The sequence below is a fragment of the Citrobacter sp. Cpo100 genome, from assembly GCF_030332595.1.
GTDB classification, from domain to species: Bacteria; Pseudomonadota; Gammaproteobacteria; order Enterobacterales; family Enterobacteriaceae; genus Citrobacter; species Citrobacter portucalensis.
Map to the genome: position 1 here is coordinate 173,015 of NZ_JAOWHM010000023.1, position 57,671 is coordinate 230,685.

Here is a 57,671-nt window from a genome sequence, read left to right on the forward strand (position 1 = left end):
AAGCGCTGGCGCGCTGTTCCTGCATCCAGGTTGCTGCTTCTTCCGAGAATTTACGGTTCATCAGCATACGGTAAGCTCTGTCTTTCTGCGCTGCGTCAGTTTTATCAACGTTACGCGTATCCAGCAGTTCGATCAGATGCCAACCGAAAGAGGAGTGCACCGGGGCGCTCATCTGGCCTTTGTTAAGTTTGGTCAGCGCATCGCGGAAAGCAGGGTCGAAAATATCCGCTGCAGCCCAGCCCAGATCGCCGCCCTGGTTGGCAGAGCCTGGATCCTGAGAAAACTCTTTAGCGGCTGCCGCGAAGGTAGTTTTACCGCTCTTAATATCTGCCGCGATTTGTTCCAGCTTCAGACGTGCCTGCTGATCGGTCATGATCGGCGACGGCTTAAGCAGAATGTGGCGAGCATGAACTTCAGTCACGGAGATGCTCTGGCTTTGGCCACGCATATCGTTGACTTTCAGGATGTGGAAGCCGACACCGGAACGAATTGGGCCAATGATATCGCCTTTTTTCGCAGTGCTTAACGCCTGGGCAAAGATACCCGGCAGCTCCTGAATACGTCCCCAACCCATCTGACCGCCTTTCAGCGCCTGCTGGTCAGCAGAATAAGTAATAGCCAGTTTGCCGAAATCACTACCGTTACGCGCTTCATCAACAACCGAGCGCGCCTGGCTTTCAGCCGCGTTAACCTGGTCGGACGTTGGGTTTTCTGGTAATGGGATCAGAATGTGGCTCAGGTTCAGCTCGGTGCTGGCATCGTTTTGGTTTCCTACCTGCTGCGCCAGGGCATCCACTTCCTGAGGCAGGATAGTGACGCGACGGCGAACTTCGTTGTTACGCACTTCGGAGATGGTCATCTCTTTGCGGATCTGGCTACGATAGGTTGAATAGCTTAAGCCATCCTGTGCCAGACGGCTGCGCATCTGATCCAGCGTCATGTTGTTCTGCTTGGCGATGTTGGCAATAGCCTGATCCAACTGCTCGTCAGAGATTTTCACCCCCATCTTCTGACCCATTTGCAGGAGGATTTGATCCATGATCAAACGTTCCAGGATCTGATGACGCAGCGTAGCGTCATCCGGTAATTGCTGACCTGCCTGACCTGCATTCAGTTTTACTGACTGCATTAAGCCATCGACGTCGCTTTCCAGAACGACGCCGTTATTGACGACGGCTGCAACTTTATCGACTACCAGTGGGGCAGCGAAACTGGTATTCGCGATCATGGCGATACCGAGAAGCAGCGTTTTCCAGTTCTTCATACTTTTTCCATTTCAATTAACCGCAATGCGGATTACGTTGTAAATCAATCAGATCATAAAGAGCTTTGATACGGCAAAATGTTCGAACGCAGCATTTGGTTGGTGCCGAGACCGTAGTTGGAGCTCAGACCGCGCAGTTCGATATTAAAGCCGATCGTGTTGTCATAAATCGCGTGTTGCTGGGTATTATCCCAACCGTTCAGCTTACGCTCGTAGCCGAAGCGAATGGCGTAACAGCAGGAGTTGTACTGTAAGCCCAGCATTGAATCTGCTTCTTTGTTCACGTTGGTATCGAAGTAGTAAGCGCCAACAATCGACCAACGCTCAGCAATTGGGAAGCTTGCCACCGCGCCCACCTGCGAAATCCCGTTTTTATACTGATCTGCCGTAGAGTAGTAAGACGGTAGAGTAGCCTGGATATATTCCGGGCTGGCGTAACGGTAATTCAACTGCAGCATCCGGTTTTCATCGCGACGGTATTCGATACTGCTATTGCTGGTTGCGATGCTATCCAGACGCGTGTCGTACTGGATCCCACTGCGTAAACCCCAGCGATCGGAGATACGCCAGTAGGTGTCGCCCGCCCATACCAGTGAACCCGTTTTGTCGTCATTCTCCCATTTAATGTTGTCATCGCCGGTGCGAGACTCGGTGAAATAGTAGATTTGACCCACAGAAATATTAAAACGTTCAACGGCAGCGTCATCATAAACGCGAGATGTGACCCCGGTCGTCACCTGGTTGGCAGAAGCAATACGGTCCAGACCGCCATAAGTACGGTCACGGAACAGGCCGCTGTAGTCAGATTGCAGCAAGGATGAGTCATAGTTATAGATATGACTTTGGTCGCGATACGGTACGTACAGGTACTGCGCGCGCGGCTCCAGCGTCTGGGTATAGCCCGGTGCCAGCATTTGCATGTCGCGCTCGAATACCATTTTGCCGTCAACTTTAAACTGCGGCATGACGCGGTTGGCTGACTCGTCGAGCTTGTTAACGTTACTCGGGTTGTTGTTGTACCAATCCAGATTGGTCTGCTGATAGTGTGTCGCCAGCAGCTTCGCTTCGGTATTGATACTACCCCAGTTATTCGACAACGGCAGATTGATCGTCGGTTCCAGGTGAACACGCGTTGCTTCCGGCATGTTGTCATTGGTATTGACGAAATGGACCGCCTGGCCATAAATACGGGTATCAAACGGACCAACGTCGTTTTGGTAGTAGTTGACGTCTAACTGCGGCTGCGCAGAGTAGCTATTACTGTTTTGTGCGTCGAAGACCTGGAACTGCTTGGTCGATACCGTAGCGTCAAAGTTTTGTACCGCGTAGCCGACGCTGAATTTCTGCGTGGCGTAGCCGTCGGTACTGGAACCGTATTTATTATCGAAATCGTTAAAGTAGCTGGTGTCGCTGACCTTGGTGTAGTCGACGTTGAAACGCCACACCTGGTCCAGTACACCGGCGTGCTGCCAGTAGAACAGCCAGCGACGTGAATTGTCATCCTTCGGATGTTCGTCCTCGTACACTTTATCGGAATTCAGATAGTCGAACTCCATCAAGCCCGCACCCGCCTGGGTGAGGTAGCGGAATTCGTTCTCCCACATGATCCCGCCACGACGGTGCATATAATGTGGCGTGATGGTGGCGTCCATATTGGGCGCAATGTTCCAGTAATACGGGAGGTAGAACTCAAAATAGTTATTGGTGGAATATTTTGCGTTCGGGATCAGGAAACCGGAACGGCGTTTATCGCCGACGGGTAACTGTAAATAAGGACTATAAAAGACCGGAACCGGACCCAGTTTAAAACGGGCGTTCCAGATCTCCGCGACCTGTTCTTCACGGTCGTGGATAACTTCGCTACCGACGACGCTCCAGGTATCGGAACCTGGCAGACAGGAGGTAAAGCTACCGTTTTCCAGAATGGTATAACGGTTTTCCCCACGCTGTTTCATCAGGTCGGCTTTCCCGCGCCCCTGACGGCCCACCATCTGGTAATCACCTTCCCAGATGTTGGTATCTTTGGTATTCAGATTGGACCAACCCTTTGGCCCCTTCAGAATAACCTGATTGTCGTCATAATGGACATTGCCCAACGCATCGACGGTACGTACTGGCTCCGGCTGGCCTTCAGCCTGCTTCTGATGAAGCTGTACTTCGTCGGCCTGCAGGCGGCTGTTACCCTGTGCGATATCCACGTTGCCGGTAAACACCGCGTCATCGGGATAATTCCCTTTTGCGTTGTCGGCATTGATGGTGACGGGTAACTCATTAGTCTCGCCCTGTACCAGAGGACGGTCATAGCTCGGTACGCCCAGCATACACTGTGAGGCGAGATCGGCTGCCAGGCCCTGATGGCTATAGAGGGCGCTGGCAATCATGGTGGCCAGAAGAGTGGGAATACGTTTTTTCATACGTTGTATTTATTGTTCCATCATCAGTAGCGTCGCGCGTGACAAACGGTCACAGCCTAACTTATCTCATCTTCACTTCGCTAGTATTAATCCTGCCCATTTTATACCCGCCACCTTTCAAGCTGCATCTTCGTTGTCTTCCTCGTTCACCCCAGTCACTTATATGGGTAAGCTCCAGGGGACTCACTACGTTGCCGCCTTGCTGCAACTCGAAATCCAACGGGTATAGCGTTTGTGGTGTTAGGCACGGCATTGAATGACAGGTATGATAATGCAAATTATAGGCGATGTCCCACAATTGACCGCAGCCGTAAATCGGTAAAAGCACCTTATATTGTGGGACATAGCCTGGCTGAGAGCGGAAAGATTTGGGGAGTCTATGCAGTATTGGGGAAAGATAATTGGTGTAGCCGTGGCCTTAATGATGGGCGGCGGCTTCTGGGGTGTGGTTCTGGGGCTGTTAGTTGGCCACATGTTCGACAAAGCCCGCATGCGCAAAATGGCGTGGTTTGCCAACCAACGTGAACGCCAGGCGCTGTTTTTTGCCACCACTTTTGAGGTGATGGGACATCTGACCAAATCCAAAGGTCGCGTCACGGAAGCTGATATACATATCGCCAGCCAGTTGATGGATCGGATGAATTTGCACGGTGACTCGCGAACGGCTGCACAACATGCCTTCCGGGTAGGAAAATCGGATAATTACCCATTACGTGAAAAGATGCGTCAGTTTCGCAGCGTCTGTTTTGGGCGATTCGATCTGATCCGCATGTTTCTGGAGATTCAGATCCAGGCGGCATTTGCCGATGGGTCGTTGCATCCTAACGAACGTGAAGTGCTTTATGTGATTGCTGAAGAGTTGGGGATCTCACGCACCCAATTTGATCAGTTCCTGCGCATGATGCAGGGCGGCGCACAGTTTGGCGGCGGATATCAGCAGCAGTCTGGCGGCGGTGGCTGGCAGCAGGCGCAACGCGGCCCGACGCTGGAAGACGCCTGTAATGTGCTGGGTGTGAAAACGACCGACGATGCGACCACCATCAAGCGGGCTTACCGTAAGCTGATGAGCGAGCACCATCCGGACAAACTGGTTGCGAAAGGTCTGCCGCCAGAGATGATGGAAATGGCGAAGCAAAAAGCGCAGGAAATCCAAAAAGCTTACGAGCTGATTAAGGATCAAAAAGGATTCAAGTGATTGAATTGCCGGATGCAGCTAGCGCCTTATCCGGCCTACGTTAATGAATGTAGGCCGGGCAAGCGAAGCGCCCCCGGCATAAATTGGCTCAGAATTTAAAAATCCGCCGGGACTTTAAACGTCATACTGTTGCCGTATTCGGGATGCGTGATGGTTAACATCTCTGCATGCAGCAACAGGCGTGGCGCTAACGCCAGAGCTTCCGGCGGAGCATAGAAGCGGTCGCCCAGGATAGGATGCCCTAAAGCCAGCATATGCACACGCAGCTGGTGGGAGCGTCCGGTAATGGGCTTGAGCACTACCCGGGCGGTGTTATCCGCCGCGAACTCCACAACTTCATACTCGGTCTGCGCCGATTTCCCGGTCTCATAACACACTTTTTGCTTTGGCCTGTTCGGCCAGTCGCAAATCAGTGGTAAATCAACCAGACCCTCGGCCGGAGCAGGATGCCCCCAGACGCGTGCGACATACTGTTTTTTCGGTTCGCGCTCGCGAAACTGGCGTTTTAGCTCGCGCTCTGCCGCTTTGGTTAGCGCGACTACAATCACGCCGCTGGTTGCCATATCCAGACGATGCACGGATTCAGCCTGCGGATAATCGCGCTGAATACGCGTCATCACGCTGTCTTTGTGCTCATCCAGACGACCTGGCACAGACAACAAGCCGCTCGGCTTGTTGACCACCATAATGTGGTCATCCTGATACAGGATGACCAGCCAGGGCTCCTGCGGCGGATTGTAGTTTTCCATCCCCATGTATGGCTCCGTTACTGATGCGTCACGACGATCAAGCGCAGGGCATCGAGACGCCAGCCCGCCTGATCCAGGCTTTCCATCACCTGCTGACGGTTGCTTTCAATTGCGCTAAGTTCGTCATCACGGATGTTCGGGTTAACGGCACGCAGCGCTTCGAGACGGGAAAGTTCTGCCGTCAGCTTCTCGTCAGCTTCTTTACGCGCTGCGTCGATCAGCGCGCGGGCTGATTTTTCCACCTGCGCTTCACCGAGTTGCAGAATGGCATGAACATCCTGCTGCACGGCGTTGACCAGTTTGCTGCCGGTGTGGCGGTTAACGGCGCTGAGCTGACGGTTAAAGGTTTCGAACTCAACCTGTGCAGCAAGGTTATTGCCGTTTTTATCCAGCAGCATGCGTACCGGCGTTGGTGGCAGGAAGCGGTTTAGCTGCAGTTGTTTCGGCGCTTGCGCTTCAACAACATAGACCAGCTCAACCAGCAGTGTACCAACAGGTAATGCTTTGTTTTTCAACAACGAAATAGTGCTGCTTCCGGTGTCGCCGGAGAGGATCAGATCCAGACCATTGCGGATCAGCGGATGCTCCCAGGTAATAAATTGTGCATCTTCACGCGACAGGGCGACATCGCGCTCGAACGTAATGGTGCAGCCATCTTCCGGCAGCCCAGGAAAATCCGGCACCAGCATATGATCGGACGGCGTCAGCACGATTAAATTGTCGCCACGGTCATCCTGATTAATACCGACGATATCAAACAGGTTCATGGCGAAGGCGATCAGGCTGGTATCGTCGTCCTGTTCTTCAATACTCTCAGCCAGCGCCAGTGCTTTTTCGCCGCCGTTAGAGTGGATCTCCAGCAGGCGATCGCGACCTTGCTCTAGCTGTGCTTTCAGCGCGTCATGCTGTTCGCGGCAGGTTTTGATCAGATCGTCAAAGCCCTCGGTATTTTCTGGTTCAGCCAGGTAGCCGATCAGATTGTTATAGACCGTGTCATAGATAGTACGGCCGGTCGGACAGGTGTGTTCGAACGCATCCAGACCTTCGTGGTACCAGCGCACCAGCACAGATTGCGCGGTTTTTTCCAGGTACGGAACGTGAATCTGAATATCATGCGCCTGACCAATACGGTCCAGACGGCCAATACGCTGTTCCAGCAGATCCGGGTTGAACGGCAGGTCAAACATCACCAGATTGCTGGCGAACTGGAAGTTACGCCCTTCGGAGCCGATTTCAGAACACAGCATTACCTGGGCGCCGCTATCTTCTTCGCTAAACCATGCTGCGGCGCGGTCACGCTCAATGATCGACATCCCTTCATGGAATACGGCAGCGCGGATACCTTCGCGCTCGCGCAGAACCTGCTCCAGCTGAAGCGCGGTGGTGGCTTTTGCACAGATAACTAATACTTTTTGCGAGCGGTGGCTGGTCAGGTAGCCCATCAGCCATTCCACGCGCGGGTCAAAGTTCCACCAGGTGCCGGTGTCACCTTCGAATTCCTGATAAATCTGTTCCGGGTAAAGCATGTCGCGTGCCCGGTCTTCTGCACTTTTACGCGCGCCCATAATGCCGGAGACTTTAATCGCCGTCTGGTATTGGGTCGGCAGCGGCAGCTTGATGGTATGCAGCTCGCGTTTCGGGAAGCCTTTCACACCGTTACGGGTGTTACGGAACAGCACACGGCTGGTGCCATGGCGGTCCATCAGCATCGAAACCAGCTCCTGACGCGCGCTCTGGGCGTCTTCGCTGTCGCTGTTTGCCGCCTGCAATAGCGGCTCAATGTCCTGCTCGCCAATCATGTCGCCTAACATGTTCAGCTCATTGTTACTCAGCTTGTTACCAGCCAGCAGCATGGCGACGGCGTCGGCGACCGGACGATAATTTTTTTGCTCTTCAACAAACTGGGCGAAATCATGGAAACGGCTCGGGTCCAGCAGGCGCAGGCGTGCAAAGTGACTTTCCATGCCCAGCTGCTCCGGTGTAGCGGTTAGCAGCAGGATGCCCGGCACACGTTCTGCCAGCTGTTCAATGGCCATATATTCGCGGCTGGGCGCGTCTTCGCTCCACACAAGGTGATGGGCTTCATCGACAATCAGCAGATCCCACTCGGCGTCACACAGGTGCTCCAGACGTTGTTTATTACGACGGGCAAAGTCCAGCGAGCAGATGACCAGTTGTTCGGTTTCAAACGGGTTGTAGGCGTCGTGCTGCGCTTCTGCATAACGCTCATCATCAAACAGTGCAAAACGCAGGTTGAAGCGGCGCAGCATTTCGACCAGCCACTGGTGCTGTAATGTCTCCGGGACGATGATCAGCACGCGCTCTGCGGCGCCGGACAGCAGTTGTTGATGCAGGATCATCCCGGCTTCAATGGTTTTACCTAAACCCACTTCATCTGCCAGTAAAACGCGAGGGGCATGACGACGGCCAACATCATGGGCAATGTTCAGTTGGTGAGGAATCAGGCTGGTACGTTGACCACGCAACCCACTCCACGGCATACGGTATTGTTCGCTCTGAAATTTACGGGCGCGATAGCGCAGAGCAAAGCGATCCATGCGGTCAATCTGGCCGGCAAACAGGCGATCTTGCGGTTTGCTGAATACCAGTTTGCTGTCGAGCAGTACTTCACGCAGCATGACACCGGTTTCTTCGGTATCCAGGCGGGTTCCGATATAGGCAAGCAGGCCGTTTTCTTCTTTTACTTCATCGACATGCAGTTGCCAGCCTTCATGGCTTGTTATCGTATCGCCAGGATTGAACATCACGCGGGTCACGGGGGAATCACTGCGCGCATACAGACGGTTTTCGCCCGTCGATGAGAAAAGTAAAGTGACGGTTCGCGCATCCATGGCGACAACAGTACCAAGTCCCAATTCGCTTTCTGTATCGCTGATCCAGCGTTGACCAAGTGTAAAAGGCATATATGTTCGGCTCTATATCTTTAATTGCAGGCAATACTCGTCATTTTCCGGGCTAATCCCCGTTATTGAGAGCATACGACCCCGCTACCAGGCTAATAAATCAGTGGTAGTGGTGTTAAATGGGTCCAGGAATGGAAAGGGCGCTATGGTACTGGATGGCGGCGGTTTCGTCACGCGTCAAAATAACCCCAGTTGTCCTGTGAGTAGTGTAGCAAAATTATCGTCAATAAAGGGAAGAATTCCCTCGGCAACGGGTTGGATCTGGCGGGTCAGATAATGCTCGTAGTCGAGCACAGATAGCTGATAATCAACAGGTTCTGGGCCATTGACCGTCCAGACATATTTTATGGTTCCGCGATTCTGATACTGCGGTGGACGCCCCAGTTTTACATTCTGCTCATCGGCAAGTCGCGCGGCACGAACGTGTGGTGGAACATTTCGCTGGTATTCGCTTAACGGGCGGCGCAGGCGCTTGCGGTACACCAGTTGTTCATCCATTTCACCGGCCATCAGACGGGCAATAGTCTCGCGAACAAACTCCTGATAAGGTTCGTTACGAAAAATTCGCAGGTATAGCTCCTGCTGAAACTGTTGGGCCAGCGGCGTCCAGTCGGTTCGTACCGTTTCCAGTCCCTTAAACACCATACGTTGCTCAGCACCGTCCTGAATCATCCCCGCATAGCGTTTTTTACTGCCGGTATCTGCACCGCGAATGGTCGGCATCAGAAAGCGACAAAAATGGGTTTCAAATTCCAGCTCCAGCGCGCTGGTCAGATTTTGTTGCTTCAGCGATTGCGCCCACCAGGTGTTGACATAGCTCACCAGTTCCCGACCAATTCGGGCTGCATCGTCTTCTGAGTGCGCCTTTTTCAGCCAGACAAAGGTGGAATCGGTATCGCCATAAATGACATCGTAACCCTGAGCCTCAATTAACGCTTTGGTCTGGCGCATGATCGCATGGCCGCGCATGGTAATGGACGAGGCCAGTCTCGGGTCGAAAAAGCGACAGGCGGTGGTGCCCAGCACGCCGTAAAATGCGTTCATGATGATTTTCAACGCCTGCGAGAGTGGCTTATTGCCGCGGCGTTTTGCTTCTTCGCGCCCGTGCCAGATCTGTGTAACGATTTCAGGCAGGCAGTGCTTTTCGCGTGAAAACCAGGCGTCAAGGAAACCTTCGGTGCTGTGTTCCGGATCCGGCTGCGCCATCCCTTCGATAAGCCCCACCGGATCGATTAAAAAAGTACGAATTATTGAGGGATACAGGCTTTTGTAATCCAGCACCAGTACGGAGTCGTACAATCCCGGGCGCGAGTCCATCACATAGCCGCCGGGACTGGCGTGCGCGGGGACTTCACCCAGATTCGGCGCCACATAACCCGCCCGGTGCATTCGTGGCAGGTAGAGATGTCCGAAGGCGGCAACTGAACCACCGTGCCGGTCGACCGGCAGACCGTTGACCGTCGATCGTTCCAGCAGAAATGGCATGATCTCGGTTTTGTGAAAAATGCGCGTGACCAACTCACAGTCTTTGAGATTGTAGGTGGCAAGCGCGGGCTTATCCTGGGCAAATCGACGGTCGATTTCGTCCATTCTGTCCCACGGATTATCAATCGACTTCCCTTCGCCAAGCAGCTCTTGCGATACCGTTTCCAGTGAAAATGACGAGAAATTCCAGAACGCGGATTTTAGCGCCTCAATACCGTCGATAATCAGGCGCCCCTTAGCCTGAGCGAAGAATACGCCGTTCTTGAAGCCATGCTCGCGCCACTCAAGCTCGCTGCTATCGCGACCAAAACGCAGGGGAATGCGGTAACGTTCGGCGTGCTTTTGCAGGACGCGTAAATCGAATTGCACGACGTTCCAGCCGATTATCACATCAGGATCGTGACGGGCAATCCAGTCATTGAGTTTTTCCAGCAACTGCGGGCGGCTTGCAACGTACTCAAGTTCAAAATCAAGCGTAGAGGCGTCGCCGTTTGCCGGGCCGAGCATATAGACAATACGCTGCCCGCAGCCTTCAAGGCCGATGCAATAGAGTTCGCCGTGGCGCGTGGTTTCAATATCCAGCGATAACCATTTTAGCGGTGGTCGATAGTCAGGGTTCGGCTTCAGGCGGGCATTCACCAGCATGTCATTATGTCTGTCGCCTTCGACCCAAACAGGGGAGGTGATAAAGCGCTCCATCAGATACCGCTCAGGTGGGCGTACATCGCCCTCATAGACGGTGACTGCGTTTTCGCGCAGCAGTTTTTCCAACCGCATGAGCTGGCGATGTGAGCGGCAATACAGGCCGGAAACAGGATTGCGGTGGAAGTCTTTCAATTGCAGCGATTTCAGGCGATAGCCGTTTTCAGTGCGTAATAATGACATTACGCGAGGAACCTGACTGGTGGGAATAAACGCGACCGACTCCTGAGGCGCGAGCGTGACCTGCAGCGGCCCATCGTCTGTAGCCAGCCAGAATGAGACCTCAGTTCCCTGCGGGGTGTCCCGCCAGTGCCGGGTTAAAATAAAACCTGCTTGCGCCACGCTGCGTATCCGTCAAAAAACCAGGCATTATTATAGCCTGGTTCTGATAGATTAGCTGTGATTTTATACAGTTGTCATGCTCAGAAGAGGTTACTGCCCGTAATACGCTTTTGCACCGTGTTTGCGCAGGTAGTGTTTATCTAGCAGGGTTTGCTGCATATCCGGTAATTGCGGCGCGAGCTGGCGGCAGAAAATCCCCATATAGGCGACTTCTTCCAGCACGATGGCGTTATGCACCGCATCTTCGGCATTTTTTCCCCAGGCAAATGGACCGTGAGAGTGCACCAGCACGCCAGGCATCTGTGCGGCGTCAATACCTTGTTTTTCAAAGGTTTCAACGATTACGTTACCGGTTTCCCATTCATATTCGCCGTTGATTTCTTCGTCGGTCATTTTGCGTGTGCAGGGAATCGAACCGTAGAAATAGTCCGCATGGGTGGTCCCCGTTGCCGGAATCGACTGACCCGCCTGTGCCCAGATGGTTGCATGGCGCGAATGGGTGTGAACAATGCCGCCAATGGTCGGGAACGCCTGATACAGCAAACGGTGTGTTGGGGTATCTGAGGAAGGTTTCTTCGTACCTTCTACAACTTCACCCGTGGCGATACTGACTACCACCATATCGTCGGCGGTCATTACGCTGTAATCGACTCCCGAAGGTTTAATCACAAACACGCCGCGCTCGCGATCGACGGCGCTGACGTTCCCCCAGGTCAGGGTGACCAGATTGTGCTTAGGCAACGCCAGATTGGCTTCCAGTACCTGACGTTTGAGATCTTCTAACATGATGCTCTCCGATGAATCTTGCCGGATGGCGCTACGCTTATCCGGCCTACAAATCGCACATTCTTGTAGGCCGGATAAGGTGTTTACGCCGTCATCCGGCAGTTGTTAACGTTTGAAGCCGTAATACACTTCGTTCCAGCGCAGCGCGTCCTTAAAGGCCGGCAGGCGGGTATCGTTATCGATCACCGCGATCTCGATATCGTGCATTTCAGCGAACTGACGCATGTCGTTCAGATCCAGCGCGTGGCTGAACACGGTGTGGTGCGCGCCACCGGCCAGGATCCAAGCTTCAGAAGCGGTTGGCAGATCCGGTTGAGCTTTCCATAGCGCGTTAGCGACAGGCAGTTTTGGCAGGGAGTGCGGCGTTTGTACCGTGTCGATGCAGTTAACCAGCAGGCGATAGCGATCGCCGAGATCGATCAGGCTGGCAACCACTGCCGGGCCGGTTTTGGTGTTGAAGATCAGACGGGCAGGATCGTCTTTACCACCAATGCCGAGGTGCTGTACGTCGAGGATCGGTTTCTCTTCCACCGCGATGGACGGGCACACTTCCAGCATGTGCGAGCCGAGCACCAGATCGTTGCCTTTCTCGAAGTGGTAGGTGTAATCCTCCATAAATGAGGTGCCGCCCTGCAGACCGGTTGACATCACCTTCATGATGCGAAGCAGAGCGGCGGTTTTCCAGTCGCCTTCGCCCGCAAAACCGTAGCCTTGCTGCATCAGACGCTGTACGGCCAGACCAGGGAGCTGTTTCAGGCCGTGTAAATCTTCAAATGTGGTGGTGAAGGCGTGGAATCCGCCCTGTTCCAGGAAGCGCTTCATCCCCAGTTCAATACGGGCCGCTTCCAGGACATTCTGACGTTTTTCACCGTGGACTTGCGTCGCCGCCGTCATGGTATAGGTGCTTTCGTACTCATCGATTAGCGCGTTGATTTCACCGTCGCTAATTGCGTTCACTACCTGCACCAGATCGCCCACGGCCCAGGTGTTTACCGAGAAGCCGAACTTGATCTGCGCAGCGACTTTATCGCCATCGGTGACCGCAACTTCACGCATGTTGTCGCCAAAACGGCAGACTTTCAGGTGGCGGGTATCTTGTTTGGACACGGCCTGGCGCATCCAGGAGCCAATGCGTTCGTGCGCTTGTTTATCCTGCCAGTGACCGGTGACCACGGCATGCTGCTGACGCATACGCGCGCCGATGAAGCCGAACTCACGACCGCCGTGCGCAGTCTGGTTCAGGTTCATAAAGTCCATATCAATGCTGTCCCACGGCAGGGCGGCATTGAACTGGGTGTGGAACTGCATCAGCGGCTTGTTGAGGATAGTCAGACCGTTAATCCACATTTTGGCCGGGGAGAAGGTATGCAGCCAGACCACCATCCCTGCACAGCGATCGTCGTAATTCGCGTCACGACAGATAGCGGTAATCTCATCAGGGGAAGTGCCCAGCGGTTTTAATACCAGCTTGCAGGGCAGTTTGGCTTCAGTATTCAGTGCGTTAACGACATGCTCGGCATGTTGGGTTACCTGACGCAGGGTTTCAGGGCCATACAGATGCTGGCTACCAATCACAAACCACACTTCATAGTTATCAAAAATCGTCATTGTCGTGTCCTTAATGTGTCAGGGTTGCCAGGTCTACCGGGGCTTGTTGCGCCGGAGCGGCAGTCGGAAGGTATTGCTGTTCAGCGCTTACTGCCCACTGCTGATAGCGGCGGTAAAGCTGTTCAAAACGTTGAGCCTGCTCTGGGCGAGGTTGCAGCGTGTTTTCCACGGCGCTTGCCATCTGCTGCTGAGCGGCAGGGATATCGGCGTGTACTTTCGCGGCAACGGCGGCGAAGATAGCCGCACCGAGCGCGCAGCACTGGTCTGAAGCGACAATTTGTAGCGGACGGTTCAGCACGTCACAGCAGGCCTGCATGATGACCGGGTTCTTGCGCGCGATACCGCCAAGCGCCATCACGTTGTGAACCGCAATGCCTTGTTCGGTGAAGCATTCCATAATGGCGCGCGCGCCAAAGGCAGTGGCGGCAATCAGACCACCGAACAGCGCTGGCGCGTCGGTTGCCAGGTTCAGATCGGTAATCACCCCTTTCAAACGCTGGTTGGCATTGGGCGTACGGCGACCGTTGAACCAGTCGAGCACGACCGGCAGGTGATCCAGCGACGGATTTTTCGCCCATGCTTCGGTGAGTGCAGGCAGCAGCTGTTTTTGACTGGCTTTAATCTGGGTCTGCAGTTCCGGATGCTGTGCGGCAAGCTGTTCCAGCGGCCAGCTCAGCACGCGGCTAAACCAGGCATAGATATCGCCGAATGCAGACTGACCAGCTTCGAGGCCAATAAAATTAGGCACCACGCTGCCATCAACCTGGCCGCAAATGCCTTTCACCGCACGCTCGCCAACGCTTTGCTTGTCGGCAATCAGAATGTCGCAGGTTGACGTGCCGATGACTTTTACCAGCGTGTTAGGCTGTGCACCTGCGCCGACCGCGCCCATATGGCAGTCAAAAGCGCCGCCTGCAATCACCACACTCTCCGGTAGCCCCAGACGCTGTGCCCACTCGGCGCACAGGGTGCCAACCGGCAGATCCGCGGTGAAGGTATCGGTAAACATTGGGTATTGCAGATGGCGGTTGAGGATGGGGTCGAGTTCGTCAAAGAAACTGGCTGGCGGCAGACCACCCCAGCTTTCATGCCACAGAGATTTATGCCCGGCGCTGCAGCGACCGCGACGAATATCCTGTGGGCGTACGGTGTTGGAGAGCAGGGCCGGAACCCAGTCGCATAGCTCAATCCACGAAACCGCAGCCTCGGCAACTGCGTGGTCCTGACGAGTGACATGCAGGATTTTGGCCCAGAACCATTCGCTGGAATAAATGCCGCCGATATAGCGGGAGTAATCGATCTTGCCCTGTGTATGGCACAGGCGGGTGATTTCTTCGGCTTCTTCTACTGAGGTGTGATCTTTCCACAGGACAAACATCGCATTCGGGTTTTCCGCGAACTCCGGACGCAGCGCCAGTACATTACCGTCTGCATCGATGGGTGCCGGGGTTGAGCCGGTACTGTCAACGCCAATACCGACCACTTCCGCGCACTGCTCAGCGCTCAGTTCGGCCAGTACGGTTTTCAGCGCCGCTTCCATGGATTCAATGTAGTCGCGCGGATGATGGCGAAACTGGTTGTTTGGGCCATCGCAATACTGCCCTTCCTGCCAACGTGGGTACCACTCAACGCTGGTGGCGATCTCTTCGCCGGTGGCACATTCCACCGCCAAAGCGCGTACTGAATCACTACCAAAATCGAGGCCAATTGCAATCGCCATCGTCTTACTCCATCCAAAAATACGGGTATGGATAAACAGTAGTGAGTAGCGATAAAAACCGTCAGGCAGGATCCGCTAATCTTATGGACTAAAATGCTGTGGCATCACAAAGTGTGACGCTGTGCAAATAATCAATGTGGACATTTCTGCCGTAGTTATAGACACTTTTGTTAGCCGATTTTGACGTTGGCGTAGTACATGTTTTTTACAAAGAGCTTTTCACAAGCGGGGTTGGTGGTCCATTGCCGCAAATACAGCGGCCCGCAGGGGCGACAGCGATGATGTCTGGCGTAATATGGACAAATTGTTTCTTGGCAGGACGTAGGGAGTATTGAAATTATGGCTGAAACGCAAAACGATCCCCTGTTGCCAGGTTATTCGTTTAACGCGCATTTGGTGGCCGGATTAACCCCCATTGAGGCGAACGGATACCTGGATTTTTTTATCGACAGGCCGCTGGGTATGAAGGGTTATATCCTCAATCTCACCATCCGTGGCGAAGGGGTTATCAATAATCAGGGCAAGCAATTTGTCTGCCGGCCTGGCGATATTCTGTTGTTTCCACCTGGAGAAATTCACCACTACGGGCGCCATCCTGATGCCAGCGAGTGGTATCACCAGTGGGTTTACTTTCGTCCGCGCGCCTACTGGCAGGAGTGGCTGACCTGGCCGGCCATTTTTGGGCAGACCGGCTTTTTCCGCCCGGATGAAGCACATCAGCCGCATTTTAACGAGCTGTTTGGGCAAATAATTAACGCCGGGCAGGGAGAAGGTCGTTATTCCGAACTGCTGGCGATTAATTTACTGGAGCAGTTGTTGCTCCGACGTATGGAAGCCATCAATGAATCGCTACACCCGCCCATGGACAACCGCGTCCGCGATGCCTGCCAGTACATCAGCGATCACCTGGCGGACAGCAATTTTGATATCGCCAGCGTCGCGCAGCACGTCTGCCTGTCGCCTTCCCGTTTGTCGCATCTGTTCCGTCAGCAGTTGGGGATCAGCGTATTAAGCTGGCGCGAGGACCAGCGCATCAGCCAGGCGAAGTTACTGCTGAGTACCACACGTATGCCTATCGCCACCGTAGGTCGCAATGTTGGTTTTGACGACCAGCTCTATTTCTCTCGTGTTTTCAAAAAATGTACCGGTGCCAGTCCGAGCGAGTTTCGCGCTGGATGTGAATAAAAAGTGAATGATGTATCCTGAAAGTTGTCATAACTCGCAATCTATTCAGACAATTGATGGCTTGACGAAGTTGAGAGGGGTTATCAAAATCCCTGCTTCGTAAATTTGACGGACACATTATGCAAGCATTGCTGGAACACTTTATTCTCCAGTCCGCCCTGTACTCTCTGATCGCCGTACTTCTGGTGGCTTTTTTGGAGTCGCTGGCGCTGGTTGGTCTGATTCTGCCCGGGACCGTGATGATGGCGGGGTTGGGCGCGCTGATTGGCAGCGGCGAACTGAACTTCTGGCATGCCTGGCTTGCGGGCATTGTCGGCTGCCTGTTGGGGGACTGGATCTCCTTCTGGTTGGGCTGGCGCTTTAAAAAGCCGCTGCACCGTTGGTCATTCATGAAAAAGAACAAGGCGCTGCTGGATAAAACCGAGCACGCCCTGCATCAACACAGCATGTTTACTATTCTGGTGGGGCGTTTTGTCGGACCGACGCGCCCGCTGGTGCCGATGGTAGCAGGCATGCTGGATCTGCCTGTCGCTAAATTTATCGTCCCGAATATTATTGGCTGCGTGCTGTGGCCACCGTTCTACTTCCTGCCGGGGATCCTGGCGGGAGCGGCAATTGATATCCCTTCTGATATGCAGAGCGGGGATTTTAAATGGTTGCTGCTGGCGACGGCGGTGTTGCTCTGGGTGGGCGGCTGGTTTTGCTGGCGGCTATGGCGTAGTGGCAAAGCGGCTGTTGATCGCTTAACGGCGTATTTCCCCCGCAGCCGTTTGCTGTATCTGGCGCCGTTAACGCTCGGGATCGGCGTGGTCGCGCTGGTGGCGTTACTACGCCATCCGCTGATGCCGGTGTATATCGACATTCTGCGTAAGGTTGTAGGTTACTGACGATACCTTTGCCGGATGGCGGCTTCACCTTATCCGGCCTACAAAATGTGCGACCTACAGGCCGGATAAGGCGTTCACGCCGTCATCCGGCAACGCATTATGCTTTAATTCCCAATAGCGCCGAGGCGCTGGCGTTGCCGCTTAACAGATCGTCCGTTTTGCCCTGCCACGCGATGCGCCCATCGGCGACCACAATCGAGCGGGACGCAATTCGCGCCGCATCTTCTACGCTGTGAGAAACCATCAGCAACGTCAGCTGCTTCTCGCGACAGACTTCGGCGACCAGCGTTAGCATCTCCTGGCGCAGCGCGGGATCGAGCGCTGAGAACGGTTCATCAAGCAGTAAAATAGGTTGTTCTCGCACCAGACAACGCGCCAGCGCCACGCGCTGCCGCTGCCCGCCGGAAAGCTCACCGGGGAGGCGTTCCAGCAGAGAGTCGAGTCCCATTTGTTGAGCGATGTGGTGCATTTTCTCCCGCTGCGATGCGTTCAGCTTCAATCCCGGATTCAGGCCCAGGCCGATGTTTTGCTGTACGCTCAGATGGCTGAACAGGTTATTTTCCTGAAACAACATGGAAACGGGACGGCGTGAGGGAGGCGTGGTGGTGTGATCTTCACCGTCAATCATCATGGTACCGCTGGCAGGCGTGAGAAAGCCGGCAATCAGATTCAGCAGCGTACTTTTCCCGGCGCCGCTGGGCCCGAGTACAGCTATTTGCTCACCGCGCGCGACCGACAGCGTAAAGCGCATAGGCAAATGGTGATAAAGCCATGTGATATCAATCAGTTTTAACATTTTGACCCGGCAATTTCTCAATAACGGTAAACAGCGTAAAGCACAGGATCAGCAGTAATAACGCCGTAACCGCGCCATCCTGACTGCGATAAGAGCCAATCTGCTGATATAAATAAAACGGCAGGGTACGGAAATCCTCATTACCAAATAATGCCACTACGCCAAAATCGCCGATCGACAGGACGCAGGCAAACGCCATCGCCTGCGCCAGCGGGCGCTTCAGGGCGCGCAGTTCAACCACTTTCAGGCGCGACCATCCCTCAATGCCCAACGACTGGCACAACATACTGTAGCGCGCAGTGACGTCACGCATTGGGTTTTCCAGTACCTTCAGTGCATAAGGGATCGCCATCAGCGCATTGGTAAAAATGACAATGCCGTCGGCAGATTCAGGAAGACCAATGGTGTTATTGAGCAGCAGAAAGAAGCCGGTTGCCAGCACGATGCCCGGCATGGCGAGGATCATCATGCCGCTCAACTCCAGCATCTGACCTGCCAGCAGTTGCTGTCGGGCACGAAGTTCACGACTGCTCCATAACAGCATCATAGTGAGCACGACGCATAACGCTCCTGCTGCTAATGCGATGCGCAGCGAGGTTCCCAGCGCCTGCCACAGCACTGGCTGCATCAGTACATCCAGAACATGGCGGTTTAAGCCATCGACAATCACCGCCAGCAACGGCGGCAGTAACAGCAACAGGGCAAGAATAATCAGGATTGCGTCAGCCAGTCGGCTGTGCAGGCGATCGTCGGGATCGCGCCAGCCTTGTACCAGGGTAGCACCGGGAGCAATCGCCCGGCTCAGACGTTGACTGAGGAGCACCAGCGCCAAACAACAAACCATCTGGATCAACGCCAGCATGGCTGCGCGGGCAGGATCGTAATCAAAATTCAGCGCCTGGTAGATAGCCAGCTCGATGGTGGTGGCCTGTGGCCCGCCGCCCAGCGACAGAACGGTGGCGAAGCTGGCGAAGCACAGCATAAAGATGAGTGCCGCGACGGGCAGGATCTGACGACGCAGCCACGGCCATTCAACAAAACGGAAGAAATGCCAGCCACGCATACCCAACTGAGCGGCTAACTGCCGCTGTTCGCCGGGAATATTCTCCAGCGACTGTAACAGCAGGCGGCTGGCCATCGGCAGATTGAAAAAGACATGCGCCAGCAGAATGCCCTGCAAACCGTATGGCGAAAACGTCCACTCCAGCCCGAATGTATGCCAGAGCGAGGCCAGCCAACCCTGGCGGCCGTAGACGCTAAGAATACCGAATACCGCGACCAGCACTGGCAGGATTAACGTCATCGCGCACAGGCGCAGCAGCGCCAGACGTCCTGGAAAACGGCGACGATAGAGCGCTCTGGCAAGGAAAATCGCCGGGACAACCGACAGCACAGCGGATAAAAAAGCCTGCCAGAAAGAAAAGCGCACCACGTGCCACAGGTAGTCGTCTTGCCACAGCAAGAGCCATTCTCCCTGCGGGGCGTTAAACCACAGTGCCAAAAATGCGGCCAGGGCAACGGCCACCATCAGCGTGGCGGCGGTAAGCCCTGGAACCAGCCAGCCGGGGATTAGCGGCTGACGGCGCGTTGCCATTCGCTAATCCATGCCTGACGCTGGGCCGCAACCTGCTGCGGCGTAAATTCCAGCGCGGTGGCCGGTTTATTCAGTTGCTCGAATCCTGGCGGTAGGGCGACTTGCGTCACGGGATACATCCAGTTGCCGGTCGGAATCGCATTCTGGAATGCCGGGGATACCATAAACTTCAGGAATTTCTCGGCCAGTTCCGGCTGCTTGCTGGCCGCGGTACGGGCGGCGACTTCCACCTGCAAATAATGGCCTTCGCTAAAGTCGGCTGCGGCGTAGTTGTCTTTTTTATCGGCGATGATGTGATAGGCCGGAGAGGTGGTGTAGCTGAGCACCAGATCGCTTTCACCTTTCAGGAACAGGCCGTAGGCTTCGCTCCAGCCCTTGGTGACGGTGACGGTTTTTGCCGCCAGCTTCTGCCACGCCTCTGGCGCTTTATCGCCATAGACTTTCTGCATCCATAGCAGCAGACCCAATCCCGGCGTGCTGGTACGCGGATCCTGATAAATGACGCGCCATTTTTGGTCGCTCTCTACCAGTTCTTTCAGGCTTTTGGGCGGATTCTTCAGCTTGTTCTTATCATAAACGAAGGCGAAATAGCCGTAGTCAAACGGAACGAAGGTATCGTTTTTCCAGCCCCCGGGTACGTTAACGGCGTCGTTTGCAACACCACTTTTGGCAAACAGTTTGGTTTGCGTGGCCGCTTCCAGCAGGTTGTTATCCAGACCCAGCACGACGTCGGCTTTGCTGTTTTTTCCTTCCATGCGCAAGCGGTTAAGCAGCGAGACGCCATCTTCCAGCGCGACCAGTTTTAGCTCGCAGTTGCAGTCAGCTTCAAAGGCTTTTTTGATTGTCGGGCCCGGGCCCCAGTCAGCTGCGAACGAGTCGTAGGTATAGACGGTCAGTACAGGTTTAGCGAAGGCAGGCGCTGCGCACAGCAGTAAAAGCGGAAGACATTTTTTAAACACTTTGCACCTCAAGAGTTGGGTGGCAAAGGACTTGAGATAAGCCTCAAATCCCTTCGCCGGCATTATCCGGATCAGGTTCGACGGGTATCTCTCAGCCCATACACAGATCGAATGATTTTGTGTATGTTTTTATTTAGCACCCCGTTGAGAACGGCGTTAGTGTAGTGATTTTGTTGCCGGGCAGCAATTAAGAGCTGGCTCTTATGGATCCGGCGGAGCAAACCACGCCGATTTAAAATCAAACCAGCCGAGGGTATTCATGCGCAGCCCGCGCATACTGCGCTGTCCCTGAATGATCAGCCAGTGGTGGATTAATGGCACAATGGCCTTTGTGGCGAGCAACTGTTGGCACCATGCTGCCAGGCTCATTTCGCCCGTTCGCCAGCGAGCCGCATCGTTTTCCCAGTCCCGCGAGATACAGTTTTGCAGCAAAGGGACTTCGCACAAATGGGCGAACAATGAGAAGTCCAGCGGGAGGGTAAAGTTGGCGCTGTTGAGCCAGATATCGCTGACGATTTCACCTGCATGCCATTGATCGTAGTCGATCTCCTGAATATTCAACTGTACCTGATGCTGCGCCAGCAACGTTTTCATGATCTGCGCGATAATCCGGTGTTCGATATGATCGCGATAGTAGGTGATCGTCAGCGTTTCCAGCCCGGCGGGTTTTTCACCATGGCCAGGTTTGGCGTGATGCCAGCGGGGAAGCAAACCGTAGGCGGGAAACCACAACCGCTGGTACTGTTCATCGGCGTGGCAGATTAAATTCGTTGGCGAGAGAACGCGGCTTGCCCACTCGCGAACCTCCTGGTTCGCGCCACGGTGGCTACGCGCATCAAACAACAGGTAGTAGCAACCTTCTTCGAGGCGGCTTTCGATCGCCTTTTCATCCTCTGTTGGACCTTTTAGCGTCAACCCGCCGCCAGGCTCTTCTCCGATGTCGGGTAATACCCAAACGTTAACTTCGTCAATCAGCGCCCGGTAGCCAAAGTAATCATCAAATGCATGAATTTTCAGTTGGTTATTGGTATTGCGCATTACCGCATACGGACCGGTACCAATCGGGCGGCTGGAAAAGTTGTTTAGCGTTTCCCATTCTCGCGGCAGGATCATGGCGGGGACCTGCCCCAATAGCCAGGGAAGCCAGCGATCTGGCTGGGCCAGATGGATATCCAGCGTCCAGGCCGTGGGGGAGACGATCTGCGTGATGTGTGAGTACAGCGGCAGGGCGTTAATGCGCCTCAGCGAGGCGATAACATCTTCCATTTCCAGCTCGCGGCCATGATGAAAATGGATCCCCGGGCGCAGGAAGAATCGCCAATGCAAAGGTGAAATTTGCTGCCAGTGATGGGCAATGTCCGCTTCCAGTTCCCCATTTTCCTCATTTACCCGAATTAAGGCACTGAAGATTTGGCGGGCGATATGGGTTTCGGAGCGGCGTAATGCCGTACCGGGGAGCAGGTTGTGCATCGGGCGATAATAGAGAACGCGCATGATATGCCGACCCTGGCGAAAGCTGCGGCCCAAGTGGGAGACCAGCATTTGCCGGACGGCCGTTTTGTCACCGACAAGCTGCACTAGTTGATCGATGCGATCCTGTTCCAGTAGGTCTTCCGCGCGCTGCTGCTGGAGCGCCAGCCCGGTATAGAGGAATGTCAGTCGCGAGCGTTTGCCTCGTCCAACTTCAGCTTCCCACGTTAACCAGCCACGATCCTGCATGGTATTAATCAGCGTACGCATATGGCGGCGCGAGCAGCTCAGCAGATCCGCCAGCTCGTTGAGCGTCGTTTCTTGCGTCTTGCCGTCACAGCATTGCCACAGACGGATGAACTGTTGTTGCAAACGACCAGAAGACATAAAAGGGGAACTCCTGCGGAAAACTCAGCAATTTTATAATCCCTATATTAAGCCAATAATAGATTCCGATGAAGCGATGAGACAACGAAGGGGTCATCTATGCGTCAGTTCTGGTTGAAGTACTTTACCGCGACAGAAAAATCGTCCTGGTTGGCTTGCCCGAGCGCCCCGCAGCGCTTAAAGATGCTCGAAGAGCTGATGCAGTGGGAGATGACATCTGACTCCTGAATTGAAAATTGCAGACATCATGTGTGACTGAGTATTGGTGTTAATCGCCGCGCCAGCAGGTATCATCTGCTGGCTTTTTTCGTTTCAGCTGCGCTTAAAAGGAAAGATATGCTCTGGATTATGACCATGGGACGGCGCCTCAACGGCGTTTACGCGGCATTTATGCTGGTCGCTTTTATGATGGGCGTGGCGGGGGCATTGCAGGCACCCACGCTGAGTCTGTTCCTGAGCCGTGAAGTCGGGGCGCAGCCATTTTGGGTCGGGCTGTTTTACACCGTCAATGCGATTGTCGGGATCGTCGTCAGCCTTGGCCTCGCGAAACGATCCGACAGCCAGGGCGATCGACGTAAGTTGATCATGTTCTGCTGCCTGATGGCAATTGGCAATGCGTTGCTGTTTGCCTTTAATCGTCACTATCTTACGCTGATCACCTGCGGTGTGCTGCTGGCCTCGCTGGCGAACACCGCCATGCCGCAGCTGTTTGCGCTGGCGCGGGAATATGCTGATAACTCCGCGCGTGAAGTAGTGATGTTTAGCTCGGTGATGCGTGCGCAGCTTTCACTGGCCTGGGTAATTGGCCCACCGCTGGCTTTTATGCTGGCGCTGAATTACGGCTTTACGGCGATGTTTTCCATTGCCGCAGGGATTTTTGCCATTAGCCTGGTGCTGATTGCGCTGATACTGCCGTCAGTTGCTCGGGTGGAGCAGCCTGTAGACGTGCCGCTGGAACAGACCGGCGGTTGGCAGGACAAAAATGTACGCATGTTGTTTATTGCCTCCACTCTGATGTGGACCTGCAACACCATGTACATCATCGATATGCCGCTGTGGATAAGCCTCGAACTGGGCTTGCCGGACAAGCTGGCCGGGATTCTAATGGGGACGGCGGCTGGACTGGAAATTCCGGCGATGATTCTTGCGGGCTATTACGTGAAGCGCTTTGGCAAACGGCGAATGATGATCGCGGCCGTAGCGGCAGGTGTGCTGTTTTATCTTGGTTTGATCTTCTTTCACAGCCGTACGGCGCTGCTGGTGCTGCAACTGTTTAACGCGGTATTTATCGGTATTATCGCCGGGATAGGCATGCTGTGGTTTCAGGATCTGATGCCCGGACGTGCGGGATCAGCGACCACATTATTTACCAACAGTATTTCAACGGGAGTCATTCTGGCAGGGGTGATTCAGGGGGCTGTTGCGCAAAGCTACGGTCACTATGCCGTCTATTGGGTGATTGCGGTGATTTCGGTGGTGACGCTGTGGATGACCGGGCGGGTGAAGGATGTTTAGTCCGGTGCAGTCCCGGCGTTGCAGTGCCCGACCGGACGACATTTCGTATTCGCTTTTGTCGTTTTTGTAGGCCGGATAAGGCGTTTACGCCGCCATCCGGCAACCTGTCCTTACGGTCTGATCGCGTTACGCTTATCAGGCCAATCCCTCTTTTTTTCATCTTGCACGTAAATGCAATGTTGATCACATAACGATCATTTTCCTCTTCCTGGATCTTCTTTTTTCTACTGTTACGCGTATACAGTTACGCGTAACAGTTATTAAAAAAGGAGTTTTTTATGAAGAACCTATTCGACCTGACCGGTAAACGCGCGCTGATTACCGGTTCCGCTCAGGGCATTGGTAACCTGCTGGCCAACGGTCTGGCGGCGCACGGTGCTGAGATTGTGATTAACGATATTACCCAGCAGCGCGCTCAGGCGGCGGCGGACAAACTGGTTGCCGAAGGCTATCGCGCCGTTGGCTATGGATTTGATGTCACCAACGGGGAAGAGGTTGCGCGCGCCATCGCGCAAATCGAAAAGGAAGTTGGGGCCATTGATATTTTAATTAACAACGCCGGAATTCAGCGTCGTTTTCCCTTCACCGAATTCCCGGAGGCTGAATGGGACAAAGTGATTGATGTAAACCAGAAATCGGTCTTTCTGGTGTCGCAGCAGGTTTCCCGCTACATGGTGCAACGCCGCCGCGGGAAGATTATTAATATCTGCTCAATGCAAAGCGAATTAGGTCGTAAAACCATTACTCCATACGCGGCGTCAAAAGGCGCGGTCAAAATGTTAACCCGTGGCATGTGCGTGGAACTGGCGGAATACAATATTCAGGTCAATGGCATTGCTCCCGGCTATTTCGCCACCGACATGACCACCGCGCTGGTCAACGATGAAGCATTCTCCGCCTGGCTGTTCCAGCGCACGCCCGCCGCTCGCTGGGGTAACCCGGAGGAGCTGATCGGCGCGGCGGTTTATCTTGCCGCGCCCGCTTCTGACTTTGTGAATGGGCATCTTCTGTTTGTGGACGGCGGCATGCTGGCCGCGGTCTGATCAATAATGGGCCGCAACGCGCGGCCTGAGCGATAAAACAATAATCCAAGGAGTGAGTATGAATATGCTCGCAAAACTGCCAGCGCGTCGCTGGTGGTATTTAATGCCGATTATTTTTATTACCTACAGCTTAGCTTATCTCGACCGCGCCAATTACGGCTTTGCCGCTGCCGCCGGTATTGAACATGACTTAGGGATTACTCAGGGAACAGCATCGTTAATTGGCGCGTTATTCTTCCTGGGCTATTTCTTTTTCCAGGTGCCGGGCGCGATGTACGCCGTAAAGCATAGCGTGCGCAAAATGATTTTTTACAGCCTGATCCTTTGGGGGCTTTGTGCCGCGGCGACCGGCTTTGTCAGCAATATCCCAACGCTGATGGCGATCCGCTTTATTCTCGGCATCGTCGAAGCGGCGGTAATGCCCGCGATGCTGATTTATATCAGCAACTGGTTTACCAAAACTGAACGCTCGCGCGCCAACACCTTTTTAATTCTCGGCAACCCGGTCACAGTGCTGTGGATGTCGATTGTCTCCGGCTACCTGATTGAAGCCTGGGGCTGGCGCGAAATGTTTATTATCGAAGGTATCCCGGCGGTGATCTGGGCGTTCTGCTGGGTGATTCTGGTACGGGACAAACCGGCGGATGCGGGCTGGTTGAGCGAGCAGGAGAAACAGGCATTACAGCAGGCGATGGATCGCGAGCAGCGCGACATCAAACCGATGCGTAACTACGGTGAAGCGATGCGTTCACGCAGCGTCATTATGCTTTGCGCGGTGCATGCGCTGTGGAGCATCGGGGTGTATGGCTTCATGATGTGGATGCCGTCAATCCTCAAAAATGCGGCGCAGATGGACATCGTGGCGGTGGGCTGGCTGGCAGCGGTACCGTATCTGGCGGCGATCTGCCTGATGTTGACCGTCTCCTGGCTGTCCGATAAGTTCCAGAACCGTAAGCTGTTTATCTGGCCGCTGCTGTTGATTGCCGCCATCGCGTTCTTTGCCTCGTGGCTGTTGGGCAACCAGTCCTTCTGGCTCTCCTACGCGCTGCTGGTTGTGGCCGCCGCCTGTATGTATGCGCCTTACGGGCCGTTCTTTGCGCTGATCCCCGAACTGCTGCCGCGCAACGTCTCCGGCGTGTCGATGGGGATGATCAACAGTTTTGGCGCGTTAGGGGCATTCCTCGGCGCGTGGCTGGTGGGTTACCTCAACGGTGTGACCGGCGGGCCGGGCGTCTCCTACACCTTCATGGCGATTGCTCTGCTGGCGTCGGTGGTGCTGATGTACTGCGTTCGTGCGCAAAATGAAACCACGTCGCCGTCGGCTGAGATGGCGACGCGTTAAGGTTGAGCGAGGAGTGCAGTCGCTAACCGGCTGTGATAAGGTTCTCTGCGAGCATAATGGGCTGTTGGTCGTAGAGAACCTCATGAAAAACAATCGGATGACATTACAGGATATCGCTAATCTGGCCGGGCTGAATAAGATGACGGTCAGCCGTTATCTGCGTGACCCGAATCAGGTGTCGCAACGCAGCCGCGAATTGATTTCGAAAGTGATGGAAGAGAACAACTACATCCCCAACCGCGCCCCGGAAATTTTGCTCAACGCACGCAGCAAAACCATTGGTGTGCTGATCCCCTCGTTTCGTAATCAGATCTTTGCCGACGTGCTGGCAGGGATTGAATCCGTCACCTCGGCCTGCCAGTACCAGACGCTGATCGCCAACTACGAATATGATGCCGAGCGTGAAGAACGCGAGGTGCTGAACCTGCTCTCTTACAATATCGACGGCCTGATCCTCACGGGAAAGCTGCATACAGAGCGAATGATCCAGTACGTGCGCGCCAGCGGCGTACCGGTGGCGGAACTGATGGATATTAGCGGCCAGTATCTTGATATACAGGTTGGGTTTGATAACGAAAAAGCCGCGTTTGAAATGACGCAGGCTTTTATCGACAGCGGTAAACGCAGCATTGCTTTCTTTGGCTCGATGGATGACCCCCGAGACCTTAGCCGTTTTCGCGGCACCGAGAAAGCGCTGGCGGCGCAGGGACTGGAAGCGTACCACCTGGCGCCAAAAACTATTTCGTCGGTGGCGCTGGGACGTAAGATGTTCCAGCAGGCGATGGCGGAAAAGCCGGATATTGACGCTATTTTCTGTACCAACGATGACCTGGCGGTTGGCGCGCTGCTGGAGTGTCAGGCACAGCAGTACGATGTGCCGGGAAAAATGGCGATTGCCGGTTTCCACGGGCTGGAAATTGGCCGTGCGCGGCTGCAAAAAATCGCCAGCGTGATTACGCCACGCTTTGAGATTGGCAAAACGGCGGCGGATATTCTGATTAAGCGTTTGAACGGGAAAGATGCGCCGGGCAGCGTCAATCTTGGCTACCAAATCTATTACGGCGATACGCTGTAGGCGAAGAGAAAGGGCTGGCCACCGTGCGGTGACCAGCGGAAGAGATTACTGCATAAATGCTGGCTGCTTGTCTTCGTACTCGGTGATGGCCGCTTCATGCTGCAGCGTCAACCCGATGCTGTCCAGACCGTTCAGCATGCAGTGGCGGCGGAAGTCGTCGATTTTAAAGCTGTAGGACTTATCGCCTGCTTTCACCACCTGCGCTTCCAGATCCACTTCAAATTTAATGCCCGGATTGGCTTTCACCAGCGCGAACATTTCATCTACCTGCGCGTCGCTCAGGGTCACCGGCAACAGTTGGTTATTGAAACTGTTGCCGTAGAAGATGTCGGCGAAGCTTGGTGCGATCACCACTTTAAAGCCGTAATCGGTCAGTGCCCACGGCGCATGTTCGCGTGAAGAGCCGCAGCCAAAGTTTTCCCGTGCGAGCAGAATTGATGCCCCTTTATATTCCGGGAAGTTTAAAACGAACTCAGGATTCGGCTGTTGGCCCTTTTCGTCCAGGAAACGCCAGTCGTTAAACAGATGGGCGCCAAAACCGGTGCGCGTAACCTTCTGCAAAAACTGTTTAGGGATAATTGCGTCGGTATCAACGTTGGCGGCATCCAGTGGGACAACCAGGCCGGTATGCTGGGTAAATTTCTCTGCCATGGTAGTTTCCTTATTTGATGCTGCGAATGTCGGCAAAATGACCGGTAACGGCGGCAGCGGCGGCCATGGCCGGGCTGACTAAATGCGTGCGACCACCGCGGCCCTGACGACCTTCAAAATTACGGTTGCTGGTGGATGCGCAGCGTTCGCCTGGGTTCAGGCGGTCATTGTTCATCGCCAGGCACATGGAACAGCCCGGTAAACGCCATTCAAAACCGGCTTCGATAAAGATCTTATCCAGACCTTCTGCTTCCGCCTGCGCTTTCACCGGACCAGAGCCCGGCACCACCAGTGCCTGCACGCCCGGCGCAACTTTGCGCCCTTTGGCGATTTCTGCCGCGGCGCGTAAATCTTCAATACGCGAGTTGGTGCAGGAACCGATGAACACTTTATCGATAGCCACTTCCGTTAACGGAATACCCGGTTTCAGCCCCATATACGCCAGCGCTTTTTCAGCTGATGCACGCTCAACGGGATCGGCAAATGACGCCGGGTCGGGAATATTATCGTTCACCGAGATGACCTGACCCGGGTTTGTTCCCCAGGTGACCTGCGGAGCGATCTCTTCTGCCTGCAGGGTAACGACGGTATCAAACGTCGCGTTGTCGTCGGTTTTCAGGGTTTTCCAGTATGTAACCGCGTGGTCAAAATCCTCGCCCTTCGGTGCGTGTAAACGACCCTGAACATAGTTAAAGGTCGTTTCATCCGGTGCGACCAGACCCGCTTTGGCGCCCATTTCAATGGCCATATTGCACAGGGTCATCCGGCCTTCCATGCTCAATGCACGGATGGCTTCGCCACAAAACTCAACCACGTGTCCGGTACCGCCTGCGCTACCGGTTTTACCGATAATCGCCAGCACGATATCTTTGGCGGTAATGCCAGCGGCTGCTTTACCGTTGACTTCAATCTTCATGGTTTTGGCGCGCCCCTGTTTCAGGGTCTGCGTCGCCAGAACGTGTTCAACTTCAGAGGTGCCAATGCCAAATGCCAGTGCGCCGAACGCGCCGTGTGTAGCGGTGTGGGAATCGCCGCAGACGATGGTCATACCCGGCAACGTCACGCCTTGTTCTGGCCCCATCACGTGAACGATACCCTGATACGGATGGTTCAGGTCGTACAGCTCGACGCCAAATTCGTTACAGTTCTTAATCAGCTCCTGCATCTGGATGCGCGCCATCTCACCCGACGCGTTGATGTCTTTGGTTTGGGTCGAGACGTTGTGATCCATGGTGGCAAAGGTTTTGGCTGGCTGGCGCACCTGACGGCCATGCGCGCGCAGACCATCAAACGCCTGCGGAGAGGTCACTTCATGCACCAGATGCCTGTCGATGTACAACAGTGGGGTTTCGTTTTGCGCCTCAAAGACGACGTGCGCATCAAACAATTTTTCGTACAACGTTTTGGCCATGATTACACCCCTTCTGCGACGTAACGGGCAATGATGTCGCCCATTTCATCGGTACTGACTGCGGCAGCGCCACGGGCTAAGTCACCGGTGCGAATGCCTTCTTCTAATGCGCGGTTGATGGCGCTCTCAATTGCGGTTGCCGCATCATTGGCATCCAGGCTGTAGCGCAGCAGCAGCGCCAGCGACAGGATCTGGGCGATAGGGTTGGCAATATTTTTCCCGGCGATGTCCGGAGCGGAGCCGCCAGCAGGCTCGTACAAACCGAAGCCCTGCTCATTCAGGCTGGCGGACGGTAACATGCCCATTGAACCGGTGATCATGGCGCACTCATCAGACAGAATGTCACCAAACAGGTTAGAGCACAGCAACACGTCGAACTGGGATGGATCTTTAATTAATTGCATAGTCGCGTTGTCGATGTACATATGCGCCAGTTCAACGTCCGGGTATTCATTAGCAATTTCATTGACGATTTCGCGCCACAGAATAGACGTTTGCAGTACGTTAGCTTTATCAATCGACGTAACTTTACGGCGACGTTTGCGAGCGGATTCAAACGCGATACGCGCAATACGTTCGATCTCGAAACGGTGATAAACCTCGGTATCAAAGGCTTTTTCATGTTGTCCGCTGCCTTCGCGGCCTTTTGGTTGACCGAAGTAAATCCCGCCAGTCAGTTCGCGTACGCACAGGATGTCGAAACCGTTCGCGGCAATATCTGCGCGCAGAGGGCAAAACGCTTCCAGCCCCTGGTAGAGCTTAGCCGGGCGCAGGTTGCTGAATAATTTGAAGTGCTTACGCAATGGCAGCAGCGCGCCACGCTCTGGCTGCTGGTTTGGCGGTAAGTTTTCCCATTTCGGGCCGCCAACGGAGCCAAACAGAATGGCGTCAGCTTGTTCACAGCCTTCAACCGTTGCAGGTGGCAGCGGCTGACCGTGGTTATCGATAGCGGCACCACCCACGTCGTAGTGGCTGGTGGTAATGCGCATATTAAAGCGGTTGCGGATTGCGTCCAGTACCTTCAGGGCTTGCGCCATTACTTCCGGGCCAATACCGTCACCCGGCAAAACAGCAATATGATAATTCTTCGACATCACACGGTTTCCTTGTTGTTCTCGTTGTTCTGAGCTTTGCGTTGCAATTCTTTTTCGACTTCTTCGGCGCGCCAGATGTTGTTCAGCACATGCACCATCGCTTTAGCAGAAGATTCGACGATATCTGTCGCCAGACCGACGCCGTGGAAACGACGACCGTTATAGTTGGCAACGATATCCACCTGACCCAGCGCATCTTTACCGTGCCCTTTGGCGGTCAGGCTGTATTTCACCAGTTCGATGTTGTACTCAGTTACACGGTTGATGGCCTGATAAATAGCATCGACCGGACCGTTACCGTTCGCCGCTTCGGCTTTGACTTCGTCACCGCAGGCCAGCTTGACGGAGGCGGTGGCGATGTCGTTTGAGCCGGACTGCACGCTGAAGTAATCCAGACGGAAATGCTCTGGTTCTTCCTGCTGTTTATTAATGAAGGCCAGCGCTTCCAGGTCGTAATCAAATACCTGACCTTTTTTATCCGCCAGTTTCAGGAATGCGTCATACAGGTTGTCCAGGCTGTATTCATTTTCTTTATATCCCATCTCATCCATACGGTGTTTCACCGCGGCGCGTCCGGAACGGGAGGTCAGGTTCAGCTGTACCTGGTTCAGACCAATGGATTCAGGCGTCATGATTTCGTAGTTTTCACGGTTTTTCAGTACGCCGTCCTGATGGATGCCGGAGGAGTGGGCAAAGGCGCCGCTACCGACAATGGCTTTGTTTGCCGGAATAGGCATGTTGCAGATTTGGCTAACTAACTGGCTGGTACGCCAGATCTCCTGGTGATTGATGCGGGTCTGTACATTCAGGATATCTTTACGCACCTTGATCGCCATGATCACTTCTTCCAGTGAGCAGTTACCGGCGCGTTCGCCGATACCGTTCATCGCGCCTTCCACCTGACGCGCTCCGGCGTGAACGGCTGCCAGCGCGTTGCCGACGCCCAAACCTAAATCATCATGGGTGTGTACGGAGATGATGGCTTTATCGATATTTGGTACGCGTTCATACAGGCCAGAAATGATTGCCCCAAATTCGAAAGGCATGGTGTAACCGACGGTATCGGGGATGTTAATGGTTTTGGCACCCGCGTTAATAGCAGCTTCAACCACGCGAGCCAGATCGGCGATAGGGGTACGGCCTGCATCTTCGCAGGAGAACTCCACGTCATCGGTATAATTACGCGCACGCTTAACCATGTAGACCGCGCGCTCAATGACTTCATCCAGCGTACTGCGTAATTTCGTCGCGATGTGCATCGGCGAGGTGGCGATAAACGTATGAATACGGAAAGCTTCAGCGACTTTCAGCGATTCTGCAGCGACGTCGATATCTTTTTCTACGCAGCGGGCTAAGGCGCAAACGCGGCTGTTTTTAACCTGACGAGCAATGGTCTGAACTGACTCAAAGTCGCCCGGTGAAGAAACGGGGAAACCTACTTCCATCACGTCAACGCCCATACGCTCAAGGGCCAGCGCAATCTGCAGTTTTTCTTTCACACTCAGGCTTGCCTGTAACGCCTGTTCACCATCGCGTAAGGTGGTATCGAAAATAATGACTTGCTGGCTCATGGTTTAGGTCCTTGGTTTCTTAGGGCGCCTTGCTTCGAGCATAAAAAAACCCGCGCAACGGCGCGGGTTTTTGTCTTAACTGGAGCTGACTTAATGCTGAATGTCGTCCACCAGTCTACCGCGCAATGAAGATGCGTTTAGTAGTAGTAGACCGTTAAAACGAGCAATGTAAGTCATCAATTAAGCTCCAGGCGAATGCGATATGCTTTTAGTGGTACTGGATATGAAGACTGATGTCAACCCTCACCCCAGCAAATGCCTTACTTAAGGGGAGAAGTTTCTGCAAAACTTAAGCGAATTGTGCTGAATTTTTCGGAGTACATAAAATTAATCAGTTGATGGTTGTACATACTTTTCATGGTTTGACATATTTGAGCATAATTATTTGCATTTATTGTAACGGCGAACTGAAGAAAAGGTCGCTCTTGGGATTTCATATCTTTATGATTTATCTGTTCTTATAGTAATCATGAATGGCTATGGGCAGTGTAACACCACATAATTGATAAATTAATGTTAACTTTTAATGTATTAATAATATAAACATTTAATTAAAACTTAAATACGTATTCACGATACGTATGATTGTATATTCGCCATGCTTATGGTTATATTGTTTTTGAAATTTAAACATATGAATCACCGTGCAGTGACACCTGCCACACTGCGCTCGCATTGGTTTTTTGTTCATTTAGGTTTGTGCCTTTATGTTTTCCTAATTTTAATGTTTTTTCTTTTTCTCATCTTATATGTATGGTAAATCATATTAACGGAGATTATTTCTTCACTCCGTCTGGGAAAAGGGAGTTTAGAGTGACAGTGGAGTTAAATATGCCAGAAGTAAAAATAATAGATAAAACAAATATTATAGATATGGGGAAGCCACAGCTTCGCATGGTTGATCTTAATTTATTAACCGTCTTTGATGCGGTGATGCAAGAACAAAACATTACCCGTGCCGCGCATACTTTGGGGATGTCGCAACCCGCTGTCAGTAATGCGGTCGCGCGCCTGAAAGTGATGTTTAATGATGAGCTTTTTGTTCGTTATGGACGCGGTATCCAGCCGACAGCAAGAGCCTTCCAGCTATTTGGTTCTGTTCGCCAGGCATTGCAATTAGTGCAAAATGAACTGCCTGGATCGGGTTTTGAGCCAGCCAGCAGCGAGCGCGTATTCAATCTTTGCGTATGCAGCCCATTGGATAATATTCTGACGTCGTTGATTTATAATCGGGTTGAGCAAGTTGCACCAAACATTCATGTCGTATTTAAATCTTCACTCAATCAAAATACAGAGCATCAATTACGTTACCAGGAAACAGAATTCGTTATTAGCTATGAAGAATTCCGTCGTCCTGAATTTACCAGTATTCCGTTATTCAATGACGAAATGGTGTTAGTCGCAAGTAAAAAGCATCCGCGCATTAGTGGTCCGTTATTGGAAAGCGATGTCTATAATGAACAGCATGCGGTGGTGTCACTTGATCGCTTCGCATCATTCAGCCAACCATGGTATGACACACCGGATAAACAATCCTGCGTAGCTTATCAGGGCATGGCATTAATTAGCGTTCTTAATATTGTGTCGCAAACGCATTTGGTCTCTATTGCGCCGCGTTGGTTAGCAGAAGAATTTGCCGATTCTTTAGAACTACAGATCTTACCTTTACCGTTAAAATTGAACAGCCGCACATGCTATCTTTCCTGGCATGAAGCCGCGGGCCGAGATAAAGGACATCAATGGATGGAAGAGCTGTTAGTCTCCGTTTGTAAGCAGTAGCACTTGGCAGAGTAAACCGGACAATACATCCTGTTTATTCTGCTTTTGTCTTTATAACTGAAATTTTATGCTGAACTCTATTTTTTACGTCTGTCCAAAAGTGTCAAAAAATAGAGTAATTGCTGTAAGTTCCCATTTTTAAGCGATTATTTATCATACTGATTGCTTATGCTGGTTTAATTCTCCGTTTATTCGCGTCTTTCCTCCTTTTTATTCTTATTTACTCCAGTGACACCCCTTCGGAGTCAATTGCCATGCGTCATCGTCAGCGGTTAATGTGTTGTTAAACCGTAATTCATTATAAGAGTGAGGCAAGCCATGGAGATGTTGTCTGGAGCCGAGATGGTCGTCCGATCGCTCATCGATCAGGGTGTGAAGCAGGTATTCGGTTATCCCGGGGGGGCCGTTCTCGATATTTATGATGCGCTGCATACGGTCGGCGGTATTGATCATGTGCTGGTTCGCCATGAACAAGCGGCGGTACATATGGCTGATGGCCTGGCGCGTGCCACGGGAGAAGTGGGGGTCGTATTAGTTACCTCCGGACCGGGGGCGACCAACGCGATTACCGGAATCGCAACGGCTTACATGGATTCCATTCCGCTGGTGATCCTCTCCGGACAGGTCGCAACGTCGCTGATTGGCTACGATGCCTTCCAGGAGTGCGACATGGTAGGTATATCCCGCCCGGTGGTAAAACACAGCTTCCTGGTCAAACAAACGGAAGATATCCCACAGGTGCTGAAAAAAGCCTTCTGGCTGGCAGCAAGCGGTCGCCCAGGGCCGGTGGTGGTGGATTTGCCGAAGGATATTCTGAATCCGGCGAAGAAACTGCCTTATAGCTGGCCGGACTCGGTGAGTATGCGCTCGTATAATCCGACGACGACGGGGCACAAAGGACAGATCAAACGGGCGCTACAGACGCTGGTCGCGGCGAAGAAACCGGTTGTCTATGTGGGCGGTGGCGCGGTCAATGCTGCTTGCCATGAGCAGTTAGCTCAGATTGCTGAAGCGCTGAATCTGCCGGTTGTCTCCTCGCTAATGGGGTTGGGCGCGTTTCCTGCCACGCATCGTCAGGCGCTGGGCATGTTAGGGATGCACGGTACCTACGAAGCGAATATGACCATGCATCATTCCGATGTGATCTTTGCTGTCGGCGTTCGCTTTGACGATCGAACGACAAATAACCTGGCAAAATACTGTCCGAATGCGACCGTGCTGCATATCGACATCGATCCGACCTCTATTTCTAAAACCGTTACTGCGGATATTCCGATTGTGGGTGATGCCCGTCTGGTGCTGGATCAAATGCTCGAACTGCTGGAGCAAGAGAAATCACAGCAGCCACTGGATGATAACCGTGACTGGTGGCAACAGATTGAGCACTGGCGCGCCCGTCAGTGTCTGAAATACGACACGCAAAGCGAAAGCATTAAGCCGCAGGCGGTGATTGAAACCATCTGGCGTCTGACGAAAGGGGAAGCGTATGTGACCTCTGACGTTGGCCAGCATCAGATGTTTGCCGCACTTTATTATCCGTTCGATAAACCGCGTCGCTGGATTAACTCAGGCGGCCTCGGCACGATGGGATTCGGTTTACCTGCGGCGTTAGGGGTGAAAATGGCATTGCCGGATGAAACGGTAGTGTGCGTCACCGGGGATGGCAGCATTCAGATGAACATCCAGGAGCTGTCGACGGCGCTGCAGTATGAACTGCCGGTGCTGGTGCTCAACCTTAACAACCGTTATCTCGGCATGGTCAAACAATGGCAGGACATGATCTACTCCGGGCGTCACTCCCAGTCTTACATGCAGTCGCTGCCCGATTTTGTGCGCCTTGCTGAGGCTTATGGGCATATCGGTATCCAGATTAATCATCCAGATGAACTGGAGAGCAAGCTGGGTGAAGCGCTGGAGCATGTGCGTAACCATCGCCTGGTGTTTGTCGACGTCACCGTCGACGGCAGTGAGCATGTCTACCCGATGCAGATTCGTGGGGGCGGGATGGATGAAATGTGGCTAAGCAAAACGGAGAGGACCTGATTATGCGCCGGATATTATCAGTATTGCTGGAAAATGAGTCGGGTGCATTGTCGCGGGTGATTGGCCTCTTCGCCCAGCGTGGATACAACATTGAAAGCCTGACCGTCGCGCCGACCGACGACCCCACCTTATCGCGGATGACGATTCAGACGGTAGGGGATGAGAAAGTCCTTGAGCAGATCGAAAAGCAGCTCCACAAACTGGTGGATGTTCTGCGCGTTAGCGAGCTGGGGCAGGGGGCCCACGTTGAACGAGAAATCATGCTGGTGAAAATCCAGGCCAGCGGTTATGGCCGGGAGGAGGTGAAACGCAACACGGAGATTTTCCGCGGGCAAATCATCGATGTGACGCCGTCTATCTACACCGTACAACTGGCGGGCACCAGCGACAAGCTGGATGCGTTTCTGGCAACCTTGCGTGAAGTCGCCAAAATTGTGGAAGTTGCTCGTTCCGGTGTGGTGGGACTCTCCCGTGGCGATAAAATTATGCGCTAATCGTCAACCGTAGGCCTGGTAAGCAAAGCGCTATCAGGCCTCATCGTGGAGGTCATGCCGGATAGCGGCATAAACGCCTTATCCTGCCTGCAGGTAACGAACCCGCTTTCGCTGATGCTACCTGCTGCGCTTTTTTTTGCGAAATCAGCAGTAACCAGAGACAAAAGCGGTTGCCGCAGTCATTATTCTGCGCTTAGATGTTAAGAAGTTTAACCCATGCCATCTAAAAGGTTATGGTTTGTACATTTTACGCAAGGGGCAATTGTGAAACTGGATGAAATCGCTCGGTTGGCCGGCGTTTCGCGAACGACTGCAAGCTACGTTATTAATGGCAAAGCAAAGCAATATCGCGTAAGCGACAAAACGGTTGAAAAAGTCATGGCGGTGGTGCGTGAGCATAATTACCACCCGAATGCCGTGGCGGCCGGGCTGCGTGCTGGACGCACACGTTCTATCGGGCTGGTGATCCCGGATCTTGAGAACACAAGCTATACCCGGATCGCAAACTATCTGGAACGCCAGGCGCGTCAGCGTGGGTATCAGTTGTTGATTGCCTGCTCTGAAGATCAGCCGGATAACGAAATGCGCTGTATTGAGCATCTTTTACAGCGCCAGGTCGATGCCATTATTGTGTCGACTTCTTTGCCGCCTGAGCATCCGTTCTACCAACGCTGGGCAAACAGTTCATTCCCGATTGTGGCGCTGGACCGTGCACTGGACCGCGAACATTTTACCAGCGTTGTGGGGGCGGATCAGGATGATGCGGAAATGCTGGCAGAGGAGTTACGCAAATTCCCTGCTGAAACCGTCCTCTATCTGGGCGCGCTTCCTGAATTATCCGTCAGTTTCCTGCGCGAGCAGGGTTTTCGTACCGCGTGGAAGGACGATCCGCGTGAAGTCCATTTCCTGTACGCCAACAGCTATGAGCGGGAAGCGGCTGCGCAGTTGTTTGATAAATGGCTGGAAACGCACCCAATGCCTCAGGCGTTGTTTACCACGTCGTTTGCCCTGTTGCAGGGCGTGATGGATGTGACCCTGCGTCGTGATGGGCAACTGCCGTCTGATTTAGCGATTGCGACTTTTGGCGATCACGAACTGCTCGACTTCCTGCAGTGCCCGGTACTGGCAGTGGCACAGCGCCATCGTGATGTCGCAGAACGCGTGCTGGAGATTGTACTGGCAAGTCTGGACGAACCGCGTAAACCAAAACCAGGTTTAACGCGTATACGGCGTAATCTGTACCGTCGCGGTATTCTCAGCCGTAACTAAGTTTCCTCAATTGATGACGTCGGCGGGATAAGCCTCTGACGTCTTCAATTTTTCTATTCTCAGAAATAACCGCATTATATTTAAGAATATTCTTTAGAATTATCTGAAATCATTCTTGAAATACCCCGAATTAAAAATGCAACTATCCATTTTTGGGTTATTGATACGTAACGACGCGTTACGCTTGTATTATTTTGTTACATGCTTGTATGGATTTGCCGAATTAACAAACACTTTGCTCTCGTATTGCGGCCATCTGGTGCTTTCCTCGGCTCTGCGCGGCGTACAGACCGATTAACTGGTACTGTTAACTCGCTGCATATTGTCCTAAAATGCCGCTCGCGTCGCAAACTGACACTTTATATTTTCTTTGGATGATATTCAGTTGTTTTAAACAATGATGAGTTGTTGGATTTTTTTCTTACAAATATTCATGACGTTAATTTGCTTCGTTTGCTGTACGGAATTTGTTCAACGCTGATATTAGCCGTAAACAATGGGTTTTTTGCTCCGCTAAGCGCCGCGACTTGCTTGACAAGGTTTTCCTCCGCTCCGTAAACTCCTTTAAGTGGGAATTTGTGGGATAAAGTGGTAATTGGGGGTGAGACTGGCATGTTCCGGGGAGCAACGTTAGTTAATCTCGACAGTAAAGGGCGCTTATCCGTGCCTACCCGTTATCGGGATCAACTGCTTGAGAGCGCTACCGGTCAAATGGTTTGCACCATTGACATCCATCACCCGTGCCTGCTGCTGTACCCCCTGCCTGAATGGGAAATAATCGAGCAGAAGCTATCGCGTCTGTCGAGCATGAATCCAGTTGAGCGCCGCGTACAGCGCTTATTGTTGGGTCATGCCAGCGAATGTCAGATGGATAACGCTGGTCGATTACTGATAGCACCCATTCTGCGGCAACACGCAGGGCTAACGAAAGAAGTGATGCTGGTTGGGCAGTTCAATAAGTTTGAGCTGTGGGATGAAACGACCTGGTATCAACAGGTCAAGGAAGATATCGACGCTGAGCAGTCTGTTACTGGCGCGTTGTCGGAACGATTGCAGGATTTGTCTCTATAAAATGACGGAAAATTATAAACATACAACGGTGTTGCTGGATGAAGCCGTAAACGGCCTGAATATTCGTCCAGACGGCATCTACATTGACGGGACATTTGGTCGCGGCGGTCACTCACGTCTGATCCTCTCCCAGCTTGGCGAAGAGGGACGTTTACTGGCAATCGATCGCGATCCGCAGGCTATTGCCGTTGCAAAAACGATTACCGATCCCCGTTTCTCCATCGTACATGGACCTTTCTCTGCGCTGGCTGACTATGTCGCCGAGCGTGGACTGACCGGTAAGATCGACGGGATTCTTCTCGATCTCGGCGTTTCTTCACCGCAGCTCGATGACGCAGAGCGCGGTTTCTCGTTTATGCGTGACGGTCCGTTAGATATGCGTATGGACCCAACACGCGGTCAGTCAGCGGCCGAATGGCTGCAAACCGCCGATGAAGCAGACATTGCCTGGGTGATTAAAACCTTTGGCGAAGAGCGCTTCGGCAAACGCATTGCGCGCGCCATCGTGGAGCGCAACCGCATCGAACCGATGACCCGCACCAAAGAGCTGGCGGAAGTTATTGCAGCGGCAATGCCGGTGAAGGACAAATTCAAACATCCCGCGACCCGTACCTTCCAGGCGGTGCGCATTTGGGTGAACAGTGAACTGGAGGAGATAGAGCAGGCGCTAAAAAGCTCGCTCAGCGTGCTGGCTCCAGGTGGTCGCCTTTCGATCATCAGTTTCCATTCGCTTGAAGACCGCATTGTGAAACGCTTTATGCGTGAACAAAGCCGTGGTCCTCAGGTACCGGCTGGAATACCGATGACCGAAGCGCAGATCAAAAAGCTGGGCGGCCGTGAGTTAAGAGCACTAGGCAAGATGATGCCGGGTGAAGAAGAGGTAGCTGAGAATCCTCGTGCCCGTAGTTCAGTTCTGCGTATTGCAGAGAGGACGAACGCATGATCAGCAGAGTGACAGAAGCCCTCAGCAAAGTTAAAGGATCGATAGGAAGCAACGAGCGCCATGCCTTGCCTGGCGTGATCGGTGACGATCTTTTGCGGTTTGGGAAGCTGCCACTCTGCCTGTTCATTTGCATTATTTTGACGGCGGTTACCGTCGTGACAACAGCACACCATACGCGGTTACTGACTGCGCAGCGTGAGCAGCTGGTTCTGGAGCGAGATGCGCTGGATATCGAATGGCGCAACTTGATCCTTGAGGAGAACGCGCTCGGCGACCATAGCCGTGTTGAACGGATCGCAACGGAAAAGCTGCAAATGCAGCATGTCGATCCCTCACAAGAAAATATCGTAGTACAAAAATAAGGATAAACGCGACGCATGAAAGCAGCGGCAAAAACGCACAAACCAAAACGCCAGGAAGAACAAGCCAACTTTATCAGTTGGCGTTTTGCGTTACTGTGCGGCTGTATTTTGCTGGCACTGGGTTTTCTGCTGGGGCGCGTTGCCTGGCTGCAAATCATCGCGCCGGACATGCTGGTGCGTCAGGGTGATATGCGCTCTCTACGCGTCCAGGAAGTGTCTACATCACGCGGAATGATTACCGACCGCTCTGGTCGCCCGCTGGCGGTGAGCGTTCCGGTTAAAGCGATATGGGCCGACCCGAAAGAAGTACATGATGCAGGCGGCGTGAGCGTTGGCGAACGCTGGAGAGCGCTGTCAACCGCGCTGAATCTCCCGCTCGATCAACTGGCTTCCCGCATTAACGCCAACCCGAAAGGGCGCTTCATCTATCTGGCGCGTCAGGTAAACCCTGACATGGCCGACTACATCAAGAAACTGAAGCTGCCAGGTATCCACCTGCGCGAAGAATCCCGCCGTTACTATCCTTCCGGAGAAGTGACTGCTCACCTCATCGGCTTTACTAACGTCGACAGCCAGGGGATTGAAGGCGTTGAGAAGAGCTTCGACAAGTGGCTCACCGGACAACCGGGCGAACGTATTGTACGTAAAGACCGTTATGGCCGCGTCATTGAAGATATCTCCTCTACCGACAGCCAGGCGGCGCATAACCTCGCGTTGAGCATTGATGAGCGTTTACAGGCACTGGTCTACCGTGAACTGAATAACGCCGTGGCGTTCAACAAGGCGGAGTCAGGCAGTGCGGTACTGGTGGATGTAAACACCGGTGAAGTGCTGGCCATGGCCAACAGTCCGTCCTACAACCCGAACAATCTCACCGGTACGCCAAAAGACGCGATGCGTAACCGTACCATCACCGACGTGTTTGAACCGGGTTCTACCGTTAAACCGATGGTGGTGATGACCGCGCTGCAGCGTGGCGTGGTTCGCGAAAATACCGTCCTCAATACTATCCCTTACCGAATTAATGGTCACGAAATCAAAGACGTGGCGCGTTATAGCGAATTAACCCTCACCGGGGTTTTGCAGAAGTCGAGTAACGTCGGTGTTTCCAAGCTGGCGTTAGCGATGCCGTCCTCAGCGTTAGTAGATACTTACTCACGTTTTGGGCTGGGAAAAGCGACCAATTTGGGGTTGGTCGGAGAACGCAGTGGCTTATATCCTCAAAAACAACGGTGGTCTGACATAGAGAGGGCCACCTTCTCTTTCGGCTACGGGCTAATGGTAACGCCGTTACAGTTAGCGCGAGTCTATGCAACGATCGGCAGCTACGGCGTTTATCGTCCACTGTCGATTACCAAAGTAGACCCTCCTGTTCCGGGTGAGCGTATCTTCCCGGAAGATACCGTGCGTACCGTCGTGCATATGATGGAAAGCGTGGCGCTGCCGGGCGGCGGCGGCGTGAAGGCGGCGATTAAAGGCTATCGCATCGCTATTAAAACCGGTACAGCGAAAAAAGTAGGGCCGGATGGCCGCTACATCAACAAATACATTGCTTATACCGCAGGCGTTGCGCCTGCGAGTCAGCCGCGCTTCGCGCTGGTTGTTGTTATCAACGATCCGCAGGCGGGTAAATACTACGGTGGCGCCGTTTCCGCGCCGGTCTTTGGTGCCATCATGGGCGGCGTACTGCGCACCATGAACATCGAGCCGGATGCGCTGACAACGGGCGATAAAAATGAATTTGTGAATAATCAAGGCGAGGCAACAGGTGGCAGATCGTAATTTGCGCGACCTTCTTGCTCCATGGGTGCCGGGTGCACCGGAGCGAGCACTGCGGGAGATGACGCTTGACAGCCGTGTGGCTGCATCAGGCGATCTCTTTGTCGCAGTATTGGGTCATCAGGCGGACGGGCGTCGGTATATCCCGCAGGCGATAGCGCAAGGTGTGGCTGCCATTATTGCAGAAGCAAAAGATGAAGCTACTGATGGTGAAATCCGTGAAATGCATGGCGTTCCGGTCATCTATCTCAGTCAGCTTAACGAACGTTTATCTGCACTGGCGGGCCGTTTTTACCACGAGCCTTCTGAGAAAATGCGTCTGGTCGGCGTAACCGGGACTAACGGTAAAACCACCACCACCCAATTGCTGGCCCAGTGGAGCCAACTGCTTGGCGAAACCAGCGCGGTAATGGGAACAGTAGGCAATGGCCTGCTGGGCAAAGTGATCCCAACGGAAAATACCACCGGTTCAGCCGTTGATGTCCAGCATGTGCTGGCGGGGCTGGCTGCGCAGGGCGCAACGGTTGGCGCGATGGAAGTCTCTTCACACGGCCTGGTTCAGCATCGCGTGGCGGCGCTGAAGTTTGCCGCATCAGTATTTACTAACTTAAGCCGCGACCATCTCGACTATCACGGCGACATGGAACATTACGAAGCCGCGAAATGGCTGCTGTATTCCACGCACCATTGCGGTCAGGCCATCGTCAATGCGGATGATGAAGTCGGTCGTCGCTGGCTGGCGAAACTCCCGGATGCGGTTGCCGTTTCGATGGAAGACCACATCAACCCGAACTGTCATGGTCGTTGGTTAAAAGCGGTTGACGTGAAGTATCACGACAGTGGGGCAACGATTCGTTTTACCTCCTCATGGGGCGACGGCGAAATTGAAAGCCGCCTGATGGGGGCGTTTAACGTCAGCAATCTTTTGCTGGCGCTGGCAACGCTGTTGGCACTGGGCTATCCGTTAGCTGATTTACTGAAAACGGCGACACAATTGCAGCCGGTTTGCGGACGTATGGAAGTGTTCAGCGCGCCGGGTAAAACCACCGTGGTGGTTGATTACGCTCATACGCCAGATGCGCTGGAAAAAGCGCTGCAGGCGGCACGTCTGCACTGTACTGGCAAACTGTGGTGCGTCTTTGGCTGCGGCGGCGATCGCGATAAAGGCAAACGTCCGTTGATGGGCGCAATCGCCGAGCAGTTTGCAGATGTTGTCGTGGTGACTGATGACAACCCGCGTACCGAAGAGCCGCGCGCCATTATTAACGACATTCTGGCGGGTATGCTGGATGCCGGACAGGCGAAGGTGATGGAAGGGCGCGCAGAAGCCGTGACAAACGCCATTATGCAGGCGAAAGAAAACGACGTGGTGCTGGTGGCCGGGAAAGGTCACGAAGATTACCAGATCGTCGGCTCGCAGCGTCTCGACTATTCTGACCGCGTGACCGCAGCGCGTCTGCTGGGGGTTATCGCATGATTAGCGTAACGCTCAGCCAACTGGCGGAGATCCTCCGTGGCGAACTGAAAGGGGCCGATCTGACCCTTGATGCCGTAACAACCGATACGCGTAAAGTGACGCCGGGCTGCCTGTTTGTGGCGCTGAAAGGCGAACGCTTTGATGCCCATGATTTTGCAGACAAAGCGCAAGAGAGCGGGGCGGGTGCGCTGCTGGTCAGCCGCCCGTTGGACACCAACCTGCCGCAGCTGATTGTTAAAGATACGCGTTTGGCGTTTGGTGAACTGGCGGCGTGGGTTCGCGCTCAGGTTCCGGCGCGCGTTGTCGCGCTGACCGGCTCATCCGGTAAAACGTCCGTCAAAGAGATGACGGCTGCCATTCTGAGCCAGTGTGGTAACACCCTATATACCGCGGGCAATCTGAATAACGACATCGGCGTACCGATGACGCTGCTGCGCTTAACTAACGATTACGACTATGCCGTGATTGAGCTCGGCGCCAACCATCAGGGCGAAATCGCCTGGACCGTCGGCCTGACGCGTCCGGAAGCGGCGCTGGTGAACAATCTGGCCGCCGCGCACCTGGAAGGTTTCGGCTCTCTGGCGGGCGTTGCGAAGGCAAAAGGTGAGATTTTTACCGGCCTGTCTGAGAATGGTATCGCCATTATGAATGCCGACAACAACGACTGGTTGAACTGGCAAAGCATCATCGGCGAACGCAAAGTCTGGCGCTTCTCCCCGAATGCGGCCAACAGCGACTTTTCTGCTACCAACGTTCATGTGACCTCGCATGGCACAGAATTTTCTCTGCAAACGCCGACCGGAAGCATTGATGTCCTGCTGCCGTTGCCGGGTCGCCACAATATCGCTAACGCCCTTGCGGCGGCGGCGCTTTCTATGGCGGTAGGCGCGACGCACGAGGCGATCAAAGCGGGTTTGAAGGATCTGCAAGCGGTACCGGGACGTCTGTTCCCGATTCAACTCGCAGAAAATCAGTTGCTGCTGGACGACTCCTATAACGCGAACGTCGGTTCGATGACCGCAGCGGTGCAGGTGCTGTCTGAAATGCCGGGCTATCGCGTACTGGTCGTTGGCGATATGGCAGAGCTTGGCGCAGAAAGTGAAGCATGCCATGTACAGGTAGGTGTTGCTGCGAAAGCAGCAGGTATCGACCGTGTACTGAGTACAGGAAAACTGAGTAAGGCAATTAGCGACGCCAGCGGCGTTGGCGAACATTTTGCGGATAAAAGCGCGCTGGCCGCGCATCTTAAAGCATTGATTGCAGAACATCAGGTCATGACGATTTTAGTGAAGGGTTCACGTAGTGCCGCCATGGAAGAGGTAGTACGCGCATTACAGGAGAATGGGACATGTTAGTTTGGCTGGCCGAACATTTGGTCAAATATTATTCCGGCTTTAACGTCTTTTCCTATCTGACGTTTCGCGCCATCGTCAGCCTGCTGACCGCGCTGTTCATCTCTTTGTGGATGGGCCCGCGCATGATTGCCCGCTTGCAAAAAATGTCCTTTGGACAGGTTGTACGTAACGACGGTCCGGAATCGCACTTTAGTAAACGTGGTACGCCAACCATGGGCGGGATCATGATCCTCACCGCGATTGTTATCTCCGTTCTGTTGTGGGCATATCCGTCGAACCCGTATGTATGGTGCGTGCTGGTGGTATTGATTGGCTACGGCATTATCGGTTTTGTCGATGACTACCGCAAAGTGGTGCGCAAAGATACCAAGGGGTTGATTGCCCGCTGGAAGTACTTCTGGATGTCGGTGATTGCGCTGGGTGTAGCCTTTGCGCTGTACCTCGCCGGTAAAGATACCCCGGCTACCGAGCTGGTGGTGCCGTTCTTTAAAGATGTCATGCCGCAGTTGGGGCTGTTCTACGTGCTGCTGGCGTACTTCGTGATTGTGGGTACTGGCAATGCGGTAAACCTCACCGATGGCCTGGACGGTCTGGCGATTATGCCGACCGTGTTCGTGGCCGCAGGTTTTGCGCTGGTGGCATGGGCTACAGGTAACATGAACTTTGCCAACTACCTGCACATTCCCTATTTACGCCATGCCGGCGAACTGGTGATCGTCTGTACGGCGATTGTCGGTGCGGGGTTAGGCTTCCTGTGGTTTAACACCTATCCGGCGCAGGTCTTTATGGGCGACGTCGGTTCTCTGGCGCTGGGCGGCGCGCTGGGCATTATTGCCGTGCTGCTGCGTCAGGAATTCCTGCTGGTAATTATGGGCGGCGTATTTGTTGTGGAAACGCTGTCGGTCATTCTGCAGGTTGGCTCCTTTAAGCTGCGCGGACAGCGCATCTTCCGTATGGCGCCGATTCACCATCACTATGAACTGAAAGGCTGGCCGGAACCGCGCGTAATTGTGCGCTTCTGGATTATTTCGCTGATGCTGGTGCTGATTGGCCTGGCAACGCTGAAGGTACGTTAATCATGGCTGATTACCAGGGTAAAAAAGTCGTCATTATCGGTCTGGGATTGACCGGGCTGTCCTGCGTGGATTTCTTTCTGGCGCGTGGCGTGACGCCGCGTGTGATGGATACCCGCGCAACGCCACCTGGCCTGGATAAATTGCCGGAAGCGGTTGAGCGTCATGTTGGCAGCCTGAATGATGATTGGCTGCTGGCCGCCGATCTCATCGTCGCCAGCCCTGGTATTGCCCTGGCGCATCCTTCTCTGAGCGCCGCTGCTGATGCAGGGATCGAAATTGTCGGTGACATCGAGCTGTTCTGTCGTGAAGCGCAGGCGCCGATCGTCGCGATCACCGGTTCCAACGGGAAAAGCACCGTCACCACGTTGGTGGGAGAAATGGCGAAAGCGGCTGGTGTGAACGTGGGTGTTGGCGGAAATATCGGCCTGCCCGCGCTGATGCTGCTGGATGACGAACGTGAGCTGTATGTACTGGAGCTGTCGAGCTTCCAACTGGAGACAACCTCCAGCTTACAGGCCGTAGCCGCCACCATTTTGAACGTCACCGAAGATCATATGGACAGGTATCCGTTTGGCTTGCAGCAGTACCGTGCGGCCAAACTGCGCGTCTATGAGAATGCGAAAGTGTGTGTGGTTAATGCCGATGATGCGCTGACCATGCCGATTCGCGGGGCGGATGAGCGCTGCGTGAGCTTTGGCATCAACATGGGTGACTATCATCTCAATCGTCAGCAGGGTGAGACCTGGCTGCGGGTGAAGGGTGAAAAAGTCCTGAACGTGAAAGAGATGACGCTTACCGGCCAGCATAACTATACCAACGCCCTGGCGGCGCTGGCGCTGGCGGATGCTGCGGGTCTGCCGCGGGCATCCAGCCTGAAAGCGCTGACTACCTTTACCGGTCTGGCGCATCGTTTCCAGTTGGTACTGAATCATAACGGTGTGCGTTGGATCAACGACTCAAAAGCCACCAACGTTGGCAGCACCGAAGCGGCACTGAATGGCCTGCACGTTGACGGTACGTTGCACCTGCTGCTGGGCGGCGATGGGAAATCCGCCGACTTTATGCCGCTGCAACGCTACCTGACTGGCGACAACATTCGTCTGTACTGCTTTGGTCGCGATGGCGCGCAGCTTGCCGCTCTGCGTCCTGAGGTTGCGGAACACACTGAAACCATGGAGCAGGCAATGCGTCTGCTCGCACCGCGTGTGAAGTCGGGCGATATGGTGCTGCTGTCGCCAGCCTGCGCCAGCCTTGACCAGTTCAAGAACTTTGAGCAACGCGGTGACGTCTTTACCCGTTTAGCGAAGGAGTTGGGTTGATGCGCTTCTCTCTCCCTCGTCTGAAAATGCCGCGCGTACCGGGACTGGGTGTCCTGGCGTGGATCTTCGCGGCACTTAAAGGCTGGGTGATGGCTTCGCGTGATAAAGACGCGGACAGCTTGATCATGTATGACCGCATGCTGCTGTGGCTGACTTTTGGTCTGGCAGCGATCGGTTTTGTGATGGTGACATCGGCATCGATGCCCGTAGGGCAACGCCTGGCAGGCGATCCCTTCCTGTTTGCTAAGCGTGACGCGCTGTATATCTTCCTCGCGTTCTGTCTGGCGATGGTGACGCTGCGTCTGCCGATGGAGTTCTGGCAAAAGTACAGCACGACGATGCTGATCGCCTCGATCATCATGTTGTTGATCGTGCTGGTAGTGGGAAGCTCCGTTAACGGGGCATCGCGCTGGATCGCGCTGGGTCCACTGCGTATTCAGCCTGCGGAATTTACCAAGCTGTCGCTGTTCTGTTATCTCGCTAACTACCTGGTGCGTAAAGTCGATGAAGTGCGTAACAACCTGCGCGGCTTCTTAAAACCGATGGGCGTGATTCTGGTGCTGGCAGTCTTACTGCTGGCGCAGCCTGACCTTGGTACGGTAGTGGTACTGTTTGTCACGACGCTGGCGATGCTGTTTCTCGCTGGTGCGAAACTGTGGCAGTTCATTGCCATTATCGGCATGGGGATTTCGGCGGTGGTGCTGCTGATCCTTGCCGAACCGTATCGTATTCGCCGCGTAACCTCTTTCTGGAACCCATGGGAAGATCCGTTTGGCAGCGGCTATCAGTTAACGCAATCGCTGATGGCTTTTGGTCGCGGTGAGGTTTGGGGTCAGGGGTTAGGTAATTCAGTGCAAAAACTGGAGTATTTACCGGAAGCGCACACCGACTTCATCTTCGCCATCATTGGGGAAGAGCTGGGTTATATCGGTGTGGTATTGGCGCTTTTAATGGTATTCTTCGTCGCTTTTCGCGCGATGTCGATCGGTCGCAAAGCACTGGAAATTGACCACCGTTTTTCAGGCTTTTTAGCCTGCTCCATCGGGATTTGGTTTAGCTTCCAGGCCCTGGTAAACGTCGGCGCGGCAGCAGGTATGCTGCCAACAAAAGGTCTGACGTTACCGCTGATCAGTTATGGTGGTTCCAGTTTGTTGATTATGTCGACGGCCATCATGTTTTTGTTACGTATTGATTATGAAACGCGTCTGGAAAAAGCCCAGGCGTTTACACGAGGTGCACGATGAGTGGTCAACCGAAGCGGTTAATGGTGATGGCAGGCGGTACCGGCGGGCATGTGTTCCCGGGGCTGGCGGTTGCGCACCATTTAATGGCCCAGGGCTGGCAGGTTCGTTGGCTGGGCACCGCCGATCGTATGGAAGCGGACTTAGTGCCGAAGCATGGCATTGAAATTGACTTTATTCGCATCTCCGGTTTGCGTGGCAAAGGTGTCAACGCGCTACTTGCCGCCCCCGTGCGTATTTTTAATGCCTGGCGTCAGGCGCGCGCCATCATGAAGCAGTTTAAGCCTGATGTGGTGCTGGGGATGGGCGGCTACGTGTCCGGCCCTGGCGGTCTGGCTGCCTGGTCATTAGGCATTCCGGTTGTCCTGCATGAGCAAAACGGCATTGCGGGATTAACCAACAAGTGGCTGGCGAAGATTGCAACGAAGGTGATGCAGGCTTTTCCTGGCGCTTTCCCGAATGCGGAAGTGGTGGGTAACCCAGTACGCACCGACGTTCTGGCGCTGCCGTTGCCCGAAGCGCGTCTGGCGGGGCGTGAAGGCCCGGTTCGCGTGCTGGTCGTCGGGGGATCTCAGGGCGCACGCGTATTGAACCAGACGATGCCGCAGGTTGCCGCAAAGCTTGGTGACGCGGTGACTATCTGGCATCAGAGTGGCAAAGGCGCGCAGCAAACCGTTGAACAGGCGTATGCCGACGCGGGACAACCGCAGCACAAGGTCACTGAGTTTATTGATGATATGGCAGCAGCCTACGCGTGGGCGGATGTCGTAGTTTGTCGCTCCGGCGCGCTGACGGTAAGCGAAATTGCCGCCGCAGGTTTGCCTGCGCTGTTTGTGCCTTTCCAGCACAAAGACCGACAGCAGTACTGGAATGCGCTGCCGCTGGAGAAAGCGGGCGCCGCAAAAATTCTTGAGCAGCCGCAGTTTACTGTGGATGCCGTCGCTAACACCCTTTCCGGGTGGTCGCGAGAAACCTTATTAACCATGGCAGAACGTGCGCGCGCCGCTTCCATTCCGGATGCTACAGAGCGCGTTGCTAATGAAGTGAGCCGGGCTGCCCGGGCGTAATTGTGGTGATGCCTTTTGCATCGCATGAACTAAGAAGTTAATGGCTAAAGAATGAATACACAACAACTGGCAAAACTGCGTTCCATCGTGCCCGAAATGCGTCGCGTTCGGCACATTCACTTTGTCGGCATCGGTGGTGCTGGTATGGGCGGTATTGCCGAAGTTTTGGCCAACGAAGGTTATCAGATCAGCGGTTCTGACTTAGCGCCGAACCCGGTGACGCAGCAGTTGACGAATCTGGGCGCCACGATTTTCTTCAACCATCGCCCGGAAAACGTGCGCGATGCGAGCGTGGTGGTGGTATCCAGCGCCATTTCTGCGGATAACCCGGAAATTGTTGCGGCGCATGAAGCGCGCATTCCGGTGATCCGTCGTGCTGAAATGCTGGCGGAGTTAATGCGTTTTCGTCACGGTATCGCCATTGCCGGGACGCACGGTAAAACCACGACCACAGCGATGGTCTCCAGTATCTACGCGGAAGCGGGGCTGGATCCGACGTTTGTCAACGGCGGTCTGGTGAAGGCCGCAGGCGTCCATGCGCGTCTGGGTCATAGCCGTTATTTAATAGCGGAGGCGGATGAGAGCGATGCGTCGTTCCTGCATTTGCAGCCGATGGTAGCGATTGTTACCAATATCGAAGCCGATCATATGGATACCTACCATGGCGACTTCGAAAATTTAAAGCAGACGTTTATTAATTTCCTGCATAACTTGCCGTTTTATGGTCGTGCGGTGATGTGCGTTGACGATCCGGTGATCCGCGAGTTGTTGCCGCGAGTTGGTCGTCAAACCACAACCTATGGTTTCAGCGATGATGCTGATGTGCGCGTCGAAGATTACCAGCAGATTGGTCCACAAGGACACTTCACACTGCTGCGTCAGGGGATGGCCGATTTACGCGTGACGTTGAACGCACCGGGCCGTCACAATGCGCTGAACGCGGCGGCGGCGGTAGCAGTTGCAACAGAAGAAGGCATTGAAGACGACGCAATTCTGCGCGCGCTGGAAAGTTTCCAGGGCACCGGACGACGTTTTGACTTCCTCGGCGAATTCCCGCTTGAGCCGGTAAACGGTAAAGCCGGGACGGCGATGCTGGTGGATGATTATGGTCATCACCCTACGGAAGTGGATGCCACGATTAAAGCTGCACGCGCGGGCTGGCCGGACAAAAATTTGGTGATGCTGTTCCAGCCGCACCGCTTTACGCGTACTCGCGATCTGTATGACGACTTTGCCAACGTGCTGACTCAGGTCGATGCGCTGTTGATGCTGGATGTGTACGCCGCGGGTGAAGCCGCGATTCCAGGAGCCGACAGTCGCTCGCTGTGCCGTACGATCCGTGGTCGCGGTAAGATCGACCCGATTCTGGTATCCGATCCGGCTCAGGTGGCAGACATGCTGGCGCCGGTATTAACCGGCAACGATCTGATTTTGGTGCAGGGCGCTGGAAATATCGGCAAAATCGCGCGTTCCTTAGCTGAAATCAAACTGAAGCCGCAAAACCCGGAGGAAGAACAACATGGCTGATAAAATCGCGGTCCTGTTAGGGGGAACCTCCGCAGAGCGTGACGTTTCGCTGAATTCCGGCGCGGCCGTACTGGCAGGGTTACGCGAAGGTGGTGTGGATGCTCATCCAATTGACCCAAAAGAGGTTGATGTCACGCTTTTGAAATCGATGGGTTTTCAAAAGGTGTTTATTGCGCTGCACGGTCGTGGTGGTGAAGATGGCACGTTGCAGGGCATGCTGGAGCTGGTTGGTCTGCCGTACACCGGTAGTGGCGTCATGGCTTCTGCGATTTCGATGGACAAACTGCGCAGCAAACTGTTGTGGCAGGGGGCTGGTTTACCGGTCGCGCCTTGGGTCGCATTGACCCGCGCTGAGTTCGAAAAAGGCCTTAATGATGAGGTGGTTACGGAGATTTCTGCGCTAGGTTTGCCGCTGATTGTGAAGCCCAGCCGTGAAGGCTCAAGCGTAGGGATGTCAAAAGTTGAAGAAGAAAATGCTTTGCATGGTGCATTAGCATTGGCTTTTCAGCATGATGAAGAAGTACTGATCGAAAAATGGCTCAGTGGCCCGGAATTTACAGTTGCGATACTTGGTGAAGAAATTTTACCGTCAATACGTATCCAACCCGCGGGAACCTTCTATGATTATGAGGCGAAGTATCTCTCTGATGAGACACAATATTTCTGCCCTGCCGGTCTGGAAGTCGAACAAGAGGCCCGTTTACAGGAATTAGTCCTGAAAGCGTGGACCACATTGGGCTGTAAAGGTTGGGGTCGCATTGACGTCATGCTGGACAGCGATGGCCAGTTTTATCTGCTGGAAGCGAATACCTCTCCGGGTATGACCAGCCACAGTCTGGTGCCGATGGCGGCGCGTCAGGCGGGCCTGAGCTTCTCGCAGTTGGTGGTAAGAATTCTGGAGTTGGCGGACTGATATGTCGCAGGCTGCGCTGAACACGCGAAACGGTGATGAAGAAGAAGTAAACTCCTCACGCCGCAATAATGGAACGCGTCTTGCAGGAATATTGTTCCTGCTGACAGTGCTGTGCACCGTGTTTGTCAGCGGCTGGGTAGTGTTGGGATGGATGGAAGATGCGCAACGTTTGCCTTTATCGAAACTGGTGTTAACCGGCGAACGGCATTACACGCGCAATGACGATATTCGTCAGTCCATTTTGGCACTGGGCGCTCCGGGAACCTTTATGACTCAGGATGTGAACATCATCCAGAGTCAAATTGAACGCCTCCCCTGGATTAAACAGGCGAGCGTCAGAAAGCAATGGCCCGATGAATTGAAGATTCATCTGGTTGAATATGTGCCCATTGCGCGTTGGAATGACCAACATATGGTGGATGCTGAAGGAAATACGTTCAGTGTTCCAACCGGTCGGGCCAATAAGCAGGTATTACCCATGTTGTATGGACCGGAAGGCAGCGCAAGTGAAGTGTTGCAAGGGTTCCGCGATATGGGGCAGGTGCTGGCTAAGGATAGATTCACCCTGAAGGAAGCGGCGATGACCGCTCGTCGTTCCTGGCAGTTGACGCTGAATAACGATATTAAGCTGAATCTGGGCAGGGGCGATACGATAAAACGTTTGGCTCGCTTTGTGGAACTCTACCCGGTTTTACAGCAGCAGGCGCAAACCGATGGCAAACGGATTAGCTACGTTGATTTGCGTTATGACTCAGGAGCGGCAGTAGGCTGGGTTCCCTTGCCTCCTGAGGAATCTAATCAGCAACAGAATCAGGCACAGGCAGAACAACAATGATCAAGGCGACGGACAGAAAACTGGTAGTTGGACTGGAGATTGGCACCGCGAAGGTAGCCGCTTTAGTAGGGGAAGTTCTGCCCGACGGTATGGTCAATATCATTGGCGTGGGCAGTTGTCCATCGCGAGGTATGGATAAAGGCGGGGTGAATGACCTTGAGTCAGTGGTGAAGTGCGTACAGCGCGCCATTGACCAGGCTGAACTGATGGCAGATTGCCAGATTTCCTCGGTGTATCTGGCACTTTCCGGTAAACATATTAGCTGTCAAAATGAAATTGGTATGGTGCCCATTTCCGAAGAGGAAGTGACGCAGGAAGATGTGGAAAACGTGGTACATACGGCAAAATCCGTACGCGTTCGCGATGAACATCGTGTTCTGCACGTTATTCCGCAGGAATACGCCATCGACTACCAGGAAGGCATTAAAAATCCGGTCGGTCTTTCCGGCGTGCGTATGCAGGCAAAAGTCCATCTTATTACCTGCCACAACGACATGGCAAAGAACATTGTCAAAGCCGTTGAACGTTGTGGTCTGAAAGTTGACCAACTGATTTTTGCCGGGTTGGCAGCCAGTTATTCCGTGTTGACGGAAGATGAACGTGAGCTGGGTGTCTGCGTGGTGGATATTGGTGGTGGTACAATGGACATCGCCGTTTATACTGGCGGGGCGTTGCGCCACACTAAAGTTATCCCTTATGCAGGGAATGTAGTGACCAGCGATATCGCGTATGCCTTTGGTACGCCGCCGAGCGATGCTGAAGCCATCAAAGTGCGTCATGGTTGCGCGCTGGGCTCCATCGTGGGTAAAGACGAAAGCGTTGAAGTGCCAAGCGTAGGTGGTCGTCCACCGCGTAGCCTGCAACGTCAGACCCTGGCAGAGGTCATTGAGCCGCGTTATACCGAGCTGCTCAACCTGGTCAACGAAGAAATTTTGCAATTACAAGAACAGCTTCGCCAGCAGGGTGTGAAACATCATCTGGCGGCGGGGATTGTGTTAACCGGTGGCGCTGCGCAAATTGAAGGTCTTGCGGCCTGCGCACAGCGCGTGTTCCATACGCAAGTACGTATTGGCGCACCGCTGAATATCACTGGTCTGACGGATTATGCCCAGGAGCCTTATTATTCAACGGCAGTGGGGCTGCTTCACTACGGGAAAGAATCCCATTTGAGTGGTGAGGCTGAAGTAGAAAAACGCGTTACGGCATCAGTTGGCTCGTGGATCAAACGACTCAATAGCTGGCTGCGAAAAGAGTTTTAATTTTTAAAGAGACCAACGCACATTAACGGTCTCAGGCGACAGGCACAACGGAGAGAGAAACTATGTTTGAACCTATGGAACTTACCAATGACGCGGTGATTAAAGTCATCGGCGTCGGCGGCGGCGGCGGTAATGCCGTTGAACACATGGTGCGCGAGCGCATCGAAGGTGTTGAATTCTTCGCGGTGAATACCGACGCTCAGGCGTTGCGTAAAACGGCGGTTGGACAGACCATTCAGATTGGTAGCGGCATCACCAAAGGTCTGGGCGCGGGTGCAAACCCGGAAGTAGGCCGTAATGCGGCAGACGAAGATCGTGAAGCTCTGCGTGCAGCGCTTGACGGCGCAGACATGGTGTTTATCGCAGCTGGCATGGGCGGCGGTACCGGTACCGGTGCAGCGCCAGTGGTTGCTGAAGTAGCAAAAGATTTAGGTATTCTGACCGTTGCTGTCGTGACTAAGCCTTTCAACTTTGAAGGTAAGAAGCGTATGGCATTCGCGGAGCAGGGTATCACCGAGCTGTCCAAACATGTGGACTCTCTGATCACTATTCCGAATGACAAACTGCTGAAAGTGCTGGGTCGCGGTATCTCCCTGCTGGATGCGTTTGGCGCAGCGAACGATGTGCTGAAAGGCGCAGTCCAGGGTATCGCTGAACTGATTACTCGTCCGGGCCTGATGAACGTCGACTTTGCAGACGTGCGCACCGTGATGTCCGAAATGGGCTACGCGATGATGGGTTCAGGCGTGGCAAGCGGTGAAGACCGTGCAGAAGAAGCGGCTGAAATGGCTATCTCTTCTCCGCTGCTGGAAGACATCGATCTGTCTGGCGCGCGCGGCGTGCTGGTCAACATTACTGCGGGCTTCGACCTGCGTCTGGATGAGTTCGAAACCGTCGGTAACACGATTCGTGCCTTTGCATCGGATAATGCGACCGTGGTTATCGGTACCTCCCTGGACCCGGATATGAACGACGAACTGCGTGTGACCGTTGTTGCAACTGGAATTGGTATGGACAAACGTCCTGAAATCACTCTGGTGACCAACAAGCAGGTACAGCAGCCGGTAATGGATCGTTACCAGCAGCACGGCATGGCGCCGTTGACGCAAGAGCAGAAACCGGTAGCGAAAGTGGTTAACGACAATACGCCGCAAACCACCAAAGAGCCGGATTATCTGGATATCCCAGCATTCCTGCGTAAGCAAGCTGATTAAGAATTAGCTGGAATTTGGGAATTGTGGCTCTTTGTGCTAAACTGGCCCACCGAATGTATAGTACACTTCGGTTGGATAGGTAATTTGGCGAGATTATACGATGATCAAACAAAGGACTCTTAAACGTATCGTTCAGGCGACTGGCGTCGGTTTGCATACCGGCAAAAAAGTCACCCTGACATTACGCCCTGCGCCGGCCAACACCGGGGTCATCTATCGTCGCACCGACTTGAATCCTCCGGTAGATTTCCCGGCCGATGCCAAATCTGTGCGTGATACCATGCTCTGTACGTGTCTGGTCAATGAGCATGATGTACGGATTTCAACCGTAGAGCACCTTAATGCTGCTCTGGCGGGTTTAGGTATCGATAACATCGTTATTGAAGTTAACGCACCGGAAATCCCGATCATGGATGGCAGTGCCGCTCCGTTCGTTTATCTGCTGCTTGATGCAGGTATTGAAGAACTGAGCAGCGCCAAAAAATTTGTTCGCATCAAAGAGACCGTTCGTGTCGAAGATGGCGATAAGTGGGCTGAGTTTAAGCCGTATAATGGTTTTACGTTGGATTTCACCATCGACTTTAACCATCCGGCGATCGACTCCAGCACGCAGCGCTACGCGATGAACTTCTCTGCGGATGCGTTCATGCGTCAGATCAGCCGTGCGCGTACTTTCGGCTTCATGCGTGATATCGAATATCTGCAGTCCCGCGGCCTGTGCCTGGGCGGCAGCTTCGATTGTGCCATCGTTGTTGACGATTATCGCGTATTGAACGAAGACGGCCTGCGTTTTGAAGATGAATTCGTTCGTCACAAAATGCTCGACGCGATCGGTGACTTGTTCATGTGTGGTCACAACATTATTGGTGCATTTACCGCGTATAAATCCGGTCATGCATTGAATAACAAACTGTTGCAGGCGGTCCTGGCAAAACAGGAAGCCTGGGAATATGTGACCTTCCAGGACGATGCAGAACTGCCGTTGGCGTTCAAAGCACCATCGACCGTACTGGCATAACGACATACGCTGTCGCTTAAATTCGACTGGTAAATCTGGCACTCTCTCCGGCCAGGTGAGCCAGTCGTTTTTTTATCTTCCGAGTGCAAACCACCTTATCTGAAGCGACTTTTTCCCCACAGGTAGATTAAAATACCGTTCGATCGCTGCTTTCTTAAGCATATTTACCCGCGACTTGCTGTCATTACTGCTGTGGTGCGAACGCATTAATGGTAAGATTTGTGCGCAAAAAATGGTTTTGCATTTGTAACCCCAAACGCAGGGTATATCAGGTGGCAATAACGTGAGTGGAATACTGACGCGCTGGCGACAGTTAGGCAGACGGTACTTCTGGCCGCATCTCCTGTTGGGGATGGTCGCGGCTAGTTTTGGCCTGCCCGCGCTCGGTAATGCTGCTGAACCTAATACCCCCGCGAAGGCGACCGCCAGCAATCACGATCAAGGTGCTAAAGTTAACTTTAGCCAGCTTGCTTTGCTGGAAGCGACTAATCGCCGCCCAAATTTTACCGTCGATTACTGGCATCAACATGCCATTCGTACGGTTATCCGCCATCTTTCTTTTGCCATGGCGCCTCAGGCGTTGCCCGTTGCCGAAGAGCCATTGCCAATCCAGGCGCACCATCTTGCGTTACTGAATACGCTCAGCGCGATGCTGACGCAGGAAGGCACTCCGCCCGCGACAGTAAGTCGCGTGACATACGCACACTTTACCTCTCAGGCCGCGTTTAGCGTTCCGGTCTGGATCAGCCAACTGCAGGGTATCCGCGCTGGTCCTCAACGCCTCAGCTAAAAAAGAACCTTCCAACTTATAATTTTTGACTCCGCACCGCGGGGCGTTTGAGATTTTATTATGCTAATCAAATTATTAACGAAAGTATTCGGTAGCCGTAACGAGCGTACGCTGCGTCGTATGCGTAAAGTGGTCAATGTCATCAACGCGATGGAACCGGAGATGGAAAAACTCTCCGATGATGAACTGAAAGCGAAGACCGCTGAATTCCGCGCCCGTCTGGAAAAAGGTGCCAGCGTTGAGAGCCTGATCCCGGAAGCGTTCGCAGTAGTGCGTGAAGCGAGTAAGCGTGTGTTCGGTATGCGTCACTTCGACGTTCAGCTGCTGGGCGGTATGGTGCTTAACGATCGCTGCATCGCGGAAATGCGTACTGGTGAAGGTAAAACCCTTACCGCGACGCTGCCAGCCTACCTGAACGCATTAAGCGGGAAGGGCGTACACGTGGTTACCGTGAACGACTATCTGGCTCAGCGTGATGCCGAAAATAACCGCCCGCTGTTTGAATTCCTCGGCATGACCGTTGGTATCAACATGTCTGGCCTGCCTGCGCCAGCCAAGCGTGAAGCCTACAACGCCGATATTACTTACGGTACCAACAACGAATACGGCTTTGACTACCTGCGTGACAACATGGCGTTTAGTCCGGAAGAGCGTGTTCAACGTAAACTGCA

47 protein-coding genes and 1 riboswitch (2 of these 48 running past the window's edge) are annotated in these 57,671 nt (G+C 53.7%); of the genes, 30 read left to right on the forward strand and 17 right to left on the reverse strand.

What is annotated here, in order from left to right; all coding sequences use genetic code 11:
- Positions 1–1,264, reverse strand: partial view of a peptidylprolyl isomerase SurA gene (gene surA, locus OGX96_RS02000; protein ID WP_198802700.1) — the 5' portion only. Its footprint begins 23 nt before the window's first position; only the first 1,264 of its 1,287 coding nucleotides appear in the window; it begins with the start codon at positions 1,262–1,264; its stop codon lies off the left edge, out of view.
- 53 nt (positions 1,265–1,317) lie between these two features.
- Positions 1,318–3,678, reverse strand: coding sequence for an LPS assembly protein LptD (gene lptD / locus OGX96_RS02005; protein ID WP_079934396.1), 2,361 nt, complete (start codon positions 3,676–3,678; stop codon positions 1,318–1,320).
- 379 nt (positions 3,679–4,057) lie between these two features.
- Here lptD and djlA point away from each other — a divergent pair, with 379 nt between their 5' ends.
- Complete coding sequence (gene djlA, locus OGX96_RS02010) at positions 4,058–4,873, forward strand: co-chaperone DjlA (RefSeq protein WP_008786173.1); 816 nt, start codon at positions 4,058–4,060, stop codon at positions 4,871–4,873.
- Positions 4,874–4,968: 95 nt separating this feature from the next.
- On the opposite strand, the gene rluA is transcribed toward djlA, so the two are convergent.
- The 6 genes from rluA to araB all read right to left on the reverse strand — a co-directional run bounded on the left by rluA (position 4,969) and on the right by araB (position 15,189).
- Positions 4,969–5,628, reverse strand: coding sequence for a bifunctional tRNA pseudouridine(32) synthase/23S rRNA pseudouridine(746) synthase RluA (gene rluA / locus OGX96_RS02015; protein WP_008786174.1), 660 nt, complete (start codon positions 5,626–5,628; stop codon positions 4,969–4,971).
- Positions 5,629–5,639: 11 nt separating this feature from the next.
- Positions 5,640–8,546, reverse strand: coding sequence for an RNA polymerase-associated protein RapA (gene rapA, locus OGX96_RS02020; RefSeq protein ID WP_048236149.1), 2,907 nt, complete (start codon positions 8,544–8,546; stop codon positions 5,640–5,642).
- A 177-nt stretch (positions 8,547–8,723) separates the two neighbouring features.
- Complete coding sequence (gene polB / locus OGX96_RS02025; RefSeq protein ID WP_198802702.1) at positions 8,724–11,075, reverse strand: DNA polymerase II; 2,352 nt, start codon at positions 11,073–11,075, stop codon at positions 8,724–8,726.
- Positions 11,076–11,165: 90 nt separating this feature from the next.
- The gene (gene araD / locus OGX96_RS02030; protein WP_048214955.1) at positions 11,166–11,861 is read right to left on the reverse strand and encodes an L-ribulose-5-phosphate 4-epimerase; all 696 of its coding nucleotides are present in this window, start codon (positions 11,859–11,861) and stop codon (positions 11,166–11,168) included.
- Between the two features lie 105 nt (positions 11,862–11,966).
- Positions 11,967–13,469 carry an L-arabinose isomerase gene (gene araA / locus OGX96_RS02035; protein ID WP_003829590.1) on the reverse strand — a complete coding sequence of 501 codons (1,503 nt, stop codon included), beginning with the start codon at positions 13,467–13,469 and terminating at the stop codon, positions 11,967–11,969.
- Positions 13,470–13,479: 10 nt separating this feature from the next.
- On the reverse strand, positions 13,480–15,189 hold the full coding sequence (araB, locus tag OGX96_RS02040) for a ribulokinase (RefSeq protein ID WP_198802704.1): 1,710 nt from the start codon (positions 15,187–15,189) through the stop codon (positions 13,480–13,482).
- A 339-nt stretch (positions 15,190–15,528) separates the two neighbouring features.
- On the opposite strand from araB, the gene araC reads away from it, so the two are divergent.
- A complete protein-coding gene (araC, locus tag OGX96_RS02045) occupies positions 15,529–16,374 on the forward strand; it encodes an arabinose operon transcriptional regulator AraC (RefSeq protein WP_003829586.1) in 846 nt (281 codons plus the stop codon).
- A gap of 119 nt (positions 16,375–16,493) precedes the next feature.
- Positions 16,494–17,261: a DedA family protein gene (locus OGX96_RS02050; protein WP_003829584.1), complete on the forward strand. Its 768-nt coding sequence runs from the start codon at positions 16,494–16,496 to the stop codon at positions 17,259–17,261.
- Between the two features lie 97 nt (positions 17,262–17,358).
- On the opposite strand, the gene thiQ is transcribed toward OGX96_RS02050, so the two are convergent.
- From thiQ to sgrR, 4 genes are all read right to left on the reverse strand, one after another.
- A complete protein-coding gene (gene thiQ / locus OGX96_RS02055) occupies positions 17,359–18,057 on the reverse strand; it encodes a thiamine ABC transporter ATP-binding protein ThiQ (protein WP_198802706.1) in 699 nt (232 codons plus the stop codon).
- On the reverse strand, positions 18,041–19,651 hold the full coding sequence (thiP, locus tag OGX96_RS02060) for a thiamine/thiamine pyrophosphate ABC transporter permease ThiP (protein ID WP_198802708.1): 1,611 nt from the start codon (positions 19,649–19,651) through the stop codon (positions 18,041–18,043). Before thiP ends, thiQ begins: the two co-directional genes overlap by 17 nt.
- A complete protein-coding gene (gene thiB, locus OGX96_RS02065; protein ID WP_008786184.1) occupies positions 19,627–20,610 on the reverse strand; it encodes a thiamine ABC transporter substrate binding subunit in 984 nt (327 codons plus the stop codon). The genes thiP and thiB overlap by 25 nt, the downstream gene beginning before the upstream one ends.
- A 30-nt stretch (positions 20,611–20,640) precedes the next feature.
- Positions 20,641–20,764, reverse strand: a riboswitch (TPP riboswitch).
- 47 nt (positions 20,765–20,811) lie between these two features.
- Positions 20,812–22,467, reverse strand: a complete 1,656-nt coding sequence (gene sgrR, locus OGX96_RS02070) for an HTH-type transcriptional regulator SgrR (protein WP_198802710.1) — start codon at positions 22,465–22,467, stop codon at positions 20,812–20,814.
- 99 nt (positions 22,468–22,566) lie between these two features.
- Between sgrR and sgrT the strand changes: the two genes are divergently transcribed.
- The 5 genes from sgrT to idnR all read left to right on the forward strand — a co-directional run bounded on the left by sgrT (position 22,567) and on the right by idnR (position 27,442).
- Positions 22,567–22,695 (forward strand): glucose uptake inhibitor SgrT, encoded by a 129-nt coding sequence (gene sgrT, locus OGX96_RS02075; RefSeq protein WP_003829577.1) that lies wholly within the window; start codon positions 22,567–22,569, stop codon positions 22,693–22,695.
- Between the two features lie 108 nt (positions 22,696–22,803).
- Positions 22,804–23,982, forward strand: a complete 1,179-nt coding sequence (locus tag OGX96_RS02080) for a sugar efflux transporter (protein ID WP_003829576.1) — start codon at positions 22,804–22,806, stop codon at positions 23,980–23,982.
- A 278-nt stretch (positions 23,983–24,260) separates the two neighbouring features.
- Complete coding sequence (gene idnO / locus OGX96_RS02085; RefSeq protein WP_008786186.1) at positions 24,261–25,025, forward strand: gluconate 5-dehydrogenase; 765 nt, start codon at positions 24,261–24,263, stop codon at positions 25,023–25,025.
- 58 nt (positions 25,026–25,083) lie between these two features.
- Positions 25,084–26,367: an MFS transporter gene (locus OGX96_RS02090; RefSeq protein WP_003829574.1), complete on the forward strand. Its 1,284-nt coding sequence runs from the start codon at positions 25,084–25,086 to the stop codon at positions 26,365–26,367.
- An 82-nt stretch (positions 26,368–26,449) separates the two neighbouring features.
- On the forward strand, positions 26,450–27,442 hold the full coding sequence (gene idnR / locus OGX96_RS02095) for a DNA-binding transcriptional regulator IdnR (RefSeq protein ID WP_032944294.1): 993 nt from the start codon (positions 26,450–26,452) through the stop codon (positions 27,440–27,442).
- A gap of 45 nt (positions 27,443–27,487) precedes the next feature.
- Here the strand turns inward: idnR and leuD are convergent, their stop codons facing one another.
- From leuD to leuL, 5 genes are all read right to left on the reverse strand, one after another.
- Positions 27,488–28,093: a 3-isopropylmalate dehydratase small subunit gene (leuD, locus tag OGX96_RS02100; protein ID WP_003829572.1), complete on the reverse strand. Its 606-nt coding sequence runs from the start codon at positions 28,091–28,093 to the stop codon at positions 27,488–27,490.
- A gap of 10 nt (positions 28,094–28,103) precedes the next feature.
- On the reverse strand, positions 28,104–29,504 hold the full coding sequence (gene leuC / locus OGX96_RS02105; RefSeq protein WP_128611332.1) for a 3-isopropylmalate dehydratase large subunit: 1,401 nt from the start codon (positions 29,502–29,504) through the stop codon (positions 28,104–28,106).
- Between the two features lie 2 nt (positions 29,505–29,506).
- On the reverse strand, positions 29,507–30,598 hold the full coding sequence (gene leuB, locus OGX96_RS02110) for a 3-isopropylmalate dehydrogenase (protein WP_003829570.1): 1,092 nt from the start codon (positions 30,596–30,598) through the stop codon (positions 29,507–29,509).
- Entirely contained in the window at positions 30,598–32,169 is a 1,572-nt protein-coding gene (gene leuA, locus OGX96_RS02115) for a 2-isopropylmalate synthase (protein WP_008786191.1), read from the reverse strand. The genes leuB and leuA overlap by 1 nt, the downstream gene beginning before the upstream one ends.
- Before the next feature lie 90 nt (positions 32,170–32,259).
- Positions 32,260–32,346: a leu operon leader peptide gene (gene leuL / locus OGX96_RS02120; protein WP_048998978.1), complete on the reverse strand. Its 87-nt coding sequence runs from the start codon at positions 32,344–32,346 to the stop codon at positions 32,260–32,262.
- Positions 32,347–33,000: 654 nt separating this feature from the next.
- On the opposite strand from leuL, the gene leuO reads away from it, so the two are divergent.
- The 22 genes from leuO to secA all read left to right on the forward strand — a co-directional run.
- A complete protein-coding gene (gene leuO, locus OGX96_RS02125; RefSeq protein ID WP_020996231.1) occupies positions 33,001–33,948 on the forward strand; it encodes a transcriptional regulator LeuO in 948 nt (315 codons plus the stop codon).
- Between the two features lie 318 nt (positions 33,949–34,266).
- On the forward strand, positions 34,267–35,991 hold the full coding sequence (gene ilvI, locus OGX96_RS02130; RefSeq protein ID WP_020996230.1) for an acetolactate synthase 3 large subunit: 1,725 nt from the start codon (positions 34,267–34,269) through the stop codon (positions 35,989–35,991).
- A 2-nt stretch (positions 35,992–35,993) separates the two neighbouring features.
- Complete coding sequence (gene ilvN / locus OGX96_RS02135; RefSeq protein WP_003829566.1) at positions 35,994–36,485, forward strand: acetolactate synthase small subunit; 492 nt, start codon at positions 35,994–35,996, stop codon at positions 36,483–36,485.
- A gap of 264 nt (positions 36,486–36,749) precedes the next feature.
- Positions 36,750–37,754 (forward strand): catabolite repressor/activator, encoded by a 1,005-nt coding sequence (gene cra / locus OGX96_RS02140; protein WP_003018794.1) that lies wholly within the window; start codon positions 36,750–36,752, stop codon positions 37,752–37,754.
- A gap of 612 nt (positions 37,755–38,366) precedes the next feature.
- On the forward strand, positions 38,367–38,825 hold the full coding sequence (mraZ, locus tag OGX96_RS02145) for a division/cell wall cluster transcriptional repressor MraZ (RefSeq protein WP_003018792.1): 459 nt from the start codon (positions 38,367–38,369) through the stop codon (positions 38,823–38,825).
- Position 38,826: 1 nt separating this feature from the next.
- Positions 38,827–39,768: a 16S rRNA (cytosine(1402)-N(4))-methyltransferase RsmH gene (rsmH, locus tag OGX96_RS02150; RefSeq protein WP_003018789.1), complete on the forward strand. Its 942-nt coding sequence runs from the start codon at positions 38,827–38,829 to the stop codon at positions 39,766–39,768.
- A complete protein-coding gene (ftsL, locus tag OGX96_RS02155; protein WP_000625651.1) occupies positions 39,765–40,130 on the forward strand; it encodes a cell division protein FtsL in 366 nt (121 codons plus the stop codon). The genes rsmH and ftsL overlap by 4 nt, the downstream gene beginning before the upstream one ends.
- 15 nt (positions 40,131–40,145) lie before the next feature.
- A complete protein-coding gene (ftsI, locus tag OGX96_RS02160; RefSeq protein ID WP_003829538.1) occupies positions 40,146–41,912 on the forward strand; it encodes a peptidoglycan glycosyltransferase FtsI in 1,767 nt (588 codons plus the stop codon).
- Positions 41,899–43,386, forward strand: a complete 1,488-nt coding sequence (gene murE / locus OGX96_RS02165; protein ID WP_008786196.1) for a UDP-N-acetylmuramoyl-L-alanyl-D-glutamate--2,6-diaminopimelate ligase — start codon at positions 41,899–41,901, stop codon at positions 43,384–43,386. Before ftsI ends, murE begins: the two co-directional genes overlap by 14 nt.
- On the forward strand, positions 43,383–44,741 hold the full coding sequence (gene murF, locus OGX96_RS02170) for a UDP-N-acetylmuramoyl-tripeptide--D-alanyl-D-alanine ligase (protein ID WP_079935000.1): 1,359 nt from the start codon (positions 43,383–43,385) through the stop codon (positions 44,739–44,741). The genes murE and murF overlap by 4 nt, the downstream gene beginning before the upstream one ends.
- Positions 44,735–45,817, forward strand: a complete 1,083-nt coding sequence (gene mraY / locus OGX96_RS02175) for a phospho-N-acetylmuramoyl-pentapeptide-transferase (RefSeq protein ID WP_003018774.1) — start codon at positions 44,735–44,737, stop codon at positions 45,815–45,817. The genes murF and mraY overlap by 7 nt, the downstream gene beginning before the upstream one ends.
- 2 nt (positions 45,818–45,819) lie before the next feature.
- Positions 45,820–47,136 carry a UDP-N-acetylmuramoyl-L-alanine--D-glutamate ligase gene (gene murD, locus OGX96_RS02180; RefSeq protein WP_032942364.1) on the forward strand — a complete coding sequence of 439 codons (1,317 nt, stop codon included), beginning with the start codon at positions 45,820–45,822 and terminating at the stop codon, positions 47,134–47,136.
- Complete coding sequence (gene ftsW / locus OGX96_RS02185) at positions 47,136–48,380, forward strand: cell division protein FtsW (protein WP_003829529.1); 1,245 nt, start codon at positions 47,136–47,138, stop codon at positions 48,378–48,380. The genes murD and ftsW overlap by 1 nt, the downstream gene beginning before the upstream one ends.
- The gene (murG, locus tag OGX96_RS02190) at positions 48,377–49,444 is read left to right on the forward strand and encodes an undecaprenyldiphospho-muramoylpentapeptide beta-N-acetylglucosaminyltransferase (protein ID WP_003829528.1); all 1,068 of its coding nucleotides are present in this window, start codon (positions 48,377–48,379) and stop codon (positions 49,442–49,444) included. Before ftsW ends, murG begins: the two co-directional genes overlap by 4 nt.
- A 51-nt stretch (positions 49,445–49,495) precedes the next feature.
- Positions 49,496–50,971, forward strand: coding sequence for a UDP-N-acetylmuramate--L-alanine ligase (gene murC / locus OGX96_RS02195; protein WP_003018763.1), 1,476 nt, complete (start codon positions 49,496–49,498; stop codon positions 50,969–50,971).
- Positions 50,964–51,884, forward strand: a complete 921-nt coding sequence (locus tag OGX96_RS02200; RefSeq protein ID WP_103285766.1) for a D-alanine--D-alanine ligase — start codon at positions 50,964–50,966, stop codon at positions 51,882–51,884. Before murC ends, OGX96_RS02200 begins: the two co-directional genes overlap by 8 nt.
- Before the next feature lies 1 nt (position 51,885).
- Entirely contained in the window at positions 51,886–52,719 is an 834-nt protein-coding gene (gene ftsQ / locus OGX96_RS02205; RefSeq protein ID WP_003018758.1) for a cell division protein FtsQ, read from the forward strand.
- Positions 52,716–53,978: a cell division protein FtsA gene (gene ftsA / locus OGX96_RS02210; protein ID WP_003018755.1), complete on the forward strand. Its 1,263-nt coding sequence runs from the start codon at positions 52,716–52,718 to the stop codon at positions 53,976–53,978. The genes ftsQ and ftsA overlap by 4 nt, the downstream gene beginning before the upstream one ends.
- Positions 53,979–54,040: 62 nt before the next feature.
- The gene (gene ftsZ, locus OGX96_RS02215; protein ID WP_003018753.1) at positions 54,041–55,192 is read left to right on the forward strand and encodes a cell division protein FtsZ; all 1,152 of its coding nucleotides are present in this window, start codon (positions 54,041–54,043) and stop codon (positions 55,190–55,192) included.
- A 100-nt stretch (positions 55,193–55,292) separates the two neighbouring features.
- Positions 55,293–56,210, forward strand: coding sequence for a UDP-3-O-acyl-N-acetylglucosamine deacetylase (gene lpxC, locus OGX96_RS02220; RefSeq protein WP_006686706.1), 918 nt, complete (start codon positions 55,293–55,295; stop codon positions 56,208–56,210).
- Between the two features lie 283 nt (positions 56,211–56,493).
- On the forward strand, positions 56,494–57,000 hold the full coding sequence (gene secM, locus OGX96_RS02225; RefSeq protein WP_003829520.1) for a secA translation cis-regulator SecM: 507 nt from the start codon (positions 56,494–56,496) through the stop codon (positions 56,998–57,000).
- A gap of 60 nt (positions 57,001–57,060) precedes the next feature.
- On the forward strand, positions 57,061–57,671 hold the 5' end (the start) of the coding sequence (gene secA, locus OGX96_RS02230; protein ID WP_003829517.1) for a preprotein translocase subunit SecA. The gene runs 2,095 nt beyond the window's last position; the window shows 611 of its 2,706 coding nt (coding positions 1–611); it begins with the start codon at positions 57,061–57,063; its stop codon lies beyond the right edge, outside the window.

Bases quoted from the DNA above. Each gene is read 5' to 3' on its own strand.
- lptD (WP_079934396.1), bottom strand. From the start codon at position 3,678: ATGAAAAAACGTATTCCCACTCTTCTGGCCACCATGATTGCCAGCGCC.
- djlA (WP_008786173.1), top strand. From the start codon at position 4,058: ATGCAGTATTGGGGAAAGATAATTGGTGTAGCCGTGGCCTTAATGATG.
- rluA (WP_008786174.1), bottom strand. From the start codon at position 5,628: ATGGGGATGGAAAACTACAATCCGCCGCAGGAGCCCTGGCTGGTCATC.
- rapA (WP_048236149.1), bottom strand. From the start codon at position 8,546: ATGCCTTTTACACTTGGTCAACGCTGGATCAGCGATACAGAAAGCGAA.
- araD (WP_048214955.1), bottom strand. From the start codon at position 11,861: ATGTTAGAAGATCTCAAACGTCAGGTACTGGAAGCCAATCTGGCGTTG.
- araA (WP_003829590.1), bottom strand. From the start codon at position 13,469: ATGACGATTTTTGATAACTATGAAGTGTGGTTTGTGATTGGTAGCCAG.
- araB (WP_198802704.1), bottom strand. From the start codon at position 15,189: ATGGCGATTGCAATTGGCCTCGATTTTGGTAGTGATTCAGTACGCGCT.
- araC (WP_003829586.1), top strand. From the start codon at position 15,529: ATGGCTGAAACGCAAAACGATCCCCTGTTGCCAGGTTATTCGTTTAAC.
- OGX96_RS02050 (WP_003829584.1), top strand. From the start codon at position 16,494: ATGCAAGCATTGCTGGAACACTTTATTCTCCAGTCCGCCCTGTACTCT.
- thiQ (WP_198802706.1), bottom strand. From the start codon at position 18,057: ATGTTAAAACTGATTGATATCACATGGCTTTATCACCATTTGCCTATG.
- thiP (WP_198802708.1), bottom strand. From the start codon at position 19,651: ATGGCAACGCGCCGTCAGCCGCTAATCCCCGGCTGGCTGGTTCCAGGG.
- sgrR (WP_198802710.1), bottom strand. From the start codon at position 22,467: ATGTCTTCTGGTCGTTTGCAACAACAGTTCATCCGTCTGTGGCAATGC.
- sgrT (WP_003829577.1), top strand. From the start codon at position 22,567: ATGCGTCAGTTCTGGTTGAAGTACTTTACCGCGACAGAAAAATCGTCC.
- OGX96_RS02080 (WP_003829576.1), top strand. From the start codon at position 22,804: ATGCTCTGGATTATGACCATGGGACGGCGCCTCAACGGCGTTTACGCG.
- idnO (WP_008786186.1), top strand. From the start codon at position 24,261: ATGAAGAACCTATTCGACCTGACCGGTAAACGCGCGCTGATTACCGGT.
- OGX96_RS02090 (WP_003829574.1), top strand. From the start codon at position 25,084: ATGAATATGCTCGCAAAACTGCCAGCGCGTCGCTGGTGGTATTTAATG.
- idnR (WP_032944294.1), top strand. From the start codon at position 26,450: ATGAAAAACAATCGGATGACATTACAGGATATCGCTAATCTGGCCGGG.
- leuD (WP_003829572.1), bottom strand. From the start codon at position 28,093: ATGGCAGAGAAATTTACCCAGCATACCGGCCTGGTTGTCCCACTGGAT.
- leuC (WP_128611332.1), bottom strand. From the start codon at position 29,504: ATGGCCAAAACGTTGTACGAAAAATTGTTTGATGCGCACGTCGTCTTT.
- leuB (WP_003829570.1), bottom strand. From the start codon at position 30,598: ATGTCGAAGAATTATCATATTGCTGTTTTGCCGGGTGACGGTATTGGC.
- leuA (WP_008786191.1), bottom strand. From the start codon at position 32,169: ATGAGCCAGCAAGTCATTATTTTCGATACCACCTTACGCGATGGTGAA.
- leuL (WP_048998978.1), bottom strand. From the start codon at position 32,346: ATGACTTACATTGCTCGTTTTAACGGTCTACTACTACTAAACGCATCT.
- leuO (WP_020996231.1), top strand. From the start codon at position 33,001: ATGCCAGAAGTAAAAATAATAGATAAAACAAATATTATAGATATGGGG.
- ilvI (WP_020996230.1), top strand. From the start codon at position 34,267: ATGGAGATGTTGTCTGGAGCCGAGATGGTCGTCCGATCGCTCATCGAT.
- ilvN (WP_003829566.1), top strand. From the start codon at position 35,994: ATGCGCCGGATATTATCAGTATTGCTGGAAAATGAGTCGGGTGCATTG.
- mraZ (WP_003018792.1), top strand. From the start codon at position 38,367: ATGTTCCGGGGAGCAACGTTAGTTAATCTCGACAGTAAAGGGCGCTTA.
- rsmH (WP_003018789.1), top strand. From the start codon at position 38,827: ATGACGGAAAATTATAAACATACAACGGTGTTGCTGGATGAAGCCGTA.
- ftsL (WP_000625651.1), top strand. From the start codon at position 39,765: ATGATCAGCAGAGTGACAGAAGCCCTCAGCAAAGTTAAAGGATCGATA.
- ftsI (WP_003829538.1), top strand. From the start codon at position 40,146: ATGAAAGCAGCGGCAAAAACGCACAAACCAAAACGCCAGGAAGAACAA.
- murF (WP_079935000.1), top strand. From the start codon at position 43,383: ATGATTAGCGTAACGCTCAGCCAACTGGCGGAGATCCTCCGTGGCGAA.
- mraY (WP_003018774.1), top strand. From the start codon at position 44,735: ATGTTAGTTTGGCTGGCCGAACATTTGGTCAAATATTATTCCGGCTTT.
- murD (WP_032942364.1), top strand. From the start codon at position 45,820: ATGGCTGATTACCAGGGTAAAAAAGTCGTCATTATCGGTCTGGGATTG.
- ftsW (WP_003829529.1), top strand. From the start codon at position 47,136: ATGCGCTTCTCTCTCCCTCGTCTGAAAATGCCGCGCGTACCGGGACTG.
- murG (WP_003829528.1), top strand. From the start codon at position 48,377: ATGAGTGGTCAACCGAAGCGGTTAATGGTGATGGCAGGCGGTACCGGC.
- murC (WP_003018763.1), top strand. From the start codon at position 49,496: ATGAATACACAACAACTGGCAAAACTGCGTTCCATCGTGCCCGAAATG.
- OGX96_RS02200 (WP_103285766.1), top strand. From the start codon at position 50,964: ATGGCTGATAAAATCGCGGTCCTGTTAGGGGGAACCTCCGCAGAGCGT.
- ftsQ (WP_003018758.1), top strand. From the start codon at position 51,886: ATGTCGCAGGCTGCGCTGAACACGCGAAACGGTGATGAAGAAGAAGTA.
- ftsA (WP_003018755.1), top strand. From the start codon at position 52,716: ATGATCAAGGCGACGGACAGAAAACTGGTAGTTGGACTGGAGATTGGC.
- ftsZ (WP_003018753.1), top strand. From the start codon at position 54,041: ATGTTTGAACCTATGGAACTTACCAATGACGCGGTGATTAAAGTCATC.
- lpxC (WP_006686706.1), top strand. From the start codon at position 55,293: ATGATCAAACAAAGGACTCTTAAACGTATCGTTCAGGCGACTGGCGTC.